Origin of the sequence: Shewanella subflava (genome assembly GCF_025971955.1) — a bacterium.
Taxonomy (GTDB): Bacteria; Pseudomonadota; Gammaproteobacteria; order Enterobacterales; family Shewanellaceae; genus Shewanella; species Shewanella subflava.
The window spans coordinates 57,672-115,342 of the sequence record NZ_JAPDMX010000007.1; the positions used below are offsets into that span (position 1 = coordinate 57,672).

Consider the following 57,671-nt stretch of genomic DNA (forward strand, 5'->3'; position numbering starts at 1 on the left):
GATGTCAATGCTGATGGTGTAGATGATCAATTCAGCCATCTTCTGAATGGAAAATTAGCTCGATTAAGTTTAAAAAATGGGGCGGATGTTCAAAAAGCGATCAAAATGATCAGCAAGCATCCTGCTGTTAAATATGCCGAACCTAACTATATTGTTCGTGCGATTGGCATGCCGGATGACCCCAGTTTTGTTGACCTTTGGGGTTTACATAATACTGGTCAAAGTGGAGGTTTAGCAGGAGCTGATATTGATGCTGTTGCTGCATGGGATATTTCAACTGGCGACAGCAATGTTGTGGTGGGTGTGATTGACACGGGTGTCGATTATAACCATCCAGACTTACAAGCCAATATGTGGGTTAACCCAGGTGAAATTGCAGGTAACGGTATTGATGATGATGGTAATGGTGTTATCGATGATATTCATGGTTATAACGCAAACGCTAATACTGGTGATCCAATGGATGGTAATGGACACGGAACACACGTATCGGGCACTATTGGCGCCAAAGGTAACAATGGGGTAGGCGTTGTCGGCGTTAACTGGGATGTGAGCATTATTGGCTGTCAGTTCTTAGACGCAAGCGGATCAGGCTCGACGGCTGGTGCTATTGCATGTATTGACTACATGACTAATTTAAAACTTAATCATGGTGTCGATGTTAAAGCGACAAACAATTCTTGGGGCGGCGGTGGTTTCAGTCAGGCATTAAAAGATGCCATAGATAACGCTGGTGATGCTGGTATATTATTTGTCGCAGCTGCTGGTAATGACGCATATGATAATGATATTACACCTAGTTATCCTGCAAGTTACGATTCAGATGTTGTTATGGCCATTGCCAGTACAGATCGCAATGACAACATGTCAAGTTTCTCTCAGTGGGGGTTAAACAGTGTTGATATCGGGGCACCAGGCTCGGCTATTTTATCTACTATCCCAGGAGGGGGTTATGACACCTACTCTGGGACTTCAATGGCTACGCCACATGTAACCGGAGCGGCAGCATTAGTTTGGTCGCTTAATCCTGATCTTACTCCTGTTGAAATGAAAGAGTTGCTTATGGTGTCAGGTGATACAAATGCCACTCTAACTGGACGCACCGTTGCAGGGACTCGATTGAATGTGGCTTCCGCATTAGATGCAGCGAACCCAGCACCAGGATTTCGTTTTACCGCGACTCCTGCATCACAAGAGGTTGAAGTGGGAAGCGCCGTTAGTTATGACTTTAACTTAGGCAGTATTGCAGGCTGGGATGCTACAGTGGCATTAACTGTCGATGTTACGCCGAGTTTAAACGGTGTGAGTTTGTCGAGTAATAGCGTTGGTGCTGGTGATGATTTTAGTGTTGATGTTGCCACTGACTCAAATGCGGCATGGGGGGATTATGTTATCACTGTTACAGGTGACGACGGTGCAACAGTGAAAACTAAGTCTGTATCGTTAACTGTTTACCCGCAAGGGTTAACAGATTTTCCTTATAGCAATGATGACGCTATTGCGATTCCTGATGATGATTCTGCAGGTATTTCAAGCACGATTAATGTACCAGATAATGTCACTGTATTTGGATTAACAGCAAGTGTTGATATTTCACATACTTGGATAGGTGATTTAGTGGTTACTCTAACCTCTCCAACGGGGACTGAATCTGTTTTACATAACCGTGAAGGTGGCAATGCTGACAATATTGTTAAATCTTGGGATTTAAGTGTTTTTAATGGCGAAATGGCAATGGGTGATTGGACATTATCTGTATCTGATAATGTTGGTGCTGATGTCGGGACATTAAACAACTGGGGATTAACCATCACAGGGTTGGGAGATGCAGCACCTGCGGCACCTGTTGCTGGTTTTGATTATGTTGTCGATGGCTTACAAGTCACATTTACAGATACCAGTTCAGACGCTAATGATGATATTACTACCTATGCTTGGGAATTTGGCGATGGTTCTACATCAGTAGATGTCAGCCCAACGTATACTTATGCAGCAGCAGGTATTTACACTGTTAGCTTAACGGTTACGGATGCAGAAGGTAATACCAATTCCATCACTACAGATGTTGAAGTTTTTGAGCATGCTATTGAAGCTGATGTGATTAGAGCAATGCTTTCACGACGCGGCAGTGCATTAGTCGATTTAACCTGGAATGGTGCGGTAGGTGAAAGTGTCGATATTTATCGCGATGGTGAAATGATTGCCACTACGGATAACGATGGACGTTTCCGAGATCGTTTCAGTGCCTCTGCAAGTACAGTCACTTATAAAATCTGCGAAACATCCAGTACTTTGTGCTCAGAGACATTTGTCGCGCAGTTTTAATTAATTTAATTTCAATGTTTTTCAAAGGGAGCTAAGTGCTCCCTTTTGCATTCCTATATCGAACGTATTCTATTAAGTTTGTTCGGTTAGTTAATCATTTTGAGCAACATTGTGCTGATAACTAGTCCCATTTACCCTTCAATAGGGACTTCTGCTTTGGTTTCAATGTCGGTTGACCTCTCTGATCCTTGGTGTCGTATTGCAAATCTCCTATTTTATCATTATGTCAGTTACACTACTTTAGCTGTTTCTTCTTACTTCATCTCGCAGTACACTAAAAACATAATTGTTAACTGGATGTATTCAATGAGTATTTGGTTTAGAGACGTGACACTGGAAGATTGTGAGCGTTTAGATGCGGGGATGAACGGTAAGGGCACTTTGATGCGTACATTAGGCATTAAAATCACCGAAATAGGTGATGATTATATGAAAGCAACAATGCCTGCTGATCCCAGTGTTCACAACCCTTTAGGCATTGTCCATGGTGGCGCAAATGTGGCATTAGCTGAAACAGTAGCCAGTTATGCGGCTAACTTTGTTGTCGATTTCACTCAATTCTATTGTGTGGGCCAAGAGATCAATGCTAACCACTTAAAAGCTTCTCGTAATGGTACATTAACAGCAACAGCTAGACCTGTTCATATTGGTAAGCGTAGCTCTGTATGGGAGATTTTAGTCCATAACAGCGCCAATGATTTATGCTGTATATCACGGATGACAGCGGCAGTTGTCGAACGGTGATTTCATCTTATTGGGATAAGCTATACTCACTAGATGAATGTACTTTTGGGAGTGACTAATGGATACCGCAACAATCTGGGAATGGGTGGGATATCTTGCCTCTGTCGTCGTAGCCATTTCGTTAATGATGGCAAATATCAAAAAACTTCGCTGGTGGAATTTGGTTGGCGCGGCGTTATTTGTTGCTTATGGGTTAGCCATTGATGCTATTCCTGTCGCATTAGTGAATTTTTTCATTGTGTTAATTGATGCTTATTATTTAGTGAAATTGTATCGTGAGCCAATCGTACCGCCGTCTGCAGATTAACCTTGTTACTTTGCCCATCGCCGAAGCATGCTTCGGCTTTTTATTGCATTTTTAAATCGTTTTTTACTTAACACTCTCCCACCCTAATTACCTTTGTCGATTGTAATTATCGTTTTTAATCGTTTTTACGGTTTTGTTGGCTCATGTATTATCGCTTTATTCGATAACGACGGCCGAGGAAAGCAAGATGGCAACCGTTTATGACTTAATTGAACAATGGTTACTTGAAAGTAATTAGGAGATAAAAATGAACAATTCACATTATTTAACAAGCCAAAATGGTGCACCAATAGCAGATGATCAAAACTCACTTTCTGCAGGTGAAAGAGGCCCCCTGTTGCTTCAAGATTGGCATCTTATTGAAAAACTTGCCCACTTTAATCGTGAGCGTATTCCTGAGCGTGTTGTGCATGCTAAGGGGACTGGCGTATATGGTACTTTTACACTGACTAAAGATTTAAGTGAGTACACTATTGCTGATCATTTCAATGGCGTTGGTAAACAAACAGAAACATTTGTGCGTTTCTCGACGGTAGGTGGTGAAATGGGGTCTGCTGATGCAGAGCGTGATCCTCGTGGCTTTGGATTACGTTTTTATACCGCTCGTGGTAATCACGATATTGTGGGTAATAATACTCCTACCTTCTTTTTACGAGATGGTATTAAGTTTCCGGATTTTATTCATACGCAAAAACGTCATCCGCAGACTAATTTAAAAGATCCACAAGCCATGTGGGATTTTTGGGCGCAAAACCCTGAAGCGATGCACCAAGTGACAATTTTAATGTCAGATCGTGGCATCCCTGCAAATTACCGTCAAATGCACGGCTATGGTTCACACACATTTTCATTTTGGAATGCCAAAGGCGAGCGTTTTTGGGTGAAGTTTCATTTTAAATCACAGCAAGGTGTGGTGAATTTAACTAATGAACAGGCTGATAAGTTAAAAGGAATTGATCCGGACTCTTCTCAGCGTGACATGATGATAGCGATCACCGACAAAAACTTTCCTAAGTGGGCGGTGAAGGTGCAAATCATGCCTGAAGCTGAGGCCAATACTTATCACATCAACCCGTTTGATTTAACTAAAGTGTGGCCACATGCTGATTATCCACTGATTGAAATTGGTGAGCTTGAGCTTAATCGTATGCCAAATAATTATTTTGCTGAAGTTGAGCAGGTTGCCCTTGCACCGAGTAATTTAGTGCCAGGAGTTGGAGCATCACCGGATAAAATGTTGCAAGCAAGACTATTTTCTTATGCTGATGCACAGCGTTACCGTATTGGCACAAATTACAATCAGCTGCCGGTGAATTGTCCACATGCCACTAAAGCAAACCATCATCAACGTGCTGGTGCCATGGCGGGGACACAATGTCCTTTCCAAGGTAGCCAAACAGGAGGTGATGCCAGTGCCAATTATGGCCCGAATACCGCTGCGGGCGCATTACAAGAAGCCTCGCAATTTGCTGAGCCGCCGCTGCGTTTAGATGGCGAAGCTGCTCGTTATAGCCGCTATAATCAAGATGACTTTAGCCAAGCGGGTAATTTATACCGTAAGTTTACTGAAGATGAAAAGCAGCGTTTGGTACAGACCATAAGTGGCTCTTTAAGCCAGGCCAGCTTGGATGTGCAACAACAAATGCTTGCTCTTTTTAGTCAGGCAGATGTTGATTACGGTCAGCGTATTGCTAAAGCATTAGGACTATAAAAAGACATGTCATCGCATTCAGTTTGATATTAATGAATGTCTACCACTTTTGAATGCTCACATTGATGTCTTTATTGGGCACAAAGGGACTGATGAGTAATCAGTCCCTTTGATTGGCTGATGAAATAGCCCGATACAGCTAATACAGAAAAGCCAATAAAGTGAGTTGAAATTTACCATACCCTTGATATCGCCAAAGTGACTCAAGATGATGAGGATGTGCTGATAAACCTGAGTGCTGATTCATCAATGCCAGCTCTTTGGTAAGTGCTGTAATAAAAGCCGTGGTCTGGTCATCAGCGAGTCGTGATGTTAACTTTTCATCGTTTAACGCTAACGCCTGCAGAGTTTGAATGCAGTGGATTAATTGGTTAAAAAATCTCACATATTCCGCATACTTATTTACCTGGTTCGGGATGATGTGCTGCTCTTCTTTGTTATTTGTGTTTACCTTATCGCTTAAATGTTCCAAATAGTGCTCAAGTTCAAGCCAGTGATTTAAACCTATCTTTAAGTGTGATTTTAACTGTCGGTTTTGCGATGTCATCGCGTTGTCTAATTGAACTGGCCAGTCAGTTTTGAATTGATAAGGCACCTTTCCTGATAAAAAGTAACCTGCTAATGCTTTACTTTGCTCTGCCAACCTTAATGGTACCTTGTTGGCAATTTGTAATGCCAACCCGATTAAATCCTCAGTTTTGCCAGCCTTTAATTCAAGCTCTAATTCATGAATTGGTTTTGTTTTTTGCCCTGCAATCACTTCGCCATTGTCTAATGCGATTTCAATTGTGCTGTTATTAGACTGCATTATCCAGGTTTGACGGGTAAAGTTGGTCTCAAAAATCACAGTTAATTGGTTATTTAAGGTATGTAGATCGGTATTTTTAGGCCAAATGTGCTGGGGGAACAACAATAAGTTGGGTGTTTTTTCAGCGGTTGTAACATTAAATTCAGGCCTGCTATGAAGTCCTGAGCCAACATTACCAGCCGTTTTAATCGTTTGTTCTTGATGATTTTTTGAGCCCCTAATTCTTAATCCCATATCCCATTGTGCTAACTGTAACGTGCAGGTGTCGAAATAGTGATTAAATAAAAAATCGCTTTTACAATCAGTTGAACTCGGTAAGTTATGGAGTGTTTTTACCAGTGAATCAAAATCTTGTAATGCAACAAATAGTTTCAGCTCAGTTTCAGTGTGCATTGACTTCTAGCTCGCGTTGTAATCAAATGTTCATAAATGCGTCATATTTAGTTCATGGTGTCACATTTCTGTAATAATAATCCCTTAGGATTGCGTCGCTCAGATCAATTATACTCTGAGTTGCAAGAGTAAATCGCAGTAGTGAGAAATTGAAACTACACTGTTTCTTTATGTGGACGCTTGAGGTAACATGCGCCCGCTTTTCCAAGTCGGAATTAATTAAATAGGTAACGGCAATGCCAGTAAACTCTATTTTAGGTGTGTTTGCAAAATCACCTTTAAAGCCTTTAGAACAGCATATCGATAAAGTTCATGAATGTGCTGCCCTTCTTGTTCCTTTCTTCGATGCCACTGTGGCAGGCGATTGGGATGAAGCTGTTAAAATTCGCAAACAAATTAGCCTGCTAGAAAAAGAAGCTGATTCGTTAAAGCGAGAAATCCGCTTAACTTTGCCTGGTGGGTTGTTTATGCCAGTTGAGCGCACTGACTTGCTTGAGTTATTAACTCAACAAGACAAAATCGCGAACAAGGCAAAAGATATTTCAGGCCGAATGATCGGTCGTCAATTAGTTATTCCTCAACCAGTTCAAGAAGCATTCAATGCTTACCTTAAGCGTTGTCTTGATGCTGTAACCCTAGCAAAACAAGCAATTAATGAGCTTGATGACCTACTCGAAACCGGTTTTCGTGGTCGTGAAGTCGACTTAGTTGCGAAAATGATCAACGAGTTGGATAGTATTGAAGAAGATTCTGATGATCTTCAAATCCAAGTCCGCCGTCAACTGTATGCTGTTGAATCAGAATTGAATCCAGTTGATGTCATGTTCTTATACAAAGTTATCGAGTGGGTGGGTGGTTTAGCAGATCTTGCTGAGCGTGTAGGTTCCCGTCTAGAGCTAATGTTAGCTCGTAACTAATCACAAGGTTATCAAGGAAACGACATGGTTGATGTATTAGTCACCAACGGCCCGATGCTTATCGGTATTGCGGCTGCATTTGGATTTTTGATGGCATGGGGTATTGGCGCAAATGATGTTGCTAATGCCATGGGAACCTCAGTAGGTTCTAACGCCATTACGATTAAACAAGCGATCATCATCGCGATGATATTCGAGTTTTCTGGTGCTTTCTTAGCAGGTGGAGAAGTTACCAGTACCATTCGAAACGGTATTATTGATGCCGCTTACTTTACTGATGTGCCGGAATATTTAGTATTTGGCATGATTGGTTCGCTACTGGCTGCGGGTATTTGGTTAGTTGTTGCTTCGGCATTAGGCTGGCCTGTATCTACAACTCATTCAATTATTGGTGCAATCATTGGTTTTGCGGCAGTAGGCGTCAGTGTTGACTCTGTTGAGTGGGGGAAAGTGGTTGGTATTGTTGGCTCTTGGGTTGTCACGCCAGCTATTTCAGGCTTTATTGCATATACTATTTTCCAAAGTGTGCAAAAACTGATTTTCAATACCGATGATCCTTTAGCAAATGCTAAGCGTTATGTGCCTTTTTATATGGCATTAGCGGGCTTTGTTATGTCATTAGTCACAATCACTAAAGGCTTAAAGCACGTTGGACTTCACTTCTCTACACTTGAAGCTTATCTACTTGCTGGTGTCATTGCTTTTGCTGTTGGCGTGTTCGGTAAGATTGCTATTTCGCGTTTGAAAATGAGCGATAAAGCAGACCGTCAAACCCAGTTTGGTAACGTTGAAAAAGTATTTGCCATATTGATGGTTGTTACTGCATGTTGTATGGCATTTGCTCACGGTTCGAACGACGTTGCTAACGCGATTGGGCCTTTAGCTGCTGTCGTATCGGTTGTTGAAAGTGGCGGTGTGATAGGTTCTAAATCTGTACTTGCATGGTGGATTTTACCGTTAGGAGCCACTGGTATTGTATTAGGTTTGGCGCTATTCGGTAAACGTGTAATGCAGACCATTGGTAAGAACATTACTCACCTAACACCAAGCCGTGGTTTTGCTGCTGAGCTTGCAGCTGCATCAACCGTTGTTATTGCTTCCGGTACTGGCTTACCTATTTCTACTACGCAAACATTAGTGGGTGCGGTATTAGGTGTCGGTATGGCGCGGGGTATTGCTGCAATTAATATTGGTGTGGTACGTAATATTGTCGTGTCATGGGTTGTGACATTACCTGCGGGTGCTGGCTTATCAATTATTTTCTTCTACATCATTAAAGATATTTTTAGTTAATAATTGAAGTGAATTTTGATTTAAGAAGGAAGTCCTATGACTTCCTTCTTGCATTCATGGGATTAAATAAATAGCATGGCAGCTAGTTGATAGCGTTAGGGAAAAGATTGTGTTGAGAGTCATTCATTTTTTTGCATTATTATTGTTGTCTATGGGCATTTCGGCTCAAGCGTCGACACATTACGTCTCGGATGATGTATTTACTTATATTCATGGTGGTCCAGGGACTGAGTTTCGTATTATAGGTAGCATCGAAGCGGGTCAACCCATCACTTTCAATGGTAAAGTCGAAGGTGATTATTCTCAAATTATTGATAACAAAAACCGTGAAGGTTGGATCCGCAGTGATTTTGTTACCGATAAGCCAAGTTATAGAGTGCGTTTTCCCGAGATGGAGAAAGAGCTCATTAGCGTCAATGAGCAATTAAATAGTATTTCATTGAATACCGATAATGCCGCGCAGGATCTTGAGCTCGCTAATCAAAAAATTATTGAATTACAAACAGCGTTGAAAGCGGCGTTAACGGAACGTGATACCGCCAGAGCAGAGGTGAGTAGCAATATAGACGAGCAGCAATTTAAGATGTGGCAACAGGGCGGTATTATTGCGGGTATTGGCGCATTAATTGGTATTGTTTTAGTTTATCTTCCTCGTCCTCAGCGTCGTAAAAATAGTCGTTGGATGTAATCTATAGGCTGTTTTTTTCACTTTTTTCAAACAAATAAGCCAACACCTAAAGTGTTGGCTTATTTGTTTGTATCTTCCCCTAAATCACTGACTTTACACATATTGCTATTAAGCGCATTTCAATGGTTTAGGCATCTAATATAAACAAGTACATCTTCTGCTACACTTTATGCGTTTTTCAGCCAATTAATCGACTAATCGACAGTGTTCTTGATCACATTTTGACTGTATACTCCGCGGCGAAGATTCGTACATTGTATACAAAATAAAACATGTCAATGTACGTCACACATTGGTTTTTACCCTCCTTCAACTGACCATGATGGAAGCGATTATGATGTTCAAAGCGAGTGAAGTACTGGGCGGTCGCTATGACAATGCCACTCTTGACGAGTTATTTAAAGCCGTCACCGATAATTATATTGTTGATGAAGAGCAATATTTAGCGGAGTTAATTACGCTAGTGCCTTCTTCAGATGAAGACATACAAAAGGTGACTCAAAGAGCCCATCAATTGGTAAGTAAAGTACGCCAATTCGAAAAAAAAGGCTTGATGGTAGGCATTGATGCATTTTTGCAGCAGTACAGTTTAGAAACCCAAGAAGGTATTATTTTAATGTGCCTTGCTGAGGCACTATTGCGTATTCCTGATGCCGATACTGCTGATGCACTTATCGACGATAAATTATCCGGCGCAAAGTGGGATGCTCATCTTAGCAAAAGTGACTCTGTATTGGTTAACGCCTCTACTTGGGGACTGATGTTAACCGGTAAAATTGTCAAACTGGACCGTAAAATAGACGGTACGCCAAGCAATTTATTAAATCGTTTAGTCAATAGACTCGGTGAACCTGTTATTCGTCAAGCCATGTTGGCCGCGATGAAGATTATGGGTAAACAATTTGTATTGGGCCGTAATGTTAAAGAAGCCCTTAAAAACAGCGAAGCCAAGCGTGAAATGGGCTATACCCACAGCTATGACATGCTAGGTGAAGCGGCGTTAACAGCAAAAGATGCACAAAAGTACTTTACTGACTATAGCAACGCCATTCGCGATTTAGGCGCTCAGCAATATGATGAAGCTGAAGCACCAAGACCGACAATTTCTATCAAGCTTTCTGCGCTACATCCTCGTTATGAAGTCGCCAATGAAGATCGCGTATTAACTGAATTATATGAAACAGTGATCAAACTGATCGTGCAAGCACGTGAGTTGAACATTGGGATCTCTATCGATGCTGAAGAAGTCGATCGTCTTGAACTGTCATTAAAATTATTCAAAAAACTATACCAATCCGATGCAGCTAAAGGCTGGGGGCTGTTGGGTATTGTTGTTCAGGCTTATTCTAAACGTTGTTTACCCGCGTTATGTTGGTTTAATCGTTTAGCTAAAGATCAAGGCGATGAAATTCCATTGCGTCTTGTAAAGGGAGCTTATTGGGACAGCGAATTAAAATGGGCACAGCAAGCTGGTGAAGGCGGCTACCCACTTTATACGCGTAAAGCGGGCACCGATGTCTCTTATTTAGCCTGTGCACGCTTTTTACTATCTGAAGCCACTCGCGGTAACATTTATCCACAGTTTGCGACACATAATGCGCAAACGGTTGCCAGTATTGGCGCAATGGCTGGTGATCGTCTATACGAATTCCAGCGTTTGCATGGTATGGGGCAAGAGCTTTATGACACCATGCTTGCAGAAAGTGGGGCTAAAGCTGTACGTATTTATGCACCCATCGGTGCCCACAAAGACTTACTGCCTTACTTAGTTCGCCGATTACTAGAAAATGGTGCTAACACCTCTTTTGTACACAAATTAGTAGACCCGAAAACCCCTATCGAATCATTAGTGGTGCATCCGCTCGTGACATTAAAAGGGTATAAGAGCTTTGCCAATCATAAGATTGTTAAGCCAATAGATATTTTCGGTGCAGAACGTAAAAATTCCAAAGGATTAAATATGAACATTATTTCAGAGTCTGAGCCATTTTTTGCGGCATTAGAGAAATATGCTCAAACGCAATGGCAAGCTGGACCATTAGTTAACGGTAAAACGTTAACTGGCGACGTAGTTGATGTTGTTAGCCCATTTGATACCACTAAGCTTGTGGGTAAAGTTGCATTTGCTGATAAGCAAGCCATTGAAACGGCCATCGCGTCTGCAGACAGTGCGTTTGCTCGTTGGACACGTACTCCGGTTGAAACACGTGCCAATGCGTTACAAAAATTAGCGGATTTATTAGAAGAAAATCGTGAAGAATTAATTGCCTTATGTACCCGTGAAGCTGGTAAAAGCATTCAAGATGGTATCGATGAAGTCCGCGAAGCAGTTGATTTTTGTCGCTACTATGCTGTTCAAGCCAAGAAAATGATGGCTAAACCTGAACTGCTTCCCGGCCCAACAGGTGAGCTAAATGAGTTGTTCCTTCAAGGCCGAGGCATTTTTGTGTGTATTAGTCCTTGGAACTTCCCATTAGCCATCTTTTTAGGACAAGTTAGCGCGGCTTTAGCTGCGGGTAACACGGTTATTGCTAAACCCGCTGAGCAAACCTGTTTAGTTGGCTACCGTGCCGTTCAGCTAGCGCATGAAGCAGGTATTCCTACTGATGTGCTGCAATTCTTACCGGGTACGGGGGCTGTTGTTGGTTCTGCACTAACGGCTGATGAACGTATTGGCGGCGTGTGTTTCACAGGTTCTACAGGTACCGCTAAATTAATTAACCGTACATTGGCCAATCGTGACGGTGCCATTATTCCATTAATCGCTGAAACAGGTGGTCAAAATGCCATGGTAGTCGACTCGACGTCACAACCAGAACAAGTGGTTAATGATGTTGTTTCGTCATCGTTTACCAGTGCCGGTCAACGCTGTTCGGCCTTACGTGTATTGTTTTTACAAGAAGATATCGCTGATCGTGTATTAGATGTGATGAAAGGCGCAATGGAGCAATTAACCATTGGTAACCCAAGCTCTGTAAAAACCGATGTTGGCCCCGTTATTGATGCGACAGCCAAAGCGAACTTAAACGCTCATATCGATCATATTAAACAAGTGGGTAAATTAATTAATCAACTTGAGTTACCTGCGGGTACTGAAAATGGTCATTTTGTTGCGCCGACTGCAGTTGAAATAGATTCAATTAAAGTGTTAGAAAAAGAACACTTTGGGCCAATTTTACACGTTATTCGCTATAAAGCGGCTGATTTAGCGAAAGTGATTGATGAAATCAACAGTACGGGTTTTGGTTTAACCTTAGGCATTCATAGCCGTAACGAAGGGCATGCATTAAGTTTGGCGGATAAAGTCAATGTTGGTAACGTTTATATTAACCGTAACCAAATTGGTGCCGTTGTCGGTGTGCAACCGTTTGGTGGCCAAGGGTTATCTGGTACAGGTCCTAAAGCAGGTGGTCCGCACTATTTAACCCGTTTTGTAACGGAAAAAACCCGTACAAATAACATTACCGCGATTGGTGGTAATGCCACGTTATTATCATTGGGTGATGCTGACGAGTAATCACTCGTTATTTAAGGCTATTTAAATGATGCCCACTTTTTAGTGGGCATTTTTTGTTTTCAGCCCATAAACCACCTACTTCAGTAGGTGGTTATCATCAATTAGGTTTTGCCTGAAGTATGTTCAATAACTGATTAAATCAAGTGATACGTGAGCTTTGCTAATGGTGCGATACAAGCTTCTAAATCAGGGATGATTTAGTCGAGCCTATAGGGGGTTATTTACGGCGTCTTGTTAATGCATGGTAGGAAAGCGCCCTTTTAGTGAGTGATATCAAAGTCACCTTCTTCAGAAGCTGGATTCTTTACTTAAAAATGATAAATCTGTAGGTAGTGAAGATTGATGAATCGCGGCTGCATGTCAGTTTATTGTATGGTTTTTTAATTATGGTTAGTCACAATCAGGCTATTTAACCCGAGTTGAGGTGATTTACACTAAAGTGCAGATAATAGGAGTAAATGTGAAATAGGATAAAAAGGTGATAATTTTCTTGTTAACGCTTAGCGGGCGATGGAATGATAATGCCATTGCGCTTTAAACCACGATTAACGTTGTTGCATAATTTGGCCAATTTTTCAATTTCACCGAATGTGGGAATTTCACCCTGCTCAAGTTCAGACTGCCAATAGTTTATTTCACTATCAACAATTTCTAACAGTTTCTTCGGACAGCCTTCACACGTCTTACCTGACCCGCAGACTGCCAATTCGGGATTACCCAAGGGAAAATGTTCTAACGCCTGAGCAATAAGCATTTTCATTGCCGTAGCACGATCGGGTTTCATCATTTACCTTTTACAAGTTTCAGTGCTACTCATGCTAAGGCAGCTGCAAGGTAAGATCAAAATATTGCTGTAATATCCAACAAACGTTATGTTTGTGTGGCATCGTTTGTTACTTTTTGCGATGAGGTGGTTTTTTTTGTGTAAAAATACCTACGGAAGTTAAGAAGTCTAGACGTCTAGATTGCAATTTAGGATAAGTTCTCTTATTCTTGGTGCAATTGATTTGGATGTGAGATGAATATTCATGCTATTGAATATATCCTTGCTTACGTCAACCTGAATATATAAATAAGAAGAGAGACAACCTTGACTAAACCAGCCGCAAGTAACCCCTCGCAAACAGCTTCATTTATCGCGTTGTTGCCCCTATTTGTTTTTTTAACCTTATTTATTGGTGCTGGAGTTTACTTTCAAAGCCAAGGTGTGGATTACGCGTTTTACCAATTACCTAGTGTTATCGCTATTTTACCTGCGATTATTCTGGCGTTATTACTGTCAAAGCAAAAACTCAATAGCGCCATTGAAACGTTTATCGAAGGTATTGGCCATAGCAATATCATCGCAATGTGCTTAATTTATTTATTAGCTGGCGCCTTTGCATCTGTAGCTAAAGCTACCGGTGGTGTTGATGCGACTGTGGCATTAGGCTTATCACTCATTCCATCAGATTTACTTCTTCCTGGTTTCTTTGTCATTGCTGCATTTATTGCGACTGCAATGGGGACATCAATGGGCACCATTGCAGCGGTAGCGCCCGTTGCACTTGGGGTGGCTGACCAAGCTCAGATAGATTATGCCTTAATGGCGGGTGCTGTGATGTCAGGGGCATTATTTGGTGACAACTTATCAATTATTTCTGATACCACTATTGCCGCTACACGAACCCAAGGCTGTGAGATGAAAGACAAGTTTCGTGAGAACCTTGTGTTTGCGATTCCTGCCTCTTTGATTACGTTGGTTGCGTTCGGTTTAGCTGGTCAAGGGCAAGCCACTATTGAACCGCAGCAAATTGAATTTATAAAAGTTATTCCTTATTTAACGATTTTATTTTTGGCCGTTGCAGGATTAAACGTTTTTGTAGTGTTGACCTTAGGGATTATCCTTGCGGGGGTGACGGGTATTACTGCCGCTGACTACAATACCATTCAGTTTGGTAACGATATTTACACTGGATTCACCAATATGCAGGAGATTTTTATTCTGTCTATGTTGGTTGGTGGTTTAGCGGCATTAATGCAGCAGCAAGGCGGTTTAGCTTTTGTGAACAATCTAGTTGAAAACTTGATTAGCCGTTTCTCTAAATCAAAAGGTGACGCGTCACCTCGCGCCGCAGAGTTAGGTATGGCAGGCATAGTGGCGATGACCAACACCTGTGTGGCAAATAATACGGTGTCGATTGTTGTGACAGGCGAAATAGCCAAGGACTTAGCGCAAAAGCATGGAGTTAACCCTAAACGTGCAGCCAGCGTGTTAGATATTTTTGCCTGTATTGTGCAAGGGCTTATTCCCCATGGTGCACAAGCATTATTAATCGCATCGGTATTTACCATTAGCCCGCTGACAGCTGTGTTAAATGCTTGGTATTGTATGATTTTGGCTGCGGTGGCTGTGGCTATCGTTATTTTCCGCAAGCGAACGGCTAATTAATATCTAAGGCCCTAAACCTTGTTTAGGGCTTTTTCTTTTATGCAGATAACGGTAAGCTGATTGAACTTATTTCTTACCCTTGATCCCCTTGGCAAAACAACATAGAAATTACGACTTACACTTGGTAATAGTGTTTATGTCAATCGCCGCTGCGGTGATTGCTTGCATTGGTGTGGCTTCAGCATTGTTTGTGGAAGCTAAGGATTTGCAAGTCAGTGTATTTCACCTCCGTCCTGATACATTGGGCGATTATATGAACTCGCGACTCGCAGTGGTGTTTAATCTTTCTCTGTTGGCTGCTGGAGTGTGTTTTTTTCTCGGCAACCTAGCCATTTACTTTACCTTTTCTGATCCATTAAGTCGCGCTATTGCGGTAGTTGGCTCGTTTGTCGGGGTCAGTATTGCGTTAATGGGCGTTTTTCCAATTAACTTTTTAGAATGGCACCGTAAGGCATCAACGTTTTATTTACTTGGTTCATTGCTGTTACATTTGTTGTGCTTTGCTGATTTTTTTAAGACAAACAGCAGTATGACTCGAATGGTGTTCGCGCTGTCAATTGTAGCGTTTATGGCATCGTTTAATTTGATGTTGATGTTAGATTGGACATTACTCGATTTTCCGCCATGTGAAGACAGTGCCAACCATTTTTGCTGGGTCTCTTCCAGTATGTGGGTGCTGACTCAAGCGAATATTTTATGGTGTGTTTGCTTAGGGTTAAGCATGCGCCAACATATCGTCAGTCAGCAATCACTATCCCATCGTTTTGCCGCAGCATAACTTGCTATGACTCAATATCGTTTAGCACATTATTTAGCCCTATGCGGCGTAGCTTCAAGGCGTCAGGCAGCAAGATTTATTGAAGCGCAAAGGGTGTCAATTAACGGCAAAATAGCGGGGCACAGTGATATAGTCTGCATTGAATCCCAAGTAAAAATGCTTGATGATATTCGATTAGATGATGTGGTAATTAGCCCTCCTGAACCTAAAGTCTATTGGCTGTACCATAAACCAGTGGGGATAGATTGTCGGTTGTTGGCTGACGACCCTGCAAGTTTATTGCATCATTTACCCGCCAGCCCAAGAGTTTTTCCTGCGGGTCGTTTAGATAAAGATTCGCGTGGGTTATTGCTGCTAACAAACGACGGTCAGCTTAGCCAACGTTTGATGCACCCTGATTTTCACCACACTAAGACCTACCTAGTGGAAGTTGATAAGCCCTTTGATGAACGCTTTTTAAATATCATGAGCAGCGGGGTAAGCTATCAACAAGCTAAGCAGAAAGTGACAACCCGAGCTTGTCGTGTCACGCGGATGAATGAGGCTCAATTTGAGATAGTATTAACTCAAGGGCTAAATCGCCAGATACGCAGAATGTGTTTGGCTTTGGGCTACCGTGTTATCGACTTACAACGCACGGCGATAGGGCGAGTAACCTTAGGCGATCTTGCTGAAACAAAACGGCGACCATTAGTGGCCGCCGAATTAACCGAATTAACTGCTTTAAGGGGGTAAGGTCATCTACTTAACCTCAGTAAATGACTCCAACACAATTAAAAAGCGTCTTTTCATTTTGTTTACTTAACAATGTCCATTTCTGCTAATAGATTATCGGCATTGTCTAAATGATCCATCACCCACAACATATAACGGCTATCAACTTGAATTGAGCGGTTAGATTGATCGTCATAGCCCCAATCGCCAATGATACTTTCATATACACCATCAAATAATAAACCGACCAATTCAGCGCGGCCATTTAAGGTAGGTGAGCCAGAGTTCCCCCCTGTGGTATCAAGTGTGGATAAGAAGTTAACCGGCACAGAATCAATCGATTTTACATAGTAATCACCATATTGTTTCTGTTTGATTAGCTCAAGTTGCTTAGCGGGAGCATCAAATGGATCAACCCCTGTATCCTTAGCGACTATGCCTTCTAAGCGAGTGAACGGCACCGCGACTAAGCCATCTTGTGGAGAATAGCCTTTCACATTACCCACTGAAACCCGTAAGCTAGAGTTTGCATCAGCGTATACTGGCTTGCCTAACTCACGGTTGTAAGCAATGATAGCGTCCATAAACCGTGGACGTACTTTCATTAAATCGCCCGCGAGTTGTTTTTGCTCTTTTTCACGCGTCATGCTTTCATCATAGGTATTAACAGCAAATTGGATGAAAGGATCATTCGATTTTTTAAAGTCGGCAACAGTTTTATCCATCCACGCTAAACGGGTGGCTTTGTCGCCCAATTTTGTTTTGGCGTACATGCTATCTAGGGTTTTACTTAACTGTTTAGCATCAAATTTTTTACCAATATTGAATGCTTTGTCCAATGCCGGTAAGCGTTGTTCTGCCGGTAATTGAGCGTAGCGGCTTAACATATCTAATAACACGGCTTTATCTACGCTGGCAGCATAGCGGCGATCGATACGTTCCATGCTGGATGTGAAATTGGTCATATCACGGTCTTGATAACCTGGCTCACGTTCCATATCCGCTAAGTTTTTTTCATTTGCTAAGCGATATAAGTCACGAGCAGTTGTGGCCATTGTCGTGTAAGCGATATAGCTTAGTAAAATGTCACGCTCTTGGTTTTGCTGGCTTTTAGCGACTAATTTATCTAGTGCAGCTAATGTTTCACCGTATTTTGCTTGGCGAGTTTTATCAGCATTTATCCAAGCCGCTAAATCACGTTCCACTTTTTGGCGATCGGCTAACATGGTTGATTTACCATAAAACTCAATCATCGAGGTGAAGTTTTTGGCATAGTTGGCTAACCCAGCTATTAAGCTTTCGTATTTGATGCGCTCATCGCTGCCTTCTGGGGCAGTGTCTTTGATGATTTCAATCATGCGCTCACGCAGAATTTTCCCTTGTGGATATGCCCATTCAAACTGATTTTCAACTTCACTTGCTGTGCGGTAACGATTAGTGCGGCCAGGGTATCCTGCAACCATCACAAAATCGCCATCACTCACGCCTTTTGCTGAAACTTTAAGGAAGCTTTTTGGCTCGTAAGGAACATTATCTTCATGGAAATCTGCAGGTTTACCATCTTTACCTACGTAAGCGCGGTAGAAAGAAAAGTCGCCGGTGTGACGTGGCCACATCCAGTTGTCAATGTCGCCACCATATTTACCGACACTGCCAGCAGGGTTATAGGTTAAACGTACATCACGGATCTCAAGTTGCTTAACTAGGTAATATTCTAAACCGCCGTGGAAACTGTATACCTGACAACGATAGCCGGCATCTTTTTCACACTCAGCGACTAGGGCTTTTTCTTGTTGTTCAATACCGGCATAAAAATCATTACCGACTTTGTCCATTTGGCCATTTTTCACTTTGCTGGTGACATCGGTAACCGCTTCGGTGACATACACGCGAGAGCCTGGGGTTGCTGGTAATTCATCTTGGTATGTTTTGGCTAAAAAACCTTCTTTGAGCAGGTTTTTTTCAGGGGTAGAGTTGTACTGGATTGACCCGTAAGCACAATGATGGTTAGTAACAACTAGGCCCTTTGGTGAAACAAAGGAGGCAGTACAACCGCCAAGGCTTATCACGGCATTCATTGGGAATTCAGTGAGCTTAGAGATTGATTTAGCGTCTATTTCTAAGCCTTTTTGTTTCAGCATATCCGCCATAGCGGGTAACTGATGCGGCTGCCACATACCTTCATCGGCTTGTGCAGTAAAACTGGCAGCAATAGCGGCCGTTAGTAACCATTTTTTCATTGAGATAAGTCCATTTTTTGAGGTCGTTTACCCAAATAAATAAGTTATCACCTAATGTAGGTGACCTTTTAATTTTATTGTTAGGATTGAATGAAGGGCGAGATCTTATGGCGCAATGCACCAATAAAAAAGTCAGGCCGGTGCCTGACTTTAACAAAACTTTTACTCGCTTAACAGGGGGAGAGAAACTCCGTTACAAACTAGGGCCGTTACACCAATGCTACCGTTAACTGTGCAATCACAATAATCACACCAATCAACCCCGTGATAAGAAGCGCCGGAGTGCCTCCTGAAACTTGATATCCGCCTAAGTTTTGTGGACGCTGTTTAAGTGCCATCGCAATAGGTAATAAGATAATCATCACGACTAAAGGAATGGCAGCAAAGCCTAACACTTTGAAAAAGCCATCTGGGTAAAATAAAGCACAAAGCAGTGGTGGAATAAACGTAATTAACCAGGTTTGTATTCTACCGACTAAGCTGTTGCTTGCTCTTGTTAGTTCTGCAACATAATCAAATAAGCTCATGGTGACCCCTAAGAAAGAGGTTATTAAAGCTAGGTTGGCAAAAATATCAATACACTGACTAACAATTTCAGATTCAGCTAACCCTTGTAGCGCTAACACCAGTTTAGGTAATGATCCCTCTAATTCGTGTACCGTTGGACCGCTTAATGTGCCTAAGGTAACAAGTAACCATAATATGTAGCAGACTAGCGGGATGGTAGAGCCAATCAACAACACTTTGCGTAATGAAACCGCATCGCCATCTAGGTATCTAACGATTGTGGCAATACACACATGAAATCCAAATGAAGTAAATACTACTGGGATAGCCGCAAGCCACAGATGGTTTAATTCGCTGCCGTTAGCGACTTCACTGACGGTGTTGGTTAATACCACAGCAAGGTTAACATCGGGTAATAAGAAAGCTACTACTAAGACTAATAATACCACCATCGCACTGAACAAAATGCGGGAGACTTTATCAATCCAAGTGACACCTACTGCAATAATACCGCCAAAGAAAAGGGTAAAGAGGATTACCGCACCTTGGTTGCTCAGATCTATGCCCAAAGGAGCAAGGCGAGTTTCAAGTAAAGATGAGCCACCCATCAAGTAAACCATGGTTAGGGCAAATAAAAGGCTTAAAAATGATCCACCCTGAATTAATTGCCCCGTTTTACCTAATGTTTTACCGGTAATGGCATGTACGTTGTCTCCCACACCCGTGCGCAAATTAATTTCTAGCATGAGTAATGCGGTGTATGCTGAAATGCCCCAAATCACCACGAGAAGGAGGAGTGCAGGTATAATCCCCAAAGCTGCGGTTGCTAAAGGCAGTGCTAACATACCACCGCCAATAGCCGTACCTGCGACTATTGAAATTGATCCAAGTATTTTAAAATTCACAAACGCATCCCAAAAATTATTATTCTAATTGCAAAAGACAGTAGCAGAATGCCAACAACTCAAGCAAGTGACTTGCACCTTTAAAGGGTTTTAGCGCTGTTTAGAAACAATTACATAACATTTGTGAGTGGTTAATTAAACTTCGTCATTGCAATGGTGTAGCATTACACAACGTATATTGATCCCATATTTATATTAAGGTATATTGCCGCCTCGTTTAGGGGAGTAGCTAGCTTGAATTGGTTTTTCATAAACTAATTAAGGCGTTTATATCAACATAATTGGCCAAATCGCCATGGTATAAACAACAAAGATAACGCTTTGTTAAGCAAGACCTAGTACGGTAATAGCGACTTTGAGGGTAGGCTATTGCTTGTGCTTGGTTAAACTTTACCCTCAACTTTAGGATATTTCTGTGGAAGCACTTTTCACTTCAACCCTCACTGTCGCAGTTGCTGAAATTGGCGACAAAACTCAACTGCTCGCATTATTGCTAGCGGCTCGATTTCGAAATAAATCGGCCATTATTCTTGGTATCTTCCTTTCAACATTAATTAATCACTTTGCCGCAGCTTGGCTAGGTCAATTTGCTTTTGGTTGGCTTGATCCTCAATGGGCAACTTATTTGATCGCCGCATCATTTTTTGCCATCGCCATTTGGGTGCTTGTGCCTGATAAAATGGATGATGATGATAACCGTTTTTATAAACTTGGCGCTTTTGCTGCCACTTTTATCTTATTTTTTATTGCAGAAATGGGTGATAAAACTCAAATTGCTACAGTAGTCCTTGCGGCTAAATATGATGCATTATCTATGGTAGTGTTAGGCACCACCTTAGGTATGTTAATTGCCAATGTGCCGGTAGTATTACTTGGACATTTTAGTGCAGATAAGCTGCCGATGAAGTTAATTCATCGGTTATGTGCACTATTATTTGCGCTTTTGGGTATCGCAACCCTCCTTTACTAACGCGGTTAGGGTTTAGACATTGAAAGACTTATGTCTAAACCCTTTTGCTGATGAGGCAATGGATTACATCAGATTGTTGTAAGGTACTCGGGTTGGTTATGAACCCGTTCGGTAGCATCAACTTGGGTTAAGGTTGCAAATTTATCGGCAATAATATCTACGCTATATTCATCAGATAGTTTTTTGATAAACCTCTGCGGGTTATTAATCACTTGGATTAATTTATCAGCTAATATGGCAGTGTTTTGCGGTGATGGCTGCTTCACATAAGCCGTTTTAAGGCTTTGTGTATTTTCCAAATTTGGAAAAAGATTGACCAAACCAGCAAAGTCATTGCCAAGCACCTCTTTAGCGCCAATGGTTGTTGTTGAAACAATAGGGATAGTTAATGCCATTGCCTCTAAAAGCACATATCCCATAGATTCAAACTCAGAGCAAAGCACCAAGCATTTTGCTTTTACTAAAATATTCCACGGGTTCGACTGGTTACCGAGAAAGTGGACCTTTTCTTTTAAGTCACTTTCATTTGTCATTGTGAGAAGTTTGGTTGTTATTGGACCATTTTTTTGTGGTTCATCACCGATAAATACCAAGTCTACTTTTGAGTTGAGCTGTTGATTCTCTAAGTACGAAGCTAATAACAATTCTTGCTTTTTTTCTGGCCCAAACCGTCCAATATGGACAATAAAATCCTGTGGCAAATCAAAATCACACGGTTGTGCGGCTTTTTCTATCACCGAGTTCGCATCAAAAGGATTAGGTAGATGTACAGGTGATTGTTTTGTAAAGGGCATGAGTCGCGTGGCCAGTTCGTTTGATATCACGAAATTATTGCGACTATAGTGCTGCTGATACAATTTCACCCGTTCTTTAATTCTGCCAATAAAGGACGTTGATTGCGTTAACTTATATGTTGGATCTCCATGCACAATCGTAACAGTTCCCTTTTTTGGCGCGTAGCGATGTGCGGCATTATTGACTAATACCAATAATTCAGAGGGGTTAACTTTATAACTCAGTAATTGCCACTTTTTTATCGCTTTTACTGATGAGAAGGGGAGCCATCGATTAAGATCATCCTCGGTACTGTTACCCAAATTCCATATTTCAATGGTATGTCCACGGGATGCTAATGCTTTGGAGAGAAGCCATGTTGATGCTTCAGCTCCGCCATAACAGATATGCCTGATGACAAATATATATTTCATAAAAATGCCTTTAAGCGTCTAATTTATCGCTTAATATTTTAAAAATTGATGTGTTTTCGAGGTTGTTATCCCAATCACAATCAATAAGTGTTCTGAAATAGCGTTGAAAAATGTGTGATAACAAGGCAGGTTTTTATGATAAGTCGTTATTCTAAAAATCTAACGCCGTTATCGAGTCTTTCACAATTCAGAATACGCGGTTATTGATGGCTATGGGTATGGCATGAAAGGTTGGATTCATTGTCCACTTAGAAGATGATGCAGGAACTTGATTTTAAGCTTTCTCTGGCAAACTAAAAACGAGAAAAACAAGGAATGTGATCTTGCGCAAGCTTAGAGTTATCTTGTTAATTTAAAAGATTATTTTTGTTGAGGTGAAGCTGCAATATTTATCAGTTAGTGTTGTGACTTTATTTGTTTTTAAGCAGTGCTTGATAACATTTGGTTGCTGCTAACACATGCTGACAATCAAGTTAAAAGCGGCGAGATACTAGCGGAATAGACTGAATAAAAAATGCTTATCAGTCTATCCTTCGGTTATTTGCTCATTGTACACGTTATTGGTGGTTGCCCAAAAAATGTCAAGGTCGCTTCTTGCTGGTGTGTCCATAAGCTTGCATGTTGAGCTTGGTATTTTGCGCCAGAGGCTGTGCGGGTGATAAAACCTATAGCTGGTTCGCTGGGCGGTTGGTGGGCAGTGTGATAACTGAAAACCACAGCTGGGATGAGGGTGTCATTATAAAAATATGCACTTAACTGCAACGCTGATTCATTGTTACACTGATAATAGGTTGGACTGGGCACATTGATGCTTGCTGCTGAAATTTGCAATTCAGTGATGCGAGTTTGATAACTTACCCGGGTACATTCGGTTTTGTCATCGGCTTTCCAGCAGTCATTACGACCTTTTATCCAGCCACGTTGCTCGGCTGTGAGGATTTTGGCATCATTGAGGTTAAGTTGCTTGATGGCTTGTGAGTATAGTGGCTGCAACTGAGTATCAAGTTGCGATAATTCCTCAGATTGACAAATGAGTTCCTCAATTGAACCTTGGGCTTTATTACAGTTGAAGCTGGGTGATGGAGAGCTGGCTATAACTGAAAAGCTTAATCCTAAACCGCTTAAACTGAGTATCCAGAGGTTTTTCATTCGCACCTTCCTTTACTATTTTACAAGACAACAATCATGACTTATTCACCAATTAAGGGCAAATGAACATCTTGTCATCTTGTCATCTTGTCAGTACAGCGGCCATCAATAAGGTGGAAACATCATTAAGCGGTGGTATTGATGTTATGACCAGTGTTTCCAACGGGTGCAGGCAAAGCCGCTTCAATGAGTTGCAACGCCATTTGACCTTCAATTTTTTGTTGATTTTTAGCCATAACGGCAACCTTGAGGCTGTTAGCTGAATCGATAGAAGTAGGCATATTGCTAGGAGCATTTACTGAAATTGTCATAGAAACCTCGTTTTTATTACACACAAAAATTGTGTTACTTCACTTTATCGACCGTTTGCCAATATCCTATATGGTAATAGTGTATCAATATGCATCTTGCTAAAAGGTTATAGATTGCGCGCAATTAGATTATGATATACTGGCTCAACATTGAAAGGGGGTAATTATGTCATCAACTAATCCATTAGCACTTGAGAATCAGGTGTGTTTTTCCTTATATAGCGTGACTAATGCAATGATCCGCGCATATCGTCCCCTGTTAGAAGAGTTATCACTGACTTATCCACAATATTTAGCTATGTTGGTGTTGTGGAAGGAGCCAGGTATCAGCGTAAAAACCTTAGGTGAAAAATTGAATTTAGACTCAGGCACCTTAACGCCGTTACTAAAACGTTTAGAAGCGAAAAAGTTGGTGATCCGCGGTCGCAGTGAACAAGATGAACGAGTGCGTGTGTTACACCTGACAGAGGAAGGCCAAGCATTACGTGTTCAAGCAGAAAAAGTACCTGAAATGATGCGTTGTAAAGTTGGCGGTGATATTGAGCAATTACAACAGCTGAAAAGCTTGTGCGATAATGCATTAAAAGTATTAAATTCGGATAAGGCTTCAAGTTGTGAAATGTGAGTATTTTGAAAATGGCCAATGCTTATCTTGTAGAGATATTCAAACGCCGATATCAAAGCAATTACAGCATAAGATGGTTAAGCTGAAACAGTTTTTTGGCCCATTACCAGTAGTGCAATGGCTTGACCCTATAGCAAGCCCAGAAAATCGCTTTCGCAATAAAGCTAAAATGGTGGTACTAGGGGCGGCGCATCAACCTATTTTAGGTATTGTTGATCCCCAAGGGCAACCCGTAAGCTTGTGTGATTGTCAGTTATACCCTGAAGATATGCAGCAGTTATTACATCGCTTGCAGCTGTTTGTACAACTGGCTGGTATTCCGCCTTATCGAGTCGACAAAAGTAAAGGTGAGCTTAAGTTTATTCTGCTTACTCGAAGTTATATTTCCGGTGAATTTATGCTGCGATTTGTGCTGAGAAGCGAGCAAGCCATTGCAAGAATTCAGCGAGAATTGCCTAAACTTATGGCCGACTTTCCCAAAATCAGGTTAGTGTCTGTAAATTTGCAGCCAACCCATATGGCTATTTTAGAGGGGGAGCACGAAATTTTCTTGACCGAACAAACCCGTTTAGCCGATAAGTTTAATGATGTGCCTTTGTATATTCGCCCTAAAAGCTTCTTTCAAACTAACCCCGCAGTAGCACAGCAACTCTATCAAACTGCACGTGAGTGGGTTGGCGCATTTAATCCGCAACATATTTGGGATTTGTTCTGTGGTGTAGGGGGATTTGGCCTTCACTGTGCAAGCCCGTCTATTCGTTTAACCGGTATTGAAATTGAAGCTGAAGCAATTGAATGTGCCAAAATGTCAGCGACAGAAATGGGGTTGAATAACATTCGTTTTAGTGCACTAGATTCAACTGACTTTGCCAAAGGTGTTGAAGCGAATGACAGACCTGATTTGATAATCGTTAATCCACCAAGACGCGGAATTGGTGAATCCTTATGCCAGTCTTTATCTGATTTTGCACCTAACGCCATTCTCTATTCAAGCTGTAACCCCAAAAGTTTGGTGAAAGATTTGGCAATGATATCGGGATATCAAATTACCAAAGTCCAATTATTTGATATGTTTCCACACACAGATCATTATGAAGTGCTAGTCATGTTAGAAAAATCACCTCGTAGTCATTAAATGTTCATATTAGTGTCATAATCTTAAGCTGTCATCTTAACCAAAGGGTCTGCATGTATGTGGCAAATATTCAGTCGTTTTCTGGCATTGGGCTTAATTAGTTTTGGCGGCCCTGCGGCGCATATAGGCTATTTCAGGCAGACATTTGTACAAGAGTTAAATTGGTTAGATGAAAAACAATACGCCAGTATTGTGGCATTAAGCCAGTTTATGCCAGGCCCTGGTTCAAGCCAGGTAGGATTTGCAATTGGCTACCATAAAGGGGGAGTAATGGGGGCCTTAGCCGCCTTCTTGGGATTCACGCTACCTTCTTTTTTATTGCTGTTTTTGTTTGCTGTTTCAACCGCAAGCTGGTTGCAGTTGGGGTGGGTTGATGGGGCGATTCATGGCTTAAAATTGCTTGCAGTAGTCGTGGTGGCTGATGCTACCTTTGGTATGTTTAAACAATTTTGCCAACGTAAAACGGCTCAATGTTTAATGGTTGCTACTGCGGCGTGTATCATATTATTCCCTTCTTTATTAACTCAAATAGTCGTATTGGTGGTAGCTGCTATTATTGGCGGCCTGGTGTTAACTCGTGGCGAACATATCTCACCAGAATCACCCGATATTACCTTGAATTGGAAATGGTTAGCACTCTTCATTGTAGGTTTAATTGCCTCATTCATATTAGCTTCACAGCCCGATAGCCTAGGGCAAGTTTTTGGTCAGTTTTATCAGGTCGGCAGTTTAGTGTTTGGTGGGGGACATGTTGTACTGCCTTTACTCGAAGCCAATGTGGGTGAGCTAGTCAGCCAAGATCGTTTTTTAACCGGTTATGCATTAGCGCAAGCTGTACCCGGGCCAATGTTTACCCTCGCTACTTTTTTAGGGGCAGATATTTGGCAAGAATCTCCGATGTTAGGTGCACTAGTTGCAACAATTGCGATTTTTGTTCCTGGTTTTTTATTGATGTTAGTCACGCTGAATAGTTGGGGAGCAATTAGCCAACGTCCCATAATAGCAGGCGGGCTAGCGGGGGTGAATGCAGCCGTTGTGGGATTGCTATTAGCCGCTTTATATCAACCTGTATTCACCACAGCGGTGATTTCGTCATTTGATATGGCTTTAGCGATATTAGGTTTTGGATTATTAAAAATATTTAAACCTAATATTGTCTATTTGGTCGCGGGCTTTGCTGCTACTGGTGCCATCATAAGCTTGCTTTAATAATATCTTAATATGAGTTCAATATTTCAATATCAAAGCGGTTCTTACTGCCTGCGTTAATGGTCTATCTAAACGCTGACAAATCTATCTTTGGCGGCTTATTTTGGCATTAATTTCGCAGCTTCGCTTGTAATCTGCTCTCAAGGATGGGGAGCTCAGGCGAGGTGCCATCCAAGCAAAGCATTGCCATTGATGTGTTAATCCGCCTTGTTATCTCTCACTATTTTCGGCTGAATACGAAGAAAACAGATTAATATGACTTAGTGCTTTAGGCTGTCTTTATTTTCAACATAAAAAATAAACAAAGCTCAACACGCCCTAGTCATCTTCTTAGCAGCATTCTGGCCGGTCATTATCTTTATCTTGTCGTGGTTTTTTGAGGTTCAAAAATGTGATAAAAGTTCATATATCATAACTGTTTTAACGCATGCCCTTTTAACCTGTCTATACTCATACTAGAGCACATATTGTTCAAATATGGTTAAGTCATAAAAAGGTCTATGGTTATGGAATATTTGTCACTGCGTAATAAGCTCCTCGCCCTTTCTCTTGTTCCTCTAACTTTAATTTTAAGTGTGGTTCTGGTGTTATTCTATGTGAATGAAAGTGATTCATTAGCAGCAGATATCACCGATTTTAGACAAGAGTTGATTTTAGAGCGTAAAAAGCAATTAAAAGAAGCGGTAGAAATTGGTGTTGGAGTGGTTAATTATCAGCGCGCTTTGGGTGACGCCGGAAATGTGAATCAAGCATTACGTGATTTACGCTTTGGTAAAGCGGGATACTTTTTTATTTACGATACCGAAGGCAATAGTGTGTTTCATGCGGTGCAACCTGATATGGAAGGTCAAAATAAAATGGATATGGCCGATCCCAACGGCACTAAAATTGTCGTGGGCTTGCTCAATGCTGCCCAGCAGGGCGATGGTCATGTGACTTACTTTTATCAAAAACCGAACACCCAAGGACTGACAGAGAAGTTAGGGTTTGGTGCCATGATCCCCAATACCAATTTGATGTTAGGCTCTGGCGCTTATATTGATGATATAGATGAGGTAACGGCGGGTTATAAGCAAATTAAAACTGAACAAATGCATCAAAATTTAATGATGTTTATTATTTTAACATCAACGTTAGGCCTGCTCACTACCGCAGGGGTAATGTTTACCGCTAAAGCGATGGTGCAACCTATCGAAAATATGGCCCATTCGTTGAATGACATTGCCAGCGGTGAAGGTGATTTAACCAAGCGCCTTGATGTAAAAGGCAAGGATGAAATCGCCATGTTAGGCTTAGCTTTTAATCTGTTTGTTGATAAGCTGCAAAATATTATTAGTGATGTCTCTGTGGCCACTCATGATGTTAAACAGGCAGCTAAAAATATCAATGAGCAAACGGTAACCATATCGGATCAGTTATATAGTCATAACAGTGAAATCGATCAAATAGTCACTGCAATCACTGAAATGTCGGCCACAGCACATGATGTGGCTCAGAATACCAATCGTGTTGCAGAATCCACTCAAACAGCATCGGGTTATGTAATGCAAGCACAAGAATGTGTTGATAACTCATTGTCTGAAGTATCAGACCTAATGATGCAAATTGACGATGCGGCCACCAATATTCAATCCCTAAGTGAACAGTCTAAGAAGATAAACTCAGTACTCAGCGTAATCGGCGGCATTGCAGAGCAAACCAATTTATTAGCATTAAATGCAGCCATTGAGGCGGCAAGAGCAGGTGAGCAAGGACGAGGTTTTGCTGTGGTGGCTGATGAAGTGCGTAATTTGGCGAGCAGAACTCAAACAAGTACCGTTGAAATTAATGAAATGTTGACTGAGTTACATCGTTCGGTTTCTCAGGCAGTTGATGCCATGGATAAAAGCCAAAAAAGCGGTATACGCTCGGTAGAATCCTCTAAAGCGATTTCGGAAAGCTTAGGTGCGGTAACATCCTCGGTTACCAATATTAATGATATGAGCACTCAGATAGCGACCGCAGCGACCGAGCAAAGCTCGGTAACCGAAGAAATCAATCGCAATATTACATCGGTGCAAGAAATCGTCAATCAGTTACTTGACTCTAGTCGACAGGCTGCTGATATGAGTAATAACGTTGCCAATTCGGGCAATCATCTTAGTAGATTGGTTAGCCAATTTAAGATTTAATCTATGGGATAGAGGCAATTTGAACCGCTTTTTAGCGGTTCATTTTTGGGCAAACACCACCAAGAATAATGTGAGCCTACAACTGCCAGAACAAGCCTAAATTACAGCAACAGTTTTAGCGTAAAAGAACGGACAGACTCACCTTAATCAAAGGTGGTTAAAGTCACCGTGCCCAAGTCCCCCTTTAAAGACGCTTCACCGTATTCACAGAAAAACTTGATAGTTTTGGAATCAACCGAGTTGATGACCAATTAGGTCATTGCTCGTGTGGGATCATTAACGCTTACACTGGCTCATGTCAGTATATTGTTTAGTCGCCTCATTAACTTCATTATCACAACCAGTGGGTTTATCTTGATCCACTATTACATTATCGCTAACGATTTTGCGCTTGATGTTGGTGAGTGAAATTTATTCCAGCATAGATTGTTAATTATGCCTATTTCGGTCTAGGTTTAGCGCCAAGCTTGGGGTAAAATGCGCCGTTATACCTTTTGTTAACTGCTATTTAAAGTTGAAAATTCATGTTTGAAGTTAATCCAGTAAAATTCAAGATTAAGGAGCTGGCCGAGCGCACAGAGCTTCTTAGGGGGTACCTTTGACTACGCTGCTAAAAGTGAGCGTTTAGAAGAGGTTAGCCGAGAGTTAGAAAGTTCTGAAGTGTGGAACGAACCTGAACGTGCCCAGGCCTTAGGCAAAGAGCGTTCAGCATTAGAAGCTGTCGTTAAGACGATTGATGATATGGACAGCGGCCTTGAAGATGTTGAAGGTTTATTGGAATTAGCCATTGAAGAAGATGATGAAGAAACCTTCAACGATGCCAGTGACGAAATTGCCAGCTTAGAAGCGCGCCTTGCAGACTTAGAATTCCGCCGCATGTTTTCGGGGAAAAACGATGCTGCAAGCTGTTATCTTGATATTCAATCTGGCTCAGGCGGAACAGAAGCACAGGATTGGGCCAATATGGTCCTGCGCATGTATTTGCGTTGGGGCGAAGCTCATGATTTTAGCCCTGAATTAATCGAAGTCACTGCAGGTGATGTTGCCGGTATTAAAGGCGCAACGATCAAATTTACCGGTGAATATGCTTTTGGCTGGATGAGAACCGAAACCGGTGTGCATCGTTTAGTGCGTAAATCGCCATTCGACTCTTCGGGCAAACGTCACACGTCATTTTGCTCAGTGTTTGTTTACCCTGAAATCGAAGATGACATTGAAATTGAAATTAATCCTTCAGACTTACGAATTGACACCTACCGTGCTTCTGGTGCGGGTGGTCAGCACGTTAACAAAACGGATTCAGCGGTACGTATTACCCACCTTCCAACCAATACTGTGGTGCAGTGTCAAAATGACCGTTCCCAGCATAAAAACCGTGATTCAGCATTCAAGCAATTGAAAGCTAAGCTTTACGAGTTGGAAATGTATAAACAAAATGCTGATAAGCAAGCCGCTGAAGACGCCAAGTCTGATATCGGTTGGGGCAGTCAAATTCGCTCATACGTATTAGATGACTCCCGCATTAAAGATTTACGTACAGGGGTTGAGAATCGTAATACTCAATCTGTGTTGGATGGTGATTTAGATAGATTTATCGAAGCCAGCCTAAAATCAGGACTTTAATCGAATTAACATTCGCGCTAGGGCATGCCCTAGCAAGTAAACACGAGAAGATATCATGACTGAACTAGTACAAGATGAAAACAAACTGATTGCAGAGCGTCGTGCTAAATTAGAGCACATTCGCACTAACTGTCCTGCTAACGCACACCCAAACACATGGGAGCGCAGCCATAAAGCCGCCGAGTTACAAGCTAAATATGGTGAGAATACCAAGGAAGAGTTAGAAGCATTAGGTTTTCAAACCAGTATTGCTGGCCGTATCATGGCTAAACGTGGTCCTTTTTTAGTGATCCAAGACGTATCTGGCCGTATTCAAGCTTATGCAGAAAAGTCAGTTCAAGGTGATTTAAAAGAACGTTATCAAGGTTTAGACATCGGTGACATTATTGGTGTTAAAGGTCAATTGCATTTATCTGGCAAGGGCGACCTGTATGTCAATATGGAAGAGTACCAGTTACTGACTAAAGCATTACGTCCTTTACCAGAAAAATTCCACGGTTTAACTGACCAAGAAATGCGTTATCGTCAGCGTTATGTTGACTTAATCGTTAATGAAGACTCACGCAATGCATTTGTTATGCGCTCAAAAGTGGTTTCTGCTATTCGTAATTTCATGATAAAAAAAGAATTCATGGAAGTTGAAACCCCAATGATGCATGTTATTCCTGGCGGTGCTTCAGCACGTCCATTTATCACGCATCACAATGCATTAGACATGGCGATGTACTTACGTATTGCGCCAGAACTGTATCTTAAGCGTTTAGTTGTGGGTGGTTTTGAGCGGGTGTTCGAAATTAACCGTAACTTCCGTAACGAAGGTTTATCGCCTCGCCATAACCCAGAATTCACTATGATGGAATTCTATATGGCTTATGCTGATTACAAAGACTTAATGGATCTGACTGAAGAAATGCTTGGCTCAATTGCCCAGGATTTATTAGGCAGTACTAGCATGCCTTACGGTGAAGCAACCGTTGAGTTTGGTGGCAAATATGCTCGTTTAAGCATGTTAGAAGCGATTCAGCTGCACAACCCTGACAATGCTACTATTCAGGCTATGACTTACGAGCAAGTTAAAGACGTTGAGTTTATGCGTGATCTAGCATCAAGCCTAGGTATCAAGTTAGAGAAATTCTGGACCTGTGGTCAGCTGTTAGAAGAAATCTTCGGTGAAACCGCTGAACCTAAGTTGATGCAACCCACTTTCATTACTGGCTACCCTGCGGATATTTCTCCATTAGCGCGCCGTAATGATGACAATGATTTTATCACTGACCGTTTTGAGTTTTTCATCGGTGGCCGTGAAGTGGCTAACGGTTTCAGCGAGTTAAATGATGCAGAAGATCAAGACAATCGCTTTAAAGCACAGGTTGATGCCAAAGATGCTGGTGATGATGAAGCGATGTTCTATGATGCTGATTACATTACAGCACTAGAGCACGGTCTACCACCTACGGCTGGTCAAGGTATTGGTATCGATCGTTTAGTGATGTTGTTCACTAACACTCACACTATTCGTGATGTGATTTTATTCCCAGCGATGCGTCCGCAAGCATAAGGACAGGTTAAGCCAACGTCTTAATCGTCATCTGAAAGAACCAGCTTATTCGAAAGAATGGCTGGTTTTTTTATGGCTTTAATTCGAGCAAAATCGGGATTGTTTATTAGGACTTGCTAAAGCGGATTTATACATATAAAAAAACGGCCTTAAATAGGCCGTTTTTATTTACAGTTGATGCAAAACTACTGAGGCATAAGGCCATTGTTGATAGCAATTACATCATCTTCATTCAACGTACCAGCCGCTTGTTTAAGTGCCACAATTGAATTGATGTAACCATATCGGGCATCTGATAACTTACGTTTTGAGTCGTACAAGTCACGCGTACGGTTTAATACGTCAACGATGGTACGGGTACCAACTTCAAAACCCGCTTGAGTGGCTTTTAAAGCGCTTTCTGAAGACACGACAGATTGTTCATAAGCTCTGATAGAACTGATAGAAGCCGATACGTTATTGAAGTTATTACGCACATCTTTTACAACACCACGATGAGTTTGTTCAAGTTTTTCACTTGCCTCAACATATTGGAATTGCGCTTGTTTTACTTGTGAAGATACTTTAAAGCCTTCAAAGATAGGTACGCGTAAAGTGATACCTATGTTGCTGTTATCAAAGTCTTCGGTTGGGCTTTGATCAAAACCTTTGGTGTAACCCGCATCTAAACTTAAAGAAGGCATATGGCCAGCGTTATAAAGTTTAATGGTTTCACTTGCTATATCTTTACCGATACGTTGAGCTAATAACGCTAGATTGCTCGCTTCTGCCATTTTTAACCAATCGGTTGATTTTTCTGGTGCAGGAGCACCAGCAGAAAAGCGGTTAGTATCCAAAATGTTCAGTGATTTATGATCGATACCGGTAATTTCACGTAATGCTTCATAGCTATTGGCAAGGTTATTTTCAGCTAAAATTTCTTGCGCAGAAGCGAGGTCATATTGTGCTTGTGCTTCATGTACGTCAGTAATGGCGGTTAAACCGACTGCGAAACGTTGTTTTGTTTGCTCCAGTTGGCGTTCAATTGCTGCTTTTTCTGCCCCTTGGAACTCAAAGTTATCTTTGGCCGTTAACACATCAAAATAGGCTTTAGTGACGCGGGTTATGAGTGATTGTAATGTCGTTGCGTAAGCTGCATCGGCTTGAGAGGCTGCCATTTCGGCTAGGTCTAATCCAACCCAAGCACTGTGGTCATAAATTAACTGGCTTAACTTAACACCACCAGTAAAACCTTCAGGTTTAATGGTTTCTTGGCCATCGTACTTGTTCCATGCCTTAGCGTAACCAACCGTTGCACTGATTGTTGGTAATAACGGAGCACGGTTTTCCTCAATCTTTTCGTATAAGGCATTACGTTGCGCTTGAGCTTGTAACACGACAGGATCACTGGTCAGTGCTTGTTGGTATATCTGCATTAAATCGTCAGCTTGTACTGTCGGTGCAATCACTGCAAACGATAACGCTGCGTATAAAGAACCTATTTTGAATTTCATTTTCTGCCCTTTTAGACAATGCTTATGTATTGAGTTATAGAAATAACAAATTTTTAAAGTTGTAGTTTGTGGCTAGTTTGATAAAAGCGCTCAATGAAGAGAAACTACCTACATTAATGCGACTAGCACCATGCTGGGTTGCCAGTGTAAAACACTTTTTTACCAAGCATAAATAATTTAGTTGTTAACTATATAGTTAATAGTATGAACATTTACTAACTTTATAGTCAGATGTTACATCGCTTACCCTATTGCAACATTGTCAGTTCAAAAGTGATTCCGCTTCTGAGTGATGTTGTCTTATATTTGTCAGAGTAAGGGGTTACTTAATAGAAGTAAAATCTTACTTGCTAGAATATTGAATATTAAAAACTTCTCATAGTAAGTCAACTGTGAAGTGTAACAGATTTTATTTCACGTTAGAGTTAACGGTATAACAGTATGCTCATACCATTAATGTAATTTGTATTTTTCCGTTGGCATTCAGTCGACATAACGCCGGAATATCCATGATAGATAATAAAAAGACAGAAGGTTTTACTGCTGATGATGATTTTGAATTATTGTCAAAACGTGTGCTTTATAAAGGTTTTTTTCGATTAGATGAATATCGATTTAAACATCGATTGTTTGCTGGTGGTTGGAGCGGGGAAGTCACCCGTGAAGTATTTGAACGCGGTCATGCGGTAGTGGTGTTGCCCTATGATCCGATTTTAGACAAGGTGGTGTTAATTGAACAGTTGCGTGTTCCAGCATTAGCAACCACTAAATCAATCTGGCTTCTTGAGCTTGTCGCAGGTATGATCGAGCCTGGCGAAAGTCCTGAGCAAGTTGCAAGCCGTGAACTTTTTGAAGAGGCAGGTCTAACCGCCAGTCATATTGATTATATCAATAGTTATTTAGTCAGCCCCGGTGGCACCAGTGAGCGATTTTATCTCTATATTGGCCGTGTAGATGCTAGCCAAGCCAAAGGTTTGCATGGGCTAGATAGTGAAGATGAAGACATTAAAGTGCATGTTGTTAGTCGTGTTCAAGCCTATGAATGGGTGCAGTCTGGGCGCATTGATAACGCATCAACGGTACTGGGGATCCAATGGTTGATGTTGAATTATCAGCAATATCAATCAGCAAACTAAACGGGTATATGTTGTTTACTAATAGAGGGCATAGTTAATCAAGTGGCTAGGTTTAATCCGCTAGAAAAAAATAAATACCAACCTAACGTAAGTGCTTTTTTAGGCTTGTGTGGGCGTAACTATGCGTTGATTTTAAAATGGTTACCGGATGAATCTGAACATGACACCCAGTGGATAATTGAGGGGGAGTTCGGTTCGTTAGTGGTTACCTTGCTAGAAAACACCAAATATACCCAGCTAATTGAAATTTCACGCAGCCTGCCACATAGCTTATTTGTGACATCGCCTAAAGTGGTCGTGCGAATTTATCATGATGCCCAATTAGCAGAAGTGTTAACTAGCCAACAGATTTTTAGTTTTAAACCAGTATATGATTATCCCAATATACATATGCATCAGGCAGACGAAAAATTTCAGGTAAATGCATTTTTGGAAGAGTTATTAAAAATTGGATGTCACAGTATTGTGCCGTCGTAATAACTTGAAACAATAGATTTTGGGAATAGTAAGTGCTGAAGTCAGCGGTTAATTACACTTTTGAAGAAAATCAATCGGTGCGACTGATCCAAATTACGGATCCGCACCTTTTTGCTGATCCTGAATCTCAACTATTGGGGGTCAACACGGCAAAGAGTCTGCAAGCGGTACTTGATACTTTCAATCATTCTCCTGAACAAGCCGATTTACTTATTGCGTCCGGCGATATCAGCCAAGATTATTCTGCCACGTCTTACCATAATTTTGTTCGCCAAATTGCCAGTATCAATTTGCCATGCCATTACCTGCCAGGCAATCATGATGATCCGCGTATGATGGCGTTACATATGCAGGGGGCAAATGTTTTTGGTCAACAGCGCATTATCGCCGGAAATTGGCAAATTTTGATGTTGGACTCTACCGTTCGTGGTAAGCCAGGCGGTTTTATGGGTGAGCAACAGTTTCTTTTGATTGATGCGGCGATTAAAGCAGAGCCTGAAAAACATGTATTATTGGCTATGCACCATAATCCGATATTAATGCAATGTGGATGGTTAGATCAGCATTGTATGGCAAATGGCACTGAATTTATCGAACGTGTTAGTCAATATCCGCAGGTAAAAGGGCTGTTGTGGGGACATGTGCATCAGCAGGTCAACCAACAACATTCAGGGCCACATGGTGAGGTGGCCTTGATGGCAACACCTTCTACATGCATTCAATTCAAACCTTTATCCGATCATTTCGCTTTAGATGGTGTTCAACCCGGTTATCGTTTGCTGGAGCTGCAGTGCGATGGTAGCATTCGTACTGAAGTGTACCGTGTTGCAGGTGACCATTTTACCCCAGACAATGAAGCCAGCGGCTACTAAACTTCTCTCGAAACACTTTTTTAATAAGCTTGTGATAGTGTGTCAATATTGATTTGACCGCAGCGTGAGGATATATGTTGCTTTATATACATGGATTTAATAGCTCTAATCAATCAGATAAAGCAGTTCAAACGGCACAATACATCCAACAACACTATCCTAATCTAACGTTTCATCAGCCCCAAATACCGACATCAATCCACGCTGCAATGGCATTATTAACAGCATTAACCGAACGCGCCGTTGCCGAGGGGGAGCCTTTAAGATTTATTGGTTCGTCATTAGGGGGTTATTTTGCGAGTTTTTTAGCCGAAAAGTATGGTGGTAAAGCTGTTTTAGTTAATCCAGCAGTAAAACCGTATGATTTATTTGAAGAGTTTTTGGGTGACCAATATAATCCCTACACTGGTGAACATTACCAGATCGTAGATGAAGATCGTCTCGCTGTGGCTGAATATGATACAAATGTCATATGCCACCCCGATAGATTCTTGGTTTTGTTGCAAACTGGTGACGAAGTGTTAGATTATCGTCAGGCTTTGCACAAGTATCATTGCTGTGAATTACATCTCGAACCTAATGGCGACCACAGTTTTGTGGGATACGAGCAACAGCTCGATAAAATTTGTCGATTTCTTCAGCTGCCTTAACAATCAAAATTAAGCCCTTGCTTAATGAATAACAAAATGTGTGGAATATGACTAATCAATATACTTCAGATGCAATTGAGGTCCTCAATGGACTCGACCCGGTAAAACGCCGTCCGGGCATGTATACCGATACCACTCGTCCCAATCATCTAGGTCAAGAAGTAATTGATAACAGTGTCGATGAAGCACTGGCTGGTCACGCGACAAAAATTGAAGTGGTATTGCACGCTGATAACTCCCTAGAGGTGACCGATGACGGCCGTGGTATGCCTGTTGATATTCACCCTGAAGAGGGGATACCTGGGGTCGAGCTTATTCTTACCAAGCTGCATGCTGGTGGTAAGTTTTCTAATAAAAATTATCAGTTCTCCGGTGGTTTACATGGGGTGGGAATTTCAGTAGTTAACGCACTGTCAAAACGCGTTCAAATCACTGTCCGCCGCGATGCCCAAGTATACGAAATGGCCTTCGAAAATGGTTTCAAAGTAGAAGAGCTCACGGTTACAGGTACCTGTGGTCGTCGCAATACGGGAACTAGCGTACATTTCTGGCCGGATAGCAGTTATTTCGACTCTGCCAATTTCTCTACCTCAAAGCTAATCTATATATTGCGCGCCAAAGCCGTTTTATGCCCAGGGCTTAGAATTAAATTCACCAATAAACAAAATGGTGAAGTGCATGAGTGGTATTACGAAAGTGGCTTAACCGATTATTTAAAAGAAGCCGTTAAGGACTCCCTTTTATTACCTGAAGAGCCTTTTGTAGGTAGCTTTACCGGTGAACTTGAAGCGGCTGAGTGGGCGATTACTTGGCTACCTGAAGGTGGCGAAAGTCTTAACGAAAGTTACGTTAACCTTATTCCTACACCATTAGGCGGCACGCATGTTAACGGCTTTAGACAAGGCTTGTTAGAGTCCATGCGTGAATTTTGTGAATTTCGCAATTTAGTGCCGCGTGGCATTAAATTATCACCAGAAGACATTTGGGATAAAGCGGCATTTATTGTCTCAATAAAAATGCAAGATCCTCAGTTTGCTGGGCAAACCAAAGAAAAACTGTCTAGTCGTCAAAGTTCTGCATTTGTGTCAGGTATCGTGCGTGATGCCTTTTCGTTGTGGTTAAATTCCAATACTGAGTTAGCCGAGCAATTAGCCGATCTGTGCATCAGTAACGCGCAGCGTCGTTTAAAAGCGGCTAAAAAAGTGGCGCGTAAAAAGGTGACATCAGGCCCAGCTTTACCAGGTAAGTTGACCGATTGCTCCGGCCAAGACCCAATGCGTGGTGAGCTGTTTTTAGTGGAAGGAGACTCGGCGGGTGGCAGTGCTAAGCAGGCGCGAGATCGTGAGTTTCAAGCCATTATGCCGCTTCGTGGTAAAATTTTAAATACATGGGAAGTGGATTCAGCTCAGGTTTTAGCATCTCAGGAAGTGCACGATATTTCAGTGGCCATTGGCTGTGATCCAGACAGTGCCAATATTGATGAGCTGCGTTATGGTAAAATCTGTATTTTAGCCGATGCAGACTCGGATGGTTTACATATTGCCACGCTACTTTGTGCTTTATTTTTAAAACATTATCGAGTGTTAGTTGAAAAAGGCCATGTGTATATTGCAATGCCGCCGTTATTTCGTATTGACCTAGGCAAAGAGGTTTTTTATGCGCTTGATGAAGCAGAAAAAACCGGCATTTTAGATCGTATTACAGCGGAAAAGAAAAAAGGCAAAGTTCAGGTTACCCGATTTAAAGGGCTAGGTGAAATGAACCCATTGCAATTACGTGAAACGACCATGGATCCTAATACCCGTCGTTTAGTGCAATTGACCATTAATGATGACGATGGCACCGATGCATTGATGGATATGTTACTTGCTAAAAAACGTTCGCCAGATAGAAAGAGTTGGTTAGAAACGAAAGGGGATTTAGCGCAAATTTAAATACCCTCTTCCAGTGAGAGAGTGTTAATTTAACGCGTTTATTCCATTTGTTTTTAACCGCCAATAATAAAAATTAGAGGCAAAAGATTAATTAGATGTTGTATATCAAATCGAAGTCATTCGAGTATGGTTGGGAATGGATCGTTAAAGTCTGGGTTTTGCTTGGGCTGAGCACGGTTATTGTCGGGTATGCTCATGCAACTCAATCGGTAATGATTACCGTTACTAAAGGATTTGGTTTGTCTTTATACGCCTCGGATTTAGGTGATATTAAGCAAATGGCCTTGGGTGATAATGGTACGTTATTTGTGGGTTCACAAAAAAACGGCACAATCTACGCTTTAGTAGATAATGATCAAGATGGTCAGGTGGATAAACGGTATGTGGTGGCTAAAGGGTTGGAAAACCCAGATGCACTTGCATTCTACAAAGGCGATTTGTACGTCAGTGAAGAAGATCGCATTATCAAATATGAAGAGATTGAAGAGCGTTTACGTCGTCCATCTCGTGCCAAAGAAGTGTATACTAACTTACCCGAATTAGAAAAACGTTATACCCGTGCAATGCGTTTTGGTCCCGATGGTCGCTTATATATCGCGCTCGGTATGCCCTGTAACGTATGTGAGGCTCCCGCTCCCTATGGCAGTATTTTAGCTATTAACGTGCAAACGGGAGCAAGTGAGCAAGTGGCATTAGGTGTGCGCAGCGTAACAGGTTTTGATTGGGAGCCAGGGACAAACCAAATGTGGTTTGCCGATCTTGGTCGCAACTGGATGGGCGATAATTTACCCGCCGACGAAATAAATCGCCTTGATGTAAAAGGGGCTCATTTTGGGTTTCCTTATATTCATGCATCTGATGTCAAAGAGCCCGCTTACGATAAACCCACAAATTTAAAAATCACCCCACCTGTTTTCGAATTGCCAGCCCATGTTGCCCCAACAGGATTACATTTTTATCAAGGCAAGCAATTTCCCGAGCGTTACCAACAACAGTTATTTTTAGCTGAAAATGGTTCATGGAATCGCTCAAGTAAAGTGGGTTATCAAATTGTGATGTTAACGCTAGATCACAGCCAACCTAAAACCACTATTTCAGATCGGGAAACCGTAGTGAGCTTTTTAGACGGCGAGTTTCCCGTTGCCCGACCATTTGATTTGCTGACAGCACCAGATGGCGCAATTTATATTTCAGATGACTTAAAAGGCAACGTGTACCGTTTGTTCTACAAAGTCGCTGATCAAACACAGGAAAGCACCGATGAGTGATGCGATTGAATTAAGCTTAGATGGCGTAGAGCAAATGCCATTACGCCGATTCACCGAAGAGGCTTATTTAAATTATTCGATGTACGTGATTATGGATCGTGCATTACCGCATATTGGTGATGGTTTAAAGCCAGTACAGCGTCGCATCATCTATGCGATGAGCGAGCTTGGCCTCAATGCGCAATCTAAACCTAAAAAGTCAGCGCGTACAGTCGGTGACGTATTAGGTAAGTATCACCCTCACGGTGACAGCGCCTGTTACGAAGCCATGGTATTAATGGCTCAGCCTTTCTCTTATCGTTACCCGCTGGTAGATGGTCAAGGAAACTGGGGGGCGCCTGATGATCCTAAATCATTTGCGGCCATGCGTTATACCGAAGCCAAACTGTCAAAATTCTCTGAAGTGTTATTGTCTGAATTAGGTCAAGGCACAGTTGAGTGGGGCGTTAACTTCGACGGTACCTTAAAAGAGCCTAAAACGTTACCTGCACGATTACCGCATATTTTATTAAACGGCATCACGGGTATTGCTGTGGGCATGGCCACCGATATTCCACCGCACAATGTGCGTGAGCTAGTGTCGGCCTGCGTTGAATTATTAGATAACCCTAAAACTGACCTTGCGCGTTTAATGGAATTGGTGCCAGGTCCAGATTACCCAACTGAAGCTGAAATCATTACCCCTAGTGCTGACATTGAAAAAATATATCAAACCGGTCGTGGTTCTATCAAAATGCGCGCGGTTTATCATGTCGATAATCATGAAATTATCATTACCTCGCTGCCACATCAGGCCGGTAGTGGCAAAATTCTAGAGCAAATTGCAGCGCAAATGCAGGCAAAAAAACTGCCAATGGTCAGTGATTTACGTGATGAGTCGGATCACGAAAATCCTGTAAGATTAGTTGTAGTCCCCCGTTCAAATCGGGTGGATTGCGATCAATTGATGGCACACTTATTTGCGACAACTGATTTAGAAAAAAGCTTTCGCATTAACTTAAACGTGTTAGGGCTAGATGGGCGACCGCAAGTCAAAGGCTTGCTACCTATGTTAAGTGAATGGCTAGAGTACCGAGTATCAACAGTCACTCGCCGTTTACAATATCGTTTGGATAAGGTGTTAGCGCGATTACATATTTTAGAAGCGTTAATGATCGCGTTTTTGAACATTGACGAAGTGATTGAAATTATTCGCTTCCATGATGAGCCTAAAGCGGAATTAATGGCTCGTTTTAACTTAAGTGATAAACAAGCCGAATCAATTTTAGAGTTAAAGTTACGCCATCTTGCCAAGCTTGAAGAGTTTAAAATTACCGCAGAACAAAATGAATTGATGGCTGAGCGTGACAAGCTTGAATTGATTTTAAGTTCAGATCGCCGTTTAAAAACCCTGGTGAAAAAAGAGCTGATTCAAGACGGTGAGACCTTTGGTGATGACCGTCGCTCACCGATTATTGAACGTAAAGAGTCTAAAGCATTAACCGAACAAGAGTTAACCCCAGCTGAAGCGGTGACGGTTGTGTTGTCAGAAAAGGGTTGGGTACGCTGTGCTAAAGGGCATGATGTTGATGCACAAGGATTAAACTACAAAGCGGGTGACAGTTACCTATGCAGTGCCATAGGGAAAAGTAATCAAGCCGCTGTATTTGTAGACTCATCCGGTCGAGCGTTTGCGACCGACAGCCACACACTGCCTTCAGCCAGAAGCCAAGGGGAGCCCATTACCACGCGCTTTAATATGGCACCAGGCGCGGTGATGCAACACGTTATTATGGGTGAAGACGAGCAGTGCTATGTATTAGCCAGTGACGCGGGTTATGGCTTTATTGGGGCTTATGCTGACATGGTTAGCCGTAACAAAGCAGGTAAAGCGTTATTATCTTTACCAGCCAATGCACAGGTCATGACACCTAAATTGATCGGTAAAGACAAAGAACAATCATTACTGGCGATTACCAGTGAAGGTCGTATGTTAATGTTCAGTTTAGACGCTTTACCGCAATTATCTAAAGGTAAAGGGAACAAGATTATTGGTATTCCGAGCGAACGAGCCAAAAATCGTGAAGAGTTACTTCTGCATTTAAATGTTGTACCTAATGGTGCTGCAGTGACCCTTTGGGCGGGTAAGCGCAAACTTACACTTAAAGCCAGCGATTTAGAGCATTATCGTGGTGAACGAGGCCGAAGAGGTGCGAAATTACCCAGAGGCTTACAACGTGTCGACAGTGTCGATATTGAAACGGTAGAGCTGGCGGTTGATGATGCTGAAACTGAGCCACAGGTCGGCGCAGAATAGCTTATTAGCTTGAGTCATTTTCACCTTTAAAGCTCATGTGAAAACGTGGGCTTTTTTATTTTCAGCCCCTAAACTACCAACTTCAGCAGGTGATTATCATCAATTTTGCACTGCCTGAAGGTGAGCTTTGCTAATGGTGCGGTACAAGCTTGTAAATCAGGGATGTTTTAGTAGAGCCTATAGGGATATATTTACAGCGTTTTGTTATCGCGCGGTAGGAAAGCTCCTTTTTAGGGAGTGATATCAAATTCACCTTTTTCAGCAGGTGGACTTTTGACTTATTCGTTGTCAGTGATTGAGTTAATAACCTGAGTATCGGCTAAGTTATCCCAATAAAAATGATCTGGTTAATGAAGTATTACTGGTATTGTGATGAGTACTTCTCCACTCACCACAAACGATTGGTAGGATATAGTTGCAGTGTTAAGCCACTTCGTAAAAGTTTGGCTCAAATTCTAACTGAGTTTGGATAATCTGATTTGCCATTCTGGCACATTTACCACATTGATCTGCTACGCCTAAACGTTTTTTAACATCAGCTAATGAGCAATCGCCTTGGCGAACAGCTTCTTTAATTTGCTTATCTGTAATTGCATGACAAAGACAAACGTACATATTAGCCTCTACATTGAGTGAAATAAGTTATAAACAACACAGCGTTCTTCAATGAATCTAATTCTAAATGAAAACGGTTATCATTGGCAATAACTTTTGAGTAAAAATGATACATTTATCACTTTTACTCAGATTACCTTGTTATGGTGTGACGGTGGCAGGTTGTAAAATGAACACAATTTAGGGGGATTAATAACCCTTTTCAAAATCAACACGAAAATTTAAGGGTTGTTCATTGCGCCATAACGCATAATTTTGACTAAAAATATCAACAATTTGAACTGGAAAACTCGGTGCGGCAACATGTGGTGTGATTATCGCATTGGCCGCTAGCCAAATGGGATGATCGCAGGGTAAGGGTTCTTGATTAAAAACATCTAAAATTGCACGCTGTTCTGGCTTTAGTGCTAATTGTGCGGTTAATGCATCAAGGTCGAGTACATTGCCCCGTCCTAAATTGAACAATATCGCATCAGGTTTTAATTGGGCTAAACTCTGGCGATTGAGAATGTTCTGGGTTGCGGGAGTGTTTGGTAACACGCTGGCAATCACATCAGCTTGAGGTAAATGCAAACATAAATTATCAATTTTATCGACCAGATCAAAACCTGCGGTAGGGGTCCCTTGTCGATTAATGCCTGTAACCGTCATGCCAAAGTGTTTTGCGGTCGTCGCAATATGTTGTGCTATTGAGCCTGTGCCTAGCAATAACAGTTGCTTACCTTGAAGCGTTCTGTAATTACCTGGCTGCCACTGCTTTTGTTGCTGCAGTTGTTGGTAATGCTGATGCTGCCGATTATGAGCCAATAAATAGCCAAACAAATATTCACTCATTAAGGGGCCAAAAATACCGCGCACATTAGTCAATTGATAATCTCGACGTTGTTTCAGGGCCATCAACTTATCTACACCAGCAAAGGTAGACTGAAACCAACGCAGCTGTTTGGCATGGTTCAGCAACGGAGCCGCAAGTGCCGGCTCAGCAAACCAAATATTCGCTTCAGTGATGCTACTTGGACTGTCGTCCAAAATGACTAAATCCGTTAAATTGCGCTGTATTAATAAATCACGATAAAGCTCGTTTTCTCGTGTTAGCAATAGTAACTTATTCGCCATAACAATTGTCCACTGTTGATAGTAAAGCGTTGATAGCGCAATAGTAGATATGAGGTGTATTTGAATCAAATTATTTCGGTGTTAAATCAAGTGGCAAATTATATTTCGCCATGGATAAGTGAAGTGAGTACAGCCTTAGTTGCCTGTTTGATTGTGATGTTCGCAGTTGATATTAATCGTATTGTGAGAAGAGTGTTATCCGGTCAGGGGTTTATTGTCCGCACTTTGGTGTTTGTACTCATTAATGCCTTTGGTTATGGTTTAGCTATTGTTGCATTAAGCCCAATACTAGCAAGGCAATTAAGGCTACTACCAGGGTATTGGATGTTAGTAACCATATTGGGCAGTTTTATATTGTTAGGTTTTTGGGCGCAGAAAAACCGTCAGGTTTAATTTTCAGCCCCTAAACCACCTACTTCAGTAGGTGATTATCATCATCAATTAGGCTCTGCCTGACGTACGTTCAATAGCTGATTAACTCAAGTGATACGTGAGCTTTGTTAATGGTGCGGTACAAGCTTCTAAATCAGGGATGATTTAGTGGAGCCTATAGGGATATATTTACAGCGTCTGGTAACGCACGGTAGGAAAGCTCCTTTTTAGGGAGTGATATTAAAGCCACCTTCTGCAGAAGGTGGATTCTTTACTTTCAGCCCTAAATATAGCCTTATTAACTCAAGTAATGCGTGAGCTTTGCTAATAGTGCGGTACAAGCTTCTAAATCAGGGATGATTTAGTAGAGCCTATAGGGATATATTTACGGCGCCTTGTTAACGCACGTTTGGAAAGTTCCCCTTTTATGGAGTGATTTCAAAGCCAACTTCTGCAGAAGGTGGATCTTTTAGCTTTATTCACAGTCGCTACCTATGCCCGTTATGCGGTGATGGCTGCAGACATAAAAAAACCGAGCATGCATGCTCGGTTTTTCATTAGATCCTAATCAAATCTATAATTAGTCTTCTAATTGGCCACAAAAACGATAGCCTTCACCATGGATAGTGGCGATGATTTCTGGCGTATCAGCCAGGCTTTCGAAGTGCTTACGTATACGACGAATCGTTACGTCAACTGTACGGTCGTGCGGCTTAAGCTCACGGCCTGTCATTTTCATTAACAGGTCTGCACGAGTTAAAATTTTGCCTGGATTTTCAACAAAGTGAAGCATCGCACGGAATTCACTGCGTGGTAGCTTGTAAGACTCACCTTGTGGATTAACTAAAGAGCGGCTGTTGATTTCTAAGCTCCAACCATTGAAACGGTAGTATTCAACTGAACCTTTCTCTTCGTTGTCCGTACCAGCACTGTTTACGCGAGTTAATAAGTTGCGGGCACGAATGGTTAATTCTCTAGGGTTGAATGGTTTAGTGATGTAATCATCTGCGCCAATTTCTAAACCTAAAATTTTATCAACTTCGTTATCACGACCGGTTAGAAAAATTAAGCCGATATTATTGATTTCGCGAAGTTCACGAGCCAATAACAAACCATTCTTACCAGGAAGGTTAATGTCCATTACCACTAAGTTGATTTTGTTTTCTTGCATGGCCTTGTGCATTTCAGCACCGTCATTTGCTTCAGTAACGACATAGCCTTCAGCTTCAAAAATGCTACGTAAAGTATTACGTGTAACTGCTTCATCTTCAACAATTAAAATATGTGGGTTTTGCATAATAAGTTACCTAAAATAAAAATGATAAAATTCGTTATCTAGCATCGTTGCTAGCGTTGTTCGTATGCGCATTAGCACACGTTAAAAATCTCTATTATTGGGTGTTTAACTATGTCTACCCTGAACTTAAACACTCGCTCATTTGATATCCGAATGAGTTTTACACAAGCCGTTAAAAACGTCTTTGTCAAAAAAGGGTAATACCGCTGCTATATAGTGTGAACTTTAAATAGGTTAAAAGTTCCTGTAGATGTTCACTAAACCTATATATTGAGAGACAGGCCTTTAAAAGTAGAACATTTATTGCGCAACAGTAAAACTTTAGCTCAATAAATCACAAACCGAAACGTTACAAATTATCGCTAAAGTAAGCTTTTTGTGACGATTGATGAGCTAGTGATGACTATTGTACCCTTTTTTTGCATTTGTTAACAAATGAATTGTTAATAAATTTATTAACAAAGCTTTATTTAAGGGGGTGAGTGCACTTCATTCAATTGATTTTTAAGTGTTTTATGTTTTCTTCTTATTGTGACTGAAGTCACAAATCTTTCGCTATTTAAACCTATCTGCTACACTATTTTCGGCTTATTTGGTGAGATTTATTATGGAAAATGTTATCGACATGCTGTGGCAGAACTATCAAAAAACGGAGTTTTTGCTTACTCAGCCTCTATCCAGTGATTTTTCATTTGCAATTGTTACAGCGCATAACCCACTAGGTCATGTATTAACGCCTAGTCAAAACCGTTTAAGAGACAGGGCGTTGCAATCTAAAATTCTTGAATATCGCAGTCCATATCGTTGCTTGGTTGGTGCTGCACCCGATATGTCGCATATGGAAAAAAGTTGGGCCATATTTATAGATAAAGATCAGGCGCTTGAGCTAGGTAGAGAGTTTGGTCAGCACGCTATTTATTATGTCAATCAAGGCTTACTGTCGTTAGTCGCTTGCTTTGAACCTCATCGCGATGAGGTGTCTATGGGGTTGTTTGATCAGCGTTTGAAATTAGTCAGCGATCTTCCCGAATGAAACTAAATTGTGTTGACGCACATTTGTTAATTTTTATATGAGACAATAAAATTAACAAATGATCAGGGGTTTCTAATACCTATGACTGATTTACACTATCATCAGCACATCATTGATACCAATACCGCTTTAATTTGTCATTTTTATCCCGCTAATCATTCAGTCATAATTCCATTGTATATAACATAAAATAGTGCATTCAGTTTTTAAAACTTCAAGTTGATATTTTGTGCATTGACTTCGCTATAGGTTTATTGCTATTTTGCACATCCCTCCTTAACGGGAGGCACAGAAGAGGAGCGTTAACTAGGTAGTAAGCTTGAGGAAAACCAATTCCGATGACCGCTTACGAGGGAGATTAACGCCGAGATAAATCAAATTTGGTTATTTTATTTATCGGTCGTTCAGGTTGAATCCTGACGATTGTCACCTGTTTTTTTGGTGGAGAGCTTCTGGTGGTGATTGCTGTTTCCCTTCTTTAAGGGTGCGTTATCTTAGCACCAGGCTCTTCGAACGAAGTTTAGTTCGGAGCGTATTTCATGTCGTTAAATCAATTAGTTGTAGCCAAGTTTGGTGGAACCTCTGTTGCAGATTACCCTGCAATGAGTCGTTGCGCGGATATCGTTTTATCTAACCCTAATACCCGAGTTGTGGTGGTGAGTGCATCAAGTGGTGTGACTAATTTGCTGGTAGAACTCACCAGTGCCAATGTCAATGATGAGCGTCGTTTAAGTTTGTTAAAGCAAATCGCGCAAATTCAATATCGCATTATTGACGATTTAGGGCGCCCGCAAGATATTGCTGCGCAAATTGATAAATTACTTAGCCGGATGTCAGTGTTAAGCGAGTCATTGGTGCTTGATCGTAGTAAAGCGCTGATGGATGAATTGCTTTCAATGGGCGAACAATGTTCATCAGTGTTATTTGCTGCGGTTATCCGTGAAAAAGGCACCGCATCGAGTGCGTTTGATGTGCGTCAGGTATTACGTACAGATAGCCATTTTGGCCGTGCTGAACCGCAAATTGAACAAATTGCCACGTTATCGCGTGATTTTTTACAACCATTACTCGCTAATCAAGTGATTGTCACCCAGGGCTTTATTGGTGCGGATAATGAGGGGCGTACAACCACATTAGGCCGAGGTGGCAGTGATTATTCTGCGGCGCTCCTAGCCGAGGCGTTAACAGCCCATGCTGTAGAAATTTGGACCGACGTAGCGGGTATCTACACCACTGATCCACGTCTTGCGCCGAATGCGCGTCCTATTGCTGAAATCAGCTTTAACGAAGCCGCTGAAATGGCAACCTTTGGTGCAAAAGTTCTGCATCCTGCGACAATCTTGCCAGCTGTTCGTCAGAAAATTCAGGTGTTTGTCGGTTCAAGCAAAGATCCTCAAGCCGGTGGTACTTGGATCCGTCATCAAGTAGAAGATACGCCAGTTTATCGCGCAGTGGCATTACGTCGTGATCAAACCTTATTAAATCTTCATAGTTTACAAATGCTTCATGCACAAGGTTTTTTAGCTGAAACCTTTGCCACATTAGCCCGCCATAAAATTTCGGTCGATTTGATCACAACCTCAGAGGTAAACGTCTCACTCACATTAGATAAAACAGGTTCCGATTCAAGTGGTCAAGGCCTGTTAAGTGAGTCTTTATTACAAGAACTGTCACAGCATTGTCGTGTGCGCGTTGAAGACAAGCTAGCCCTAGTTGCTATTATTGGTAATAAAATTGCCTCAACTGCAGGTATTTGCAGTCGAGTATTTCAGGTATTAGAAAAACACAACGTGCGGATGATTTGTCAAGGCGCCAGTCCACATAACTTATGTGTGCTAGTGGATGAAGCCGAAGCCGCTCAAGTGGTTTTAGCCTTACATCAAAACCTGTTTGAGTGAGCCATTGATGAGCAAAGCAATACGAAGTGCACTGATTGTCGGTGAGCTTGCCGCAGGGCAAATGCTAAGTGTGCCTTTATTTACCTTTAAAGGTACAGATAGCAAGGCTCCGACAGTGTATGTTCAGGCCAATGTGCATGGTGCCGAAGTGCAGGGGAATGCGGTGATTTACCAGCTGATGACCCTGCTCGAAAACTGTCAGGTTTTAGGGGATATAGTGTTTGCCCCTCTAGCCAATCCTTTGGGAATTAACCAAAAAAGTGGTGAGTTTACTTTAGGTCGATTTGATCCGATTACCGGAGTTAATTGGAATAGAGAGTATTTAGATCATAGAGTTGATGTGGCTGCTTGGTATGGCGAACATCAAAATTTGCCTGATGCACAATTGATTCAGGCTTTCAAATCTATGCTAGTTGAAGCGTGCCAAAGCAAATTACAGCAGCCTTGGGGAGTAACTACAGGTCACCGTTTGGCGGTGAGTTTACAGTCATTGGCCCATCAAGCGGATATTGTGTTAGATCTGCACACGGGTCCTAAATCTTGTAAGCACCTTTATTGCCCTGAATATGATATCGATTCAGCTAAGTTTTTCTCTATCCCATACAGCCTAATTATTCCTAATAGTTTTGGTGGTGCGATGGATGAGGCGGCGTTTTGTCCTTGGTGGCAGCTTACTGAATATGCAGCGAGTCAAGGCCGTTATTTTGATGTCCCAGTGGCAGCGTTTACCCTTGAGTTGGCAAGTCAAGAGCGGATTGATATGGCTGATGCACTGGTTGATGCTAAAGGCATTATGGCGTATTTAAGCCATAGAGGGGTGATTAAAGAGGTAGTTCAACCCGCTGAAATGGCCCGTTATGGCTGTTACTTAAAAGATTATAAAAAGTTTCATGCACCGCAGTCTGGCATGGTCGAGTATTGCGCGACAGTGGGTCAACCTTTGAATTCGGGACAAGCCTTAGTTAATATGCTTAGACTTGATTTATACGGTTCTGACAAAGCGTTTACACCACTGAGTTTAGATAAAGACTGTGTGCCGATATTACACTTTGCATCTGCGTCAGTGCATCAAGGGACAGAGCTTTATAAAGTAATGACCAATGTGTTTGAGCTTTGATGTTGATGTTCGAACTTTATTGATGATGCAAGGAGTAAAGTTCCATATCACTTTGTCATTAAGAATTTAATTGTTATTGTATGTTGAGGCTTGATGTAAAGTTAAGCTTCAATCTCACTAATTGCCTGGGGCAGGCTTACGTGCAAGCACTTCTGTGACACAGCTATTACGTCCCTGTAAGCTCAACGATGGCATCCCTGCCATCGATGGTTACAGTGGCGCTTACACCTGATATTTTATATCTTCGATTTGGCTTCATTTGAAATAAAGCTCTTAGATCTTTGGCTGTTACTCTTAGCAATACTTGTGGTTAAGTCGAAGAGGAGAAAGCTCTGGTGCTGATGTGCCTGCGAGTATCCAAAACAAGGACGTTTTGGTTAAGCCCACAGTGACGTGCTTGCGGCGTCTCGCTAAGGCTTGCGGCAGGCAATGAGTAAACATGAGATATTAGTCTGAATTAACCGACTAAGTCATCCCCCAATTAACTCTTAAGTATCTCTAGCGGCATCCGCAACATGTCATCACCCGTACCTGCAACGAGCCAAATGATCGCAACTAAACTTCCTACGGTAAGCAAATACCAAATCGTTGAAAAAATCTGTCCATAACGGTCAAGCGGTAATAAATGACTATGATGACGTCCGCGCCATTCAAAAACGATTTCTAAACTGCCGATGAGCAGCAAGAAACCCAATAAGGCTAAACCTAAACTATAACTGACGTACACCCCAATGGCTGCGCCTACAATACAGGCAACTAGTCCTGTAAGGCTGTTCATTGAAAAACTGATGCTTTTTAAAATATGGCCACCGTCTAATGGCAATATAGGCAATAGATTAAACAGGTTGAGTAAAGCATTAAAGGCGGCTAATCCGGCAAAAAACACATTGCCAGTGAGCCAGTATGCGATCATACAAGCGATAGATAGGATTAATCCAAATGTTGGTCCCATTATAGAGATCACTACGTCTTGCCAGCGAGTGTTAATGCGTTCGTCGCTAAGGGCTAAACCGCCCATAAATGGGATAAGGTAAATCCCCTTGGTTTTCATGCCAAAGTGCTTCATGGCTTTAATGTGGCCATATTCATGAAATACCAAACAGGCAATGAGGGCGAGGGCGAACTCGATAGAAAATAACCACGAATAAGCTGCCACGCTGGCCCCAGCTAACATCGCTTTAACCACCTTTGCGCTTTTCAGTAGTTTAAAACCTAATGATGCTAAGCCAACCAAACTGATTTTGTTGACTTTAGGTGTCGGGATTTCAGGGACCTGCTGCTCAATGTCTTTGGTTGTTCGCTGGCCCTGAGTGACCTGCTCTTCATCGATTAATACACAATATTCCAGACTGAATGGCTGCCATTTAACATCGACTTCTAGACGGACGGGAATTTTTTTTACTTGAGCTTCAACAAGGCTGTCATTGAGTGGGGGCTGCGATAAAGCACCATCTGATGAAGGTGACGCAGGTTGTAATGTGAGTTCAAATTGATGAATGTTAAATATCTGGTTATCAGGGGAAGCCGATTTTTGGGACACGAGCTGATTGTCCCAGTATAACTGTTGCCAACCCGCCATTGAGCCTTCTAAACGCAATCGTTTACCTAGACATTCAATATTTAATAACTCCATGCACACTCTCAAGCTAACTCACTTAAATTCAGGCTATTTTGCCAGACGGCTCACAATAGCTCAATCAATCTAGCTGATCTATTATCGCAAAACCTTGTTCGAAGCTGGTAAATAGCAGTTTGCTGCTGCAGCAATGTCCCTGTAATTGAGCAAATTGTTGTACTAAAGGAATAAACTGGCTGACGGTTAAGTTACCTGAAGGGGTAAGATTGTGCTGATTAGTGTGCTGTGAAAATAGATAGCATTGGCCGCTACTGTCAATCAGTTGGTCTTGTGCCACAAGATGCATTGCGTCAGTAGCAAGGAAGTCTTGCCAGGCCCGAGGGCTTTTGATGTAGATAAGCTCATCGTGCAAATGCAGTTGCACGATGGCTGGCCAGTTTACATCATTCATGGCGGTGAAAACCAAGAGCAGAATATATCGTTATCATGAGGTGCGAAGTTTACTTGCTGTAGTCATAGCTGATTTCAGCGTTAATGTTTTTTACAACGCAGGGGCCATGCTCACGTTGAGTGCGGTTTTGGGCATTACCAATGTGTACCTCAACGTTAGCGAATATATTTCGGCCAGCTTTGATAAAATATTTGTCGTAGTAATCTTCGACTTCATTTTTAATTTGTTCGAATTCAATTTCTTCTTTTAAGCGTTCTGCGGCAATCTGATTTTTTTGGTCAAGCATCATTTTGACTTGCTCAATCATTCCTGCATCATTTTGCCATTCTTTTTTAGGTGGCAGTTTTCTTAATCTTGACTCGATATCAAGACCCGCGACAACTAATTGTTTAACGCTTTCATCTAATGCTTTTAAGGTCTGCTTTAGCTCTTGCTGCTGCATACCGCAAAATAATTCGGTTTTTGTACCAGCCGTTGCACCGAAGGCAATCGCGTGAATGCCTTTGGCTGCGGTTGCTTTGCCACCGACTAAGTCACCCCGCTTTCCAGTTGTATCACTCACGGTAATGGTGCTGCCAGATTCTGAATGGCTATGTAATAACTGCTTAGTGACCAGAATTTCGTCTTGGGCTTTTAGCTCTGAATATTGTACAAACTGAGCACAAATTTGTCCTTGAGCTGAAATTTTGGTACTTAATTCATGATCTTTAATTAATCGACCTATTACGCCTTTACTCACAATGACATCGCCATCGGCTTCAAGGGTGGCTGAGTCGACAAAGCCCATGACAGTAATGTCTCCGGTGGACTTCACTTCCATACCTTCGTGGACATCGCCAGTGATTAAAATACTGCCTTTAAAATCAACATGACCGTATTTAACATCGACATTTTTAATTTGCAATACGTCATCGACCTGCATGCCTTTGCGGTTTTCGACCGGCTGGCCAGATACTGTGGCAATGAGTTTATTGGCATCGCTAGGGTGTAAAGCTGTGCCATCACCGGGGATCATTAACTTATCTTTGCCGGGTATTTGATTTAAGATATCACCATGCACGTTATAACCGGCAACGCCTTCGGTAGCGGGCTGTTTAATCATTAAAACATCATTAGGCTTTACGGTAACCAGCGCGCCGAGGTTTCGCATATCCACCGAGCCATCCTCACGTTCCTGAGGTTGCAATAGTCGTTCACGAGCTAAAGGAACTTTACGGGTCAATATAGCGTGTTCGCCATTTACGGGCGCTTTACCTATGGCAATTTCACCTTCGCAACTTTCACCTGGTGGTAAAATATCTAGCCTTTGCATCAGTGCCATGATTTTAGGTTTACTTAACCCCATTTTAATTTTATGGCTTTTAAGCGTGTTCAATACATCGGCTAATACAATGTCTTTTCCGCCCCATGCCGAGGTAATGGTCATTGAGGCATGCATTTTGTCATCGCTGATTTTAATCTTGATGGTGCCGTCTTTACGTTCAGCTATTGTGAAAAAAAGTTCGTGATTACCAGGGTTTTGGCCACAAAGGGCGTTAACTTCATTAACCGCTTTATCAATGGCTGGGGTAATGGGGAACAGCATCGCAAATTCAGGTTGCTTCAGTAACTGAGTGATATCCTCAGTTGAAATCGGCCCGTGAGTATTTGGGGTAAGCCTCAGCTCTACCTTTGATTGGTCTGCACTAAATACGGCTAAAGTAGGTTCTAACATAACATCCTTGGTTTATTCTTTTTATTTGAGATATTAAGTTTGATAAATATCAATGTAGCCTAAATCTAGCCGAATTCAGCTTGAGAATCCAGCATCTAGGCTTTTAGCTATGCGTCATGTCGTATTTTATACCGTGCATTGGTCGGTGCGATTGCCATTAGGCTTTCTGCAAATACAATTTATACTTGTTGTTTTCAGCGAGCACATTGACAGAGCCAAAAGCTTTGGCAATGTTATCGGCATAGGGTAAATGTCTATTGGCCACTATTTGCCACACCCCTTTGGGTTTTAAACGTGCGGCGCTTTGGCTAACAAATGCATTGGCGATCGCAAAGGTGCTATCTAAACCATCATGAAAGGGGGGGTTAGAAATAATGCCGTCAAAGTTATCGCTGATTTGGTTAAACCCGTCAGAGGGGTAAACTTTAGCCTGCATATTGTTGGCTGCTAAGGTTAACTGACATGACGCCAAAGCCATGGCGTTGATATCGATACACTCAATGCTCAAATGTGGGTATTGTTTTAGTAATGCCACCGTAATTACGCCTGCGCCGCAGCCAAAATCTAATACCCGGCCATTGAGTTGTGGCAGGTGAGACAGCAACAATTCAGTGCCAAGGTCGAGTTTTTTCTCGCTAAAGACCCCAACAAAGTTACAAATCGTGATATCACCTTGCGGTGTCGATAGGGTGTATTCGCTAATCCAATCTTGCATCATTAAGTCGGGTGCTGGGCCGGTTAAAAAGGCACGGTAAAGTAAACTGTGACGCGCATTATCAAGCTTGATAGCTGGACTGAAAAAATCGGGTAACAATTTGCTAATGGATTTAATTCCGCCTTTGTTTTCACCCACTACAAGTAATAAACCTTCGTCTTCAAGGTGGTTGGCCGCAAGGGTAAATAAATAGTCGGCTAAAGGCTTAGCTTTGGGGAAATAGACGATAACACAGTCAAACTTTTCGGTGGCAAGTGCCTCGGGCAATTTGTGGCCAAAGTAACAACGTAGGTTGTCATTTGCTAAAGGGGCTAATGTTAGATGATGGTGATAGTCTAACGCTAGGGCTGTCACCTGTTTGGCACTTTCTAGGCACTGCTGCGCTAACGTATCTGACTCATAATTAATGATAAGCAGGTTAAGACCGGCAAATTCGTCGCTTTTTCTTAATATTAATTGAGATGGATTTGTTAGCACCTTGACCTACTTAAATTTTTATTGAAACAATTAAAAAGTGAAGCGACAGATGTCGCTTCAAAGTTAATTTTACTGGCTATTTAGCTGTACCCATTTTCAAGCATACTGCTTTACAGGCAACTTCAGCGCTTTATTGCGCGGAGGTGGGCAAAAGGCTAAAAATTTTGTTGGCAATATCGGTATTGTCTTGGTGTCCTGAAAATAGTTTGGCCCCTGGACCTGCGGCAAATACCTGTACATCATCACCCGTGTGGCCTTCCGTAGTCCAACCTGTGTTTGAATAAATGTCAATAAGCTTACGCAAGGCTATCGCCATGGCTTCATTACCTTGCATACGGGCATTGGTCAGTGTGGCAAACTCTTGAATTTTAGGTTCAAAACCGAGTAAGTTGCTCACTATAGGTCGCCATTCCTGTGCGGCAATCGCTTGTGCTGCAATCATATCAGGGCTGGCTTTTACCCGATGCAGCACTTCCGGTTTCCACACATATTCTCCATTGACACCCACAGATAAACCACCAGTGTTATGGTCTGCGGTGACTATCATCAGGGTATCTTTTTGTTGACGAACAAATTGCTCAACCACTTCGATACTGTGGGCAAAGCCGTCCATTTCAGCCATGGCCGTCGCAATATCGTTACTGTGACCTGCCCAATCTATTAAGCTGCCTTCAACTAGCAGTACAAAACCATTGGGGTTTTGAGACAATAACTCAAGTGACTTTTGCGTCAGTAAACTGAGTTGATTGGCTTGCTTATCATTGATAACCCAGGGTAATTGTACATCTGCCAATAACCCCAACACTTTAGGCGTGGTAACAGAGTTAAGTTGGCTCATTTCTGTGATGTGCTGGTAACCTTTGGCGGTGAATTTGCTGATCAGCTCTTCAGAAAAGTAACGCTGTCCACCCCCTAAAATCACATCGGCATCGGTATCAAGATAGCGCTCAGCAATTTCGGTGTAGTTTTTGCGACTTTCATTGTGGGTTAAAAAGGCCGCTGGTGTGGCATGGTTTACCTGTGAACTGACCGCCACACCTGTAGATAATCCCAGCGCTTTGGCTTTTTCAAGTAAGGTGGCAAGTTCACGTTTTTCCACATCAACACTGATCGCGCCATTGTAACTTTTAAAGCCTGTCGATAAAGCCGTCGCCGCTGCTGCAGAGTCTGTCACATAACCACTCACGGTCGCTGGGTAGGTGCTTGCCATGCCAACCAGAAGACGGTCAAATACTGTCTGCTCAACTTCTTCGGTTTCAGGGTTGTCTTTATAGTAACGGTATCCCGAGGTATAAGCAGGACCCATCCCATCGCCTATCATGATAATGATATTTTTAGGGCGAGATTGAGAAATGTTTTGGGTATTATTTGCCATAGCAATCGCCGCAGGCGTACTGGCTTGGGCTTGCTTATCCGTTGCTAAGTTATCGTCATTAGCGCTGACATTTGCAGTAACTAATTGGCTAGATGCCAAAACGAATGCAGCAATAAAACCACGGTAAGTGTTTAAAAACAGCATGAATATTCCTGATTATTAAGCGTTGTTTACTCGAGCCTCGATGGCATCCATCAGCATTCCGGTAATGTCTACGTCAAATGCTGCTTCAATTTCACGGATGCACGTTGGGCTGGTCACGTTTATCTCGGTGAGTTTATCACCAATCACATCTAAACCGACAAAAATTAAGCCGCGTTTTTTCAATTCGGGTCCCAGTGCTCGGGCAATTTTCCAATCACTTTCAGATAGCGGTTGTGCCACACCACTGCCGCCAGCCGCTAAATTGCCACGGGTTTCGCCTTTCATCGGAATGCGGGCTAATGAATAAGGAACCGGCTCACCATCGACCACTAAAATGCGTTTATCACCTAAGGTAATTTCAGGAATAAAAGCCTGAGCCATGGCATATTGTTGGCCGTGGTTAGTTAAGGTTTCAATAATTACGCCGATGTTTGGGTCATCTTGCTTAATTCTGAAAATTGAACTGCCGCCCATGCCGTCTAACGGTTTGATGATGATGTCTGACTTTTGTTGGTGAAACGCACGAATGCGTTTGGCATCGCGAGTCACGATAGTTTCTGGGGTGAATTCTGAAAACCATGCGGTGAAGAGTTTTTCATTGGCATCACGCAAGCTTTGTGGTTTGTTGACAATCAGTGTGCCTTGTTCTTCAGCGCGCTCAAGCATGTAGGTTGCATAGATAAACTCAGTATCAAACGGCGGGTCTTTGCGCATCAACACCACATCTAAGTCTGCTAACGGGGTATCTGTGGCGTCGCCAAGTTCAAACCATTTAGTCGCATCATGGTAAACGGTTAACGGGCGCATGTTACCCATTGCTTCACCGTTTACCATCGCTAAATCTTGCATTTCCATATAGTACAACTGATAACCGCGAGACTGCGCGGCAAGTAACATGGCAAAACTGGAGTCTTTTTTGATATTGATGTCGCTGATTGGGTCCATCACGATGCCGAGCTTGATCATGTAGATATCCTTAAAATGTGATTTTGTTATAGGGTATGAGCAAGGCTCATTAACCGATATCACCAAATTTGAGTTGTAATGCCGTGATAGCCGTGAGCGCGGCGGTCTCGGTGCGAAGTACTCTTGGGCCTAACAATACGTCAGTAAAGCTAAATTGTTCAGTCATGCTGATTTCTTGTTCCGATAAGCCGCCTTCAGGACCGATGAGCAAGCGCACTTTATTGTTTTGGCCTAATTGCGTTAAGCCATTTATACCGTGAGCGGCCCGTGGATGTAAATTCAGTTTTAATGCCTGAGTTTGTTCTTGGCACCAATCGATTAAGTCCATAGCAGGGCGCACTTGTGGTACGACACTGCGCCCCGATTGTTCGCATGCACTGATCACAATCTTTTGCCATTGCTGGATTTTTTTCTCTAAACGTTCGCCATTAAGCTTAACACC

General features: G+C 42.0%; 47 protein-coding genes and 2 riboswitches (2 of these 49 cut by a window edge). Of the genes, 29 read left to right on the plus strand and 18 right to left on the minus strand.

Annotated elements, in window-relative coordinates; genetic code table 11:
• The 4 genes from OHT75_RS04995 to katB all read left to right on the plus strand — a co-directional run.
• Positions 1-2,325 carry the 3' portion of a S8 family serine peptidase gene (locus OHT75_RS04995; protein WP_264725369.1) on the plus strand. It extends 186 nt beyond the left edge of the window, so only the last 2,325 of its 2,511 coding nucleotides appear in the window; its start codon lies beyond the left edge, outside the window; the stop codon is at positions 2,323-2,325.
• Between the two features lie 306 nt (positions 2,326-2,631).
• Positions 2,632-3,069, plus strand: a complete 438-nt coding sequence (locus OHT75_RS05000) for a PaaI family thioesterase (protein WP_264725370.1) — start codon at positions 2,632-2,634, stop codon at positions 3,067-3,069.
• A 58-nt stretch (positions 3,070-3,127) separates the two neighbouring features.
• A complete protein-coding gene (locus OHT75_RS05005) occupies positions 3,128-3,376 on the plus strand; it encodes a YgjV family protein (protein WP_264725371.1) in 249 nt (82 codons plus the stop codon).
• Between the two features lie 247 nt (positions 3,377-3,623).
• Entirely contained in the window at positions 3,624-5,087 is a 1,464-nt protein-coding gene (katB, locus tag OHT75_RS05010; protein ID WP_264725372.1) for a catalase KatB, read from the plus strand.
• A 139-nt stretch (positions 5,088-5,226) separates the two neighbouring features.
• Here the strand turns inward: katB and OHT75_RS05015 are convergent, their stop codons facing one another.
• On the minus strand, positions 5,227-6,288 hold the full coding sequence (locus OHT75_RS05015) for a CYTH domain-containing protein (RefSeq protein ID WP_264725373.1): 1,062 nt from the start codon (positions 6,286-6,288) through the stop codon (positions 5,227-5,229).
• Positions 6,289-6,524: 236 nt separating this feature from the next.
• On the opposite strand from OHT75_RS05015, the gene OHT75_RS05020 reads away from it, so the two are divergent.
• The 4 genes from OHT75_RS05020 to putA all read left to right on the plus strand — a co-directional run bounded on the left by OHT75_RS05020 (position 6,525) and on the right by putA (position 12,703).
• Entirely contained in the window at positions 6,525-7,205 is a 681-nt protein-coding gene (locus OHT75_RS05020; RefSeq protein ID WP_264725374.1) for a TIGR00153 family protein, read from the plus strand.
• A 24-nt stretch (positions 7,206-7,229) separates the two neighbouring features.
• Positions 7,230-8,498 (plus strand): inorganic phosphate transporter, encoded by a 1,269-nt coding sequence (locus tag OHT75_RS05025; RefSeq protein ID WP_264725375.1) that lies wholly within the window; start codon positions 7,230-7,232, stop codon positions 8,496-8,498.
• Between the two features lie 109 nt (positions 8,499-8,607).
• Complete coding sequence (locus tag OHT75_RS05030; protein ID WP_264725376.1) at positions 8,608-9,186, plus strand: TIGR04211 family SH3 domain-containing protein; 579 nt, start codon at positions 8,608-8,610, stop codon at positions 9,184-9,186.
• 322 nt (positions 9,187-9,508) lie between these two features.
• Entirely contained in the window at positions 9,509-12,703 is a 3,195-nt protein-coding gene (gene putA, locus OHT75_RS05035; protein WP_264725430.1) for a bifunctional proline dehydrogenase/L-glutamate gamma-semialdehyde dehydrogenase PutA, read from the plus strand.
• A 493-nt stretch (positions 12,704-13,196) separates the two neighbouring features.
• On the opposite strand, the gene OHT75_RS05040 is transcribed toward putA, so the two are convergent.
• Positions 13,197-13,490 (minus strand): hypothetical protein, encoded by a 294-nt coding sequence (locus tag OHT75_RS05040; protein WP_264725377.1) that lies wholly within the window; start codon positions 13,488-13,490, stop codon positions 13,197-13,199.
• Positions 13,491-13,793: 303 nt separating this feature from the next.
• Between OHT75_RS05040 and OHT75_RS05045 the strand changes: the two genes are divergently transcribed.
• From OHT75_RS05045 to OHT75_RS05055, 3 genes are all read left to right on the plus strand, one after another.
• Positions 13,794-15,134 carry a Na+/H+ antiporter NhaC family protein gene (locus OHT75_RS05045; RefSeq protein WP_264725378.1) on the plus strand — a complete coding sequence of 447 codons (1,341 nt, stop codon included), beginning with the start codon at positions 13,794-13,796 and terminating at the stop codon, positions 15,132-15,134.
• Positions 15,135-15,270: 136 nt separating this feature from the next.
• Complete coding sequence (locus OHT75_RS05050; RefSeq protein ID WP_264725379.1) at positions 15,271-15,912, plus strand: hypothetical protein; 642 nt, start codon at positions 15,271-15,273, stop codon at positions 15,910-15,912.
• A gap of 6 nt (positions 15,913-15,918) precedes the next feature.
• Complete coding sequence (locus OHT75_RS05055) at positions 15,919-16,647, plus strand: pseudouridine synthase (RefSeq protein ID WP_264725380.1); 729 nt, start codon at positions 15,919-15,921, stop codon at positions 16,645-16,647.
• 62 nt (positions 16,648-16,709) lie between these two features.
• On the opposite strand, the gene OHT75_RS05060 is transcribed toward OHT75_RS05055, so the two are convergent.
• Both OHT75_RS05060 and OHT75_RS05065 read right to left on the minus strand, forming a co-directional pair.
• Positions 16,710-18,866 (minus strand): S46 family peptidase, encoded by a 2,157-nt coding sequence (locus OHT75_RS05060; protein ID WP_264725381.1) that lies wholly within the window; start codon positions 18,864-18,866, stop codon positions 16,710-16,712.
• A gap of 209 nt (positions 18,867-19,075) precedes the next feature.
• Complete coding sequence (locus OHT75_RS05065; RefSeq protein WP_264725382.1) at positions 19,076-20,278, minus strand: aromatic amino acid transport family protein; 1,203 nt, start codon at positions 20,276-20,278, stop codon at positions 19,076-19,078.
• A gap of 208 nt (positions 20,279-20,486) precedes the next feature.
• Positions 20,487-20,604, plus strand: a riboswitch (yybP-ykoY riboswitch).
• Positions 20,605-20,693: 89 nt separating this feature from the next.
• On the opposite strand from OHT75_RS05065, the gene OHT75_RS05070 reads away from it, so the two are divergent.
• Positions 20,694-21,248, plus strand: coding sequence for a TMEM165/GDT1 family protein (locus OHT75_RS05070; protein WP_264725383.1), 555 nt, complete (start codon positions 20,694-20,696; stop codon positions 21,246-21,248).
• A gap of 68 nt (positions 21,249-21,316) precedes the next feature.
• Here OHT75_RS05070 and OHT75_RS05075 read toward each other — a convergent pair whose 3' ends face one another.
• The 3 genes from OHT75_RS05075 to OHT75_RS05085 all read right to left on the minus strand — a co-directional run bounded on the left by OHT75_RS05075 (position 21,317) and on the right by OHT75_RS05085 (position 23,916).
• The gene (locus OHT75_RS05075) at positions 21,317-22,456 is read right to left on the minus strand and encodes a glycosyltransferase (protein WP_264725384.1); all 1,140 of its coding nucleotides are present in this window, start codon (positions 22,454-22,456) and stop codon (positions 21,317-21,319) included.
• Positions 22,457-22,993: 537 nt separating this feature from the next.
• Positions 22,994-23,605, minus strand: a complete 612-nt coding sequence (locus OHT75_RS05080) for an MliC family protein (RefSeq protein ID WP_264725385.1) — start codon at positions 23,603-23,605, stop codon at positions 22,994-22,996.
• Positions 23,606-23,730: 125 nt separating this feature from the next.
• Complete coding sequence (locus OHT75_RS05085) at positions 23,731-23,916, minus strand: cytoplasmic protein (protein ID WP_264725386.1); 186 nt, start codon at positions 23,914-23,916, stop codon at positions 23,731-23,733.
• Positions 23,917-24,082: 166 nt separating this feature from the next.
• Between OHT75_RS05085 and OHT75_RS05090 the strand changes: the two genes are divergently transcribed.
• The 6 genes from OHT75_RS05090 to lysS all read left to right on the plus strand — a co-directional run bounded on the left by OHT75_RS05090 (position 24,083) and on the right by lysS (position 32,237).
• Complete coding sequence (locus tag OHT75_RS05090) at positions 24,083-24,541, plus strand: MarR family winged helix-turn-helix transcriptional regulator (protein WP_264725387.1); 459 nt, start codon at positions 24,083-24,085, stop codon at positions 24,539-24,541.
• Positions 24,531-25,676, plus strand: a complete 1,146-nt coding sequence (gene rlmC / locus OHT75_RS05095) for a 23S rRNA (uracil(747)-C(5))-methyltransferase RlmC (protein WP_406681970.1) — start codon at positions 24,531-24,533, stop codon at positions 25,674-25,676. The genes OHT75_RS05090 and rlmC overlap by 11 nt, the downstream gene beginning before the upstream one ends.
• A 57-nt stretch (positions 25,677-25,733) precedes the next feature.
• Positions 25,734-26,885 (plus strand): chromate efflux transporter, encoded by a 1,152-nt coding sequence (chrA, locus tag OHT75_RS05100; protein WP_264725388.1) that lies wholly within the window; start codon positions 25,734-25,736, stop codon positions 26,883-26,885.
• A gap of 506 nt (positions 26,886-27,391) precedes the next feature.
• Positions 27,392-29,056, plus strand: a complete 1,665-nt coding sequence (locus tag OHT75_RS05105) for a methyl-accepting chemotaxis protein (RefSeq protein WP_264725389.1) — start codon at positions 27,392-27,394, stop codon at positions 29,054-29,056.
• Between the two features lie 524 nt (positions 29,057-29,580).
• Positions 29,581-30,679 (plus strand): peptide chain release factor 2 gene (gene prfB, locus OHT75_RS05110; RefSeq protein WP_188840196.1). Its coding sequence is split into 2 segments (ribosomal slippage): positions 29,581-29,655 and positions 29,657-30,679, totalling 1,098 coding nucleotides; the frame shifts between segments, so codons are not numbered across the junction.
• A 55-nt stretch (positions 30,680-30,734) separates the two neighbouring features.
• Positions 30,735-32,237, plus strand: a complete 1,503-nt coding sequence (gene lysS, locus OHT75_RS05115) for a lysine--tRNA ligase (protein ID WP_264725390.1) — start codon at positions 30,735-30,737, stop codon at positions 32,235-32,237.
• A gap of 185 nt (positions 32,238-32,422) precedes the next feature.
• On the opposite strand, the gene tolC is transcribed toward lysS, so the two are convergent.
• Positions 32,423-33,730 (minus strand): outer membrane channel protein TolC, encoded by a 1,308-nt coding sequence (gene tolC / locus OHT75_RS05120; RefSeq protein ID WP_264725391.1) that lies wholly within the window; start codon positions 33,728-33,730, stop codon positions 32,423-32,425.
• A 509-nt stretch (positions 33,731-34,239) separates the two neighbouring features.
• On the opposite strand from tolC, the gene nudF reads away from it, so the two are divergent.
• The 7 genes from nudF (at position 34,240) to parC (ending at position 42,363) form a co-directional block, all read left to right on the plus strand.
• Positions 34,240-34,866 (plus strand): ADP-ribose diphosphatase, encoded by a 627-nt coding sequence (gene nudF, locus OHT75_RS05125; protein ID WP_264725392.1) that lies wholly within the window; start codon positions 34,240-34,242, stop codon positions 34,864-34,866.
• 42 nt (positions 34,867-34,908) lie between these two features.
• Positions 34,909-35,343 carry a DUF1249 domain-containing protein gene (locus OHT75_RS05130; protein ID WP_264725393.1) on the plus strand — a complete coding sequence of 145 codons (435 nt, stop codon included), beginning with the start codon at positions 34,909-34,911 and terminating at the stop codon, positions 35,341-35,343.
• A gap of 32 nt (positions 35,344-35,375) precedes the next feature.
• Entirely contained in the window at positions 35,376-36,215 is an 840-nt protein-coding gene (gene cpdA / locus OHT75_RS05135) for a 3',5'-cyclic-AMP phosphodiesterase (RefSeq protein WP_264725394.1), read from the plus strand.
• Positions 36,216-36,289: 74 nt separating this feature from the next.
• Positions 36,290-36,865: a YqiA/YcfP family alpha/beta fold hydrolase gene (locus tag OHT75_RS05140; protein ID WP_264725395.1), complete on the plus strand. Its 576-nt coding sequence runs from the start codon at positions 36,290-36,292 to the stop codon at positions 36,863-36,865.
• 47 nt (positions 36,866-36,912) lie between these two features.
• A complete protein-coding gene (gene parE, locus OHT75_RS05145) occupies positions 36,913-38,799 on the plus strand; it encodes a DNA topoisomerase IV subunit B (RefSeq protein ID WP_264725396.1) in 1,887 nt (628 codons plus the stop codon).
• A gap of 95 nt (positions 38,800-38,894) precedes the next feature.
• Positions 38,895-40,067, plus strand: a complete 1,173-nt coding sequence (locus OHT75_RS05150) for a PQQ-dependent sugar dehydrogenase (RefSeq protein WP_264725397.1) — start codon at positions 38,895-38,897, stop codon at positions 40,065-40,067.
• Complete coding sequence (gene parC / locus OHT75_RS05155; protein WP_264725398.1) at positions 40,060-42,363, plus strand: DNA topoisomerase IV subunit A; 2,304 nt, start codon at positions 40,060-40,062, stop codon at positions 42,361-42,363. Before OHT75_RS05150 ends, parC begins: the two co-directional genes overlap by 8 nt.
• A 423-nt stretch (positions 42,364-42,786) precedes the next feature.
• Here parC and OHT75_RS05160 read toward each other — a convergent pair whose 3' ends face one another.
• Positions 42,787-42,978, minus strand: a complete 192-nt coding sequence (locus OHT75_RS05160; RefSeq protein WP_188840205.1) for a bacterioferritin-associated ferredoxin — start codon at positions 42,976-42,978, stop codon at positions 42,787-42,789.
• 189 nt (positions 42,979-43,167) lie between these two features.
• Complete coding sequence (locus OHT75_RS05165; RefSeq protein ID WP_264725399.1) at positions 43,168-44,094, minus strand: D-2-hydroxyacid dehydrogenase; 927 nt, start codon at positions 44,092-44,094, stop codon at positions 43,168-43,170.
• Between the two features lie 54 nt (positions 44,095-44,148).
• On the opposite strand from OHT75_RS05165, the gene OHT75_RS05170 reads away from it, so the two are divergent.
• Positions 44,149-44,487 carry a DUF3392 domain-containing protein gene (locus tag OHT75_RS05170; protein WP_264725400.1) on the plus strand — a complete coding sequence of 113 codons (339 nt, stop codon included), beginning with the start codon at positions 44,149-44,151 and terminating at the stop codon, positions 44,485-44,487.
• A gap of 559 nt (positions 44,488-45,046) precedes the next feature.
• Here the strand turns inward: OHT75_RS05170 and arcA are convergent.
• Positions 45,047-45,763 carry a two-component system response regulator ArcA gene (gene arcA / locus OHT75_RS05175; RefSeq protein WP_264725401.1) on the minus strand — a complete coding sequence of 239 codons (717 nt, stop codon included), beginning with the start codon at positions 45,761-45,763 and terminating at the stop codon, positions 45,047-45,049.
• 607 nt (positions 45,764-46,370) lie between these two features.
• Here arcA and OHT75_RS05180 point away from each other — a divergent pair.
• From OHT75_RS05180 to OHT75_RS05190, 3 genes are all read left to right on the plus strand, one after another.
• Entirely contained in the window at positions 46,371-46,796 is a 426-nt protein-coding gene (locus OHT75_RS05180; RefSeq protein ID WP_264725402.1) for a DUF3293 domain-containing protein, read from the plus strand.
• Between the two features lie 284 nt (positions 46,797-47,080).
• A riboswitch (Lysine riboswitch) is annotated at positions 47,081-47,256 on the plus strand.
• 79 nt (positions 47,257-47,335) lie between these two features.
• Positions 47,336-48,694, plus strand: a complete 1,359-nt coding sequence (lysC, locus tag OHT75_RS05185) for a lysine-sensitive aspartokinase 3 (protein WP_264725403.1) — start codon at positions 47,336-47,338, stop codon at positions 48,692-48,694.
• 7 nt (positions 48,695-48,701) lie between these two features.
• Positions 48,702-49,811: a succinylglutamate desuccinylase/aspartoacylase family protein gene (locus OHT75_RS05190; RefSeq protein WP_264725404.1), complete on the plus strand. Its 1,110-nt coding sequence runs from the start codon at positions 48,702-48,704 to the stop codon at positions 49,809-49,811.
• Positions 49,812-50,292: 481 nt separating this feature from the next.
• Here OHT75_RS05190 and OHT75_RS05195 read toward each other — a convergent pair whose 3' ends face one another.
• The 7 genes from OHT75_RS05195 to rsmE form a co-directional block, all read right to left on the minus strand.
• Entirely contained in the window at positions 50,293-51,444 is a 1,152-nt protein-coding gene (locus tag OHT75_RS05195) for a site-2 protease family protein (RefSeq protein ID WP_264725405.1), read from the minus strand.
• Between the two features lie 64 nt (positions 51,445-51,508).
• Complete coding sequence (locus OHT75_RS05200; RefSeq protein WP_264725406.1) at positions 51,509-51,838, minus strand: DUF4144 domain-containing protein; 330 nt, start codon at positions 51,836-51,838, stop codon at positions 51,509-51,511.
• Between the two features lie 49 nt (positions 51,839-51,887).
• Positions 51,888-53,552 carry a DUF342 domain-containing protein gene (locus OHT75_RS05205; RefSeq protein WP_264725407.1) on the minus strand — a complete coding sequence of 555 codons (1,665 nt, stop codon included), beginning with the start codon at positions 53,550-53,552 and terminating at the stop codon, positions 51,888-51,890.
• Positions 53,553-53,709: 157 nt separating this feature from the next.
• A complete protein-coding gene (locus OHT75_RS05210) occupies positions 53,710-54,744 on the minus strand; it encodes a methyltransferase (RefSeq protein WP_264725408.1) in 1,035 nt (344 codons plus the stop codon).
• 130 nt (positions 54,745-54,874) lie between these two features.
• The gene (locus OHT75_RS05215) at positions 54,875-56,119 is read right to left on the minus strand and encodes an alkaline phosphatase (protein ID WP_264725432.1); all 1,245 of its coding nucleotides are present in this window, start codon (positions 56,117-56,119) and stop codon (positions 54,875-54,877) included.
• Between the two features lie 159 nt (positions 56,120-56,278).
• Positions 56,279-57,229 carry a glutathione synthase gene (gene gshB / locus OHT75_RS05220; RefSeq protein ID WP_264725409.1) on the minus strand — a complete coding sequence of 317 codons (951 nt, stop codon included), beginning with the start codon at positions 57,227-57,229 and terminating at the stop codon, positions 56,279-56,281.
• Positions 57,230-57,278: 49 nt separating this feature from the next.
• Positions 57,279-57,671: the 3' portion of a 16S rRNA (uracil(1498)-N(3))-methyltransferase gene (rsmE, locus tag OHT75_RS05225; protein ID WP_264725410.1), read on the minus strand. It continues 348 nt past the right edge of the window; the window shows 393 of its 741 coding nt (coding positions 349-741); its start codon lies off the right edge, out of view; the stop codon is at positions 57,279-57,281.

Bases quoted from the DNA above. Each gene is read 5' to 3' on its own strand.
- OHT75_RS05190 (WP_264725404.1), top strand. From the start codon at position 48,702: ATGAGCAAAGCAATACGAAGTGCACTGATTGTCGGTGAGCTTGCCGCA.
- OHT75_RS05085 (WP_264725386.1), bottom strand. From the start codon at position 23,916: ATGACAATTTCAGTAAATGCTCCTAGCAATATGCCTACTTCTATCGAT.
- nudF (WP_264725392.1), top strand. From the start codon at position 34,240: ATGATAGATAATAAAAAGACAGAAGGTTTTACTGCTGATGATGATTTT.
- parE (WP_264725396.1), top strand. From the start codon at position 36,913: ATGACTAATCAATATACTTCAGATGCAATTGAGGTCCTCAATGGACTC.
- putA (WP_264725430.1), top strand. From the start codon at position 9,509: ATGGAAGCGATTATGATGTTCAAAGCGAGTGAAGTACTGGGCGGTCGC.
- OHT75_RS05105 (WP_264725389.1), top strand. From the start codon at position 27,392: ATGGAATATTTGTCACTGCGTAATAAGCTCCTCGCCCTTTCTCTTGTT.
- OHT75_RS05215 (WP_264725432.1), bottom strand. From the start codon at position 56,119: ATGGCAAATAATACCCAAAACATTTCTCAATCTCGCCCTAAAAATATC.
- OHT75_RS05040 (WP_264725377.1), bottom strand. From the start codon at position 13,490: ATGATGAAACCCGATCGTGCTACGGCAATGAAAATGCTTATTGCTCAG.
- OHT75_RS05090 (WP_264725387.1), top strand. From the start codon at position 24,083: ATGTCATCAACTAATCCATTAGCACTTGAGAATCAGGTGTGTTTTTCC.
- parC (WP_264725398.1), top strand. From the start codon at position 40,060: ATGAGTGATGCGATTGAATTAAGCTTAGATGGCGTAGAGCAAATGCCA.
- chrA (WP_264725388.1), top strand. From the start codon at position 25,734: ATGTGGCAAATATTCAGTCGTTTTCTGGCATTGGGCTTAATTAGTTTT.
- OHT75_RS05005 (WP_264725371.1), top strand. From the start codon at position 3,128: ATGGATACCGCAACAATCTGGGAATGGGTGGGATATCTTGCCTCTGTC.
- OHT75_RS05200 (WP_264725406.1), bottom strand. From the start codon at position 51,838: ATGAATGATGTAAACTGGCCAGCCATCGTGCAACTGCATTTGCACGAT.
- lysC (WP_264725403.1), top strand. From the start codon at position 47,336: ATGTCGTTAAATCAATTAGTTGTAGCCAAGTTTGGTGGAACCTCTGTT.
- katB (WP_264725372.1), top strand. From the start codon at position 3,624: ATGAACAATTCACATTATTTAACAAGCCAAAATGGTGCACCAATAGCA.
- gshB (WP_264725409.1), bottom strand. From the start codon at position 57,229: ATGATCAAGCTCGGCATCGTGATGGACCCAATCAGCGACATCAATATC.
- OHT75_RS05150 (WP_264725397.1), top strand. From the start codon at position 38,895: ATGTTGTATATCAAATCGAAGTCATTCGAGTATGGTTGGGAATGGATC.
- OHT75_RS05080 (WP_264725385.1), bottom strand. From the start codon at position 23,605: ATGAAAAACCTCTGGATACTCAGTTTAAGCGGTTTAGGATTAAGCTTT.
- OHT75_RS05055 (WP_264725380.1), top strand. From the start codon at position 15,919: ATGACTCAATATCGTTTAGCACATTATTTAGCCCTATGCGGCGTAGCT.
- OHT75_RS05180 (WP_264725402.1), top strand. From the start codon at position 46,371: ATGGAAAATGTTATCGACATGCTGTGGCAGAACTATCAAAAAACGGAG.
- OHT75_RS05050 (WP_264725379.1), top strand. From the start codon at position 15,271: ATGTCAATCGCCGCTGCGGTGATTGCTTGCATTGGTGTGGCTTCAGCA.
- OHT75_RS05020 (WP_264725374.1), top strand. From the start codon at position 6,525: ATGCCAGTAAACTCTATTTTAGGTGTGTTTGCAAAATCACCTTTAAAG.
- lysS (WP_264725390.1), top strand. From the start codon at position 30,735: ATGACTGAACTAGTACAAGATGAAAACAAACTGATTGCAGAGCGTCGT.
- OHT75_RS05205 (WP_264725407.1), bottom strand. From the start codon at position 53,552: ATGTTAGAACCTACTTTAGCCGTATTTAGTGCAGACCAATCAAAGGTA.
- OHT75_RS05060 (WP_264725381.1), bottom strand. From the start codon at position 18,866: ATGAAAAAATGGTTACTAACGGCCGCTATTGCTGCCAGTTTTACTGCA.
- OHT75_RS05165 (WP_264725399.1), bottom strand. From the start codon at position 44,094: ATGGCGAATAAGTTACTATTGCTAACACGAGAAAACGAGCTTTATCGT.
- OHT75_RS05075 (WP_264725384.1), bottom strand. From the start codon at position 22,456: ATGAAATATATATTTGTCATCAGGCATATCTGTTATGGCGGAGCTGAA.
- OHT75_RS05025 (WP_264725375.1), top strand. From the start codon at position 7,230: ATGGTTGATGTATTAGTCACCAACGGCCCGATGCTTATCGGTATTGCG.
- OHT75_RS05195 (WP_264725405.1), bottom strand. From the start codon at position 51,444: ATGGAGTTATTAAATATTGAATGTCTAGGTAAACGATTGCGTTTAGAA.
- OHT75_RS05000 (WP_264725370.1), top strand. From the start codon at position 2,632: ATGAGTATTTGGTTTAGAGACGTGACACTGGAAGATTGTGAGCGTTTA.
- OHT75_RS05160 (WP_188840205.1), bottom strand. From the start codon at position 42,978: ATGTACGTTTGTCTTTGTCATGCAATTACAGATAAGCAAATTAAAGAA.
- arcA (WP_264725401.1), bottom strand. From the start codon at position 45,763: ATGCAAAACCCACATATTTTAATTGTTGAAGATGAAGCAGTTACACGT.
- OHT75_RS05140 (WP_264725395.1), top strand. From the start codon at position 36,290: ATGTTGCTTTATATACATGGATTTAATAGCTCTAATCAATCAGATAAA.
- tolC (WP_264725391.1), bottom strand. From the start codon at position 33,730: ATGAAATTCAAAATAGGTTCTTTATACGCAGCGTTATCGTTTGCAGTG.
- OHT75_RS05015 (WP_264725373.1), bottom strand. From the start codon at position 6,288: ATGCACACTGAAACTGAGCTGAAACTATTTGTTGCATTACAAGATTTT.